54 protein-coding genes, 1 pseudogene and 1 riboswitch (1 of these 56 running past the window's edge) are annotated in these 56,935 nt (G+C 55.6%); of the genes and pseudogenes, 33 read left to right on the forward strand and 22 right to left on the reverse strand.

Annotated elements, in window-relative coordinates:
• Positions 1–375: undecaprenyl-diphosphate phosphatase (locus AC1QQ2_RS08615; RefSeq protein WP_479712832.1), on the reverse strand; the 375-nt coding region annotated here is incomplete at its 3' end.
• Between the two features lie 219 nt (positions 376–594).
• On the opposite strand from AC1QQ2_RS08615, the gene AC1QQ2_RS08620 reads away from it, so the two are divergent.
• From AC1QQ2_RS08620 to AC1QQ2_RS08660, 9 genes are all read left to right on the forward strand, one after another.
• On the forward strand, positions 595–2,031 hold the full coding sequence (locus AC1QQ2_RS08620) for an NAD(P)-dependent oxidoreductase (RefSeq protein WP_479712833.1): 1,437 nt from the start codon (positions 595–597) through the stop codon (positions 2,029–2,031).
• 38 nt (positions 2,032–2,069) lie between these two features.
• Entirely contained in the window at positions 2,070–2,735 is a 666-nt protein-coding gene (locus AC1QQ2_RS08625) for a hypothetical protein (RefSeq protein ID WP_158664568.1), read from the forward strand.
• 75 nt (positions 2,736–2,810) lie between these two features.
• Entirely contained in the window at positions 2,811–7,349 is a 4,539-nt protein-coding gene (gene gltB / locus AC1QQ2_RS08630; RefSeq protein WP_479712834.1) for a glutamate synthase large subunit, read from the forward strand.
• A 178-nt stretch (positions 7,350–7,527) separates the two neighbouring features.
• Positions 7,528–7,734: a hypothetical protein gene (locus AC1QQ2_RS08635; protein ID WP_158664567.1), complete on the forward strand. Its 207-nt coding sequence runs from the start codon at positions 7,528–7,530 to the stop codon at positions 7,732–7,734.
• Positions 7,735–7,753: 19 nt separating this feature from the next.
• Complete coding sequence (locus tag AC1QQ2_RS08640; protein ID WP_479712835.1) at positions 7,754–8,734, forward strand: DUF6976 family protein; 981 nt, start codon at positions 7,754–7,756, stop codon at positions 8,732–8,734.
• Positions 8,735–9,013: 279 nt separating this feature from the next.
• Positions 9,014–9,754: a monofunctional biosynthetic peptidoglycan transglycosylase gene (gene mtgA / locus AC1QQ2_RS08645; protein ID WP_479712836.1), complete on the forward strand. Its 741-nt coding sequence runs from the start codon at positions 9,014–9,016 to the stop codon at positions 9,752–9,754.
• An 81-nt stretch (positions 9,755–9,835) separates the two neighbouring features.
• Complete coding sequence (gene fzlA, locus AC1QQ2_RS08650; RefSeq protein ID WP_067552609.1) at positions 9,836–10,501, forward strand: FtsZ-binding protein FzlA; 666 nt, start codon at positions 9,836–9,838, stop codon at positions 10,499–10,501.
• Entirely contained in the window at positions 10,482–11,522 is a 1,041-nt protein-coding gene (gene queG / locus AC1QQ2_RS08655) for a tRNA epoxyqueuosine(34) reductase QueG (RefSeq protein WP_479712837.1), read from the forward strand. Before fzlA ends, queG begins: the two co-directional genes overlap by 20 nt.
• Positions 11,523–11,560: 38 nt before the next feature.
• Positions 11,561–11,749 carry a hypothetical protein gene (locus AC1QQ2_RS08660; protein ID WP_479712838.1) on the forward strand — a complete coding sequence of 63 codons (189 nt, stop codon included), beginning with the start codon at positions 11,561–11,563 and terminating at the stop codon, positions 11,747–11,749.
• Here the strand turns inward: AC1QQ2_RS08660 and AC1QQ2_RS08665 are convergent.
• From AC1QQ2_RS08665 to AC1QQ2_RS08680, 4 genes are all read right to left on the reverse strand, one after another.
• On the reverse strand, positions 11,746–13,965 hold the full coding sequence (locus tag AC1QQ2_RS08665) for a hybrid sensor histidine kinase/response regulator (protein ID WP_479712839.1): 2,220 nt from the start codon (positions 13,963–13,965) through the stop codon (positions 11,746–11,748). The genes AC1QQ2_RS08660 and AC1QQ2_RS08665 overlap by 4 nt on opposite strands.
• The gene (locus AC1QQ2_RS08670) at positions 13,962–15,134 is read right to left on the reverse strand and encodes an FIST N-terminal domain-containing protein (protein WP_479712840.1); all 1,173 of its coding nucleotides are present in this window, start codon (positions 15,132–15,134) and stop codon (positions 13,962–13,964) included. Before AC1QQ2_RS08670 ends, AC1QQ2_RS08665 begins: the two co-directional genes overlap by 4 nt.
• A 60-nt stretch (positions 15,135–15,194) precedes the next feature.
• Positions 15,195–15,869 (reverse strand): response regulator, encoded by a 675-nt coding sequence (locus tag AC1QQ2_RS08675; RefSeq protein ID WP_245918094.1) that lies wholly within the window; start codon positions 15,867–15,869, stop codon positions 15,195–15,197.
• Between the two features lie 154 nt (positions 15,870–16,023).
• Positions 16,024–17,781: a PQQ-dependent methanol/ethanol family dehydrogenase gene (locus AC1QQ2_RS08680; protein WP_249946655.1), complete on the reverse strand. Its 1,758-nt coding sequence runs from the start codon at positions 17,779–17,781 to the stop codon at positions 16,024–16,026.
• Positions 17,782–17,992: 211 nt separating this feature from the next.
• On the opposite strand from AC1QQ2_RS08680, the gene AC1QQ2_RS08685 reads away from it, so the two are divergent.
• A complete protein-coding gene (locus tag AC1QQ2_RS08685) occupies positions 17,993–18,967 on the forward strand; it encodes an ABC transporter substrate-binding protein (RefSeq protein ID WP_249946656.1) in 975 nt (324 codons plus the stop codon).
• 39 nt (positions 18,968–19,006) lie between these two features.
• On the forward strand, positions 19,007–19,609 hold the full coding sequence (locus AC1QQ2_RS08690; RefSeq protein WP_479712841.1) for an ABC transporter ATP-binding protein: 603 nt from the start codon (positions 19,007–19,009) through the stop codon (positions 19,607–19,609).
• On the opposite strand, the gene AC1QQ2_RS08695 is transcribed toward AC1QQ2_RS08690, so the two are convergent.
• The 5 genes from AC1QQ2_RS08695 to AC1QQ2_RS08715 form a co-directional block, all read right to left on the reverse strand.
• Positions 19,606–20,154: a tetratricopeptide repeat protein gene (locus AC1QQ2_RS08695; protein WP_249946658.1), complete on the reverse strand. Its 549-nt coding sequence runs from the start codon at positions 20,152–20,154 to the stop codon at positions 19,606–19,608. The genes AC1QQ2_RS08690 and AC1QQ2_RS08695 overlap by 4 nt on opposite strands.
• 77 nt (positions 20,155–20,231) lie before the next feature.
• The gene (locus AC1QQ2_RS08700) at positions 20,232–21,020 is read right to left on the reverse strand and encodes an ABC transporter permease (RefSeq protein WP_479712842.1); all 789 of its coding nucleotides are present in this window, start codon (positions 21,018–21,020) and stop codon (positions 20,232–20,234) included.
• Positions 21,017–21,736 (reverse strand): ABC transporter ATP-binding protein, encoded by a 720-nt coding sequence (locus tag AC1QQ2_RS08705; RefSeq protein WP_479712843.1) that lies wholly within the window; start codon positions 21,734–21,736, stop codon positions 21,017–21,019. The genes AC1QQ2_RS08700 and AC1QQ2_RS08705 overlap by 4 nt, the downstream gene beginning before the upstream one ends.
• Positions 21,737–21,747: 11 nt before the next feature.
• Positions 21,748–22,707, reverse strand: coding sequence for a YVTN family beta-propeller repeat protein (locus AC1QQ2_RS08710; protein ID WP_479712844.1), 960 nt, complete (start codon positions 22,705–22,707; stop codon positions 21,748–21,750).
• A gap of 3 nt (positions 22,708–22,710) precedes the next feature.
• Positions 22,711–23,883, reverse strand: a complete 1,173-nt coding sequence (locus tag AC1QQ2_RS08715) for an ABC transporter substrate-binding protein (protein ID WP_479712845.1) — start codon at positions 23,881–23,883, stop codon at positions 22,711–22,713.
• Between the two features lie 150 nt (positions 23,884–24,033).
• Here AC1QQ2_RS08715 and pedF point away from each other — a divergent pair, with 150 nt between their 5' ends.
• The 6 genes from pedF to AC1QQ2_RS08745 all read left to right on the forward strand — a co-directional run bounded on the left by pedF (position 24,034) and on the right by AC1QQ2_RS08745 (position 29,940).
• Positions 24,034–24,726, forward strand: coding sequence for a cytochrome c-550 PedF (gene pedF / locus AC1QQ2_RS08720; RefSeq protein ID WP_105236118.1), 693 nt, complete (start codon positions 24,034–24,036; stop codon positions 24,724–24,726).
• Positions 24,726–25,634: a substrate-binding periplasmic protein gene (locus tag AC1QQ2_RS08725; protein ID WP_479712846.1), complete on the forward strand. Its 909-nt coding sequence runs from the start codon at positions 24,726–24,728 to the stop codon at positions 25,632–25,634. The genes pedF and AC1QQ2_RS08725 overlap by 1 nt, the downstream gene beginning before the upstream one ends.
• A gap of 74 nt (positions 25,635–25,708) precedes the next feature.
• The gene (locus AC1QQ2_RS08730; RefSeq protein ID WP_249946664.1) at positions 25,709–26,233 is read left to right on the forward strand and encodes an SRPBCC family protein; all 525 of its coding nucleotides are present in this window, start codon (positions 25,709–25,711) and stop codon (positions 26,231–26,233) included.
• Between the two features lie 26 nt (positions 26,234–26,259).
• Positions 26,260–26,745 (forward strand): (2Fe-2S)-binding protein, encoded by a 486-nt coding sequence (locus AC1QQ2_RS08735; protein WP_479712847.1) that lies wholly within the window; start codon positions 26,260–26,262, stop codon positions 26,743–26,745.
• A 31-nt stretch (positions 26,746–26,776) separates the two neighbouring features.
• Positions 26,777–29,140, forward strand: a complete 2,364-nt coding sequence (locus AC1QQ2_RS08740) for a xanthine dehydrogenase family protein molybdopterin-binding subunit (protein WP_479712848.1) — start codon at positions 26,777–26,779, stop codon at positions 29,138–29,140.
• Positions 29,141–29,154: 14 nt separating this feature from the next.
• The gene (locus AC1QQ2_RS08745) at positions 29,155–29,940 is read left to right on the forward strand and encodes an FAD binding domain-containing protein (protein WP_479712849.1); all 786 of its coding nucleotides are present in this window, start codon (positions 29,155–29,157) and stop codon (positions 29,938–29,940) included.
• Between the two features lie 53 nt (positions 29,941–29,993).
• On the opposite strand, the gene AC1QQ2_RS08750 is transcribed toward AC1QQ2_RS08745, so the two are convergent.
• Together AC1QQ2_RS08750 and AC1QQ2_RS08755 are read right to left on the reverse strand one after the other, a co-directional pair.
• Positions 29,994–30,875, reverse strand: a complete 882-nt coding sequence (locus tag AC1QQ2_RS08750) for an FAD:protein FMN transferase (protein ID WP_479712850.1) — start codon at positions 30,873–30,875, stop codon at positions 29,994–29,996.
• Complete coding sequence (locus tag AC1QQ2_RS08755; RefSeq protein ID WP_479712851.1) at positions 30,872–32,950, reverse strand: 4Fe-4S binding protein; 2,079 nt, start codon at positions 32,948–32,950, stop codon at positions 30,872–30,874. The genes AC1QQ2_RS08750 and AC1QQ2_RS08755 overlap by 4 nt, the downstream gene beginning before the upstream one ends.
• A gap of 127 nt (positions 32,951–33,077) precedes the next feature.
• Between AC1QQ2_RS08755 and AC1QQ2_RS08760 the strand changes: the two genes are divergently transcribed.
• From AC1QQ2_RS08760 to AC1QQ2_RS08770, 3 genes are all read left to right on the forward strand, one after another.
• On the forward strand, positions 33,078–33,854 hold the full coding sequence (locus AC1QQ2_RS08760; RefSeq protein WP_479712852.1) for an ABC transporter permease: 777 nt from the start codon (positions 33,078–33,080) through the stop codon (positions 33,852–33,854).
• A gap of 116 nt (positions 33,855–33,970) precedes the next feature.
• Positions 33,971–34,468: a DUF1097 domain-containing protein gene (locus AC1QQ2_RS08765; RefSeq protein ID WP_479712853.1), complete on the forward strand. Its 498-nt coding sequence runs from the start codon at positions 33,971–33,973 to the stop codon at positions 34,466–34,468.
• Positions 34,469–34,570: 102 nt separating this feature from the next.
• Positions 34,571–35,485: a DMT family transporter gene (locus AC1QQ2_RS08770; RefSeq protein WP_479712854.1), complete on the forward strand. Its 915-nt coding sequence runs from the start codon at positions 34,571–34,573 to the stop codon at positions 35,483–35,485.
• Between the two features lie 34 nt (positions 35,486–35,519).
• Here AC1QQ2_RS08770 and AC1QQ2_RS08775 read toward each other — a convergent pair whose 3' ends face one another.
• Positions 35,520–36,386, reverse strand: a complete 867-nt coding sequence (locus AC1QQ2_RS08775; RefSeq protein WP_479712855.1) for a branched-chain amino acid aminotransferase — start codon at positions 36,384–36,386, stop codon at positions 35,520–35,522.
• A gap of 149 nt (positions 36,387–36,535) precedes the next feature.
• Between AC1QQ2_RS08775 and AC1QQ2_RS08780 the strand changes: the two genes are divergently transcribed.
• From AC1QQ2_RS08780 to dxs, 6 genes are read left to right on the forward strand one after another with little or no spacing between them, the layout of a single operon-like run.
• Positions 36,536–37,033 (forward strand): MarR family winged helix-turn-helix transcriptional regulator, encoded by a 498-nt coding sequence (locus AC1QQ2_RS08780; RefSeq protein ID WP_249942974.1) that lies wholly within the window; start codon positions 36,536–36,538, stop codon positions 37,031–37,033.
• A complete protein-coding gene (locus AC1QQ2_RS08785; RefSeq protein ID WP_479712856.1) occupies positions 37,030–37,731 on the forward strand; it encodes a response regulator in 702 nt (233 codons plus the stop codon). The genes AC1QQ2_RS08780 and AC1QQ2_RS08785 overlap by 4 nt, the downstream gene beginning before the upstream one ends.
• Before the next feature lie 30 nt (positions 37,732–37,761).
• Positions 37,762–38,688 carry a histone deacetylase family protein gene (locus tag AC1QQ2_RS08790; RefSeq protein ID WP_479712857.1) on the forward strand — a complete coding sequence of 309 codons (927 nt, stop codon included), beginning with the start codon at positions 37,762–37,764 and terminating at the stop codon, positions 38,686–38,688.
• Positions 38,685–38,927, forward strand: coding sequence for an exodeoxyribonuclease VII small subunit (locus tag AC1QQ2_RS08795; protein WP_067552682.1), 243 nt, complete (start codon positions 38,685–38,687; stop codon positions 38,925–38,927). Before AC1QQ2_RS08790 ends, AC1QQ2_RS08795 begins: the two co-directional genes overlap by 4 nt.
• The gene (locus tag AC1QQ2_RS08800; protein WP_479712858.1) at positions 38,927–39,784 is read left to right on the forward strand and encodes a polyprenyl synthetase family protein; all 858 of its coding nucleotides are present in this window, start codon (positions 38,927–38,929) and stop codon (positions 39,782–39,784) included. The genes AC1QQ2_RS08795 and AC1QQ2_RS08800 overlap by 1 nt, the downstream gene beginning before the upstream one ends.
• Before the next feature lie 7 nt (positions 39,785–39,791).
• A complete protein-coding gene (gene dxs, locus AC1QQ2_RS08805) occupies positions 39,792–41,717 on the forward strand; it encodes a 1-deoxy-D-xylulose-5-phosphate synthase (protein ID WP_479712859.1) in 1,926 nt (641 codons plus the stop codon).
• Here dxs and AC1QQ2_RS08810 read toward each other — a convergent pair.
• Entirely contained in the window at positions 41,714–42,562 is an 849-nt protein-coding gene (locus AC1QQ2_RS08810) for an SDR family oxidoreductase (protein WP_479712860.1), read from the reverse strand. The two genes, dxs and AC1QQ2_RS08810, sit on opposite strands and share 4 nt — an antisense overlap.
• A gap of 39 nt (positions 42,563–42,601) precedes the next feature.
• Positions 42,602–43,354 carry a DUF4253 domain-containing protein gene (locus AC1QQ2_RS08815; protein ID WP_479712861.1) on the reverse strand — a complete coding sequence of 251 codons (753 nt, stop codon included), beginning with the start codon at positions 43,352–43,354 and terminating at the stop codon, positions 42,602–42,604.
• Between the two features lie 191 nt (positions 43,355–43,545).
• On the opposite strand from AC1QQ2_RS08815, the gene AC1QQ2_RS08820 reads away from it, so the two are divergent.
• The 3 genes from AC1QQ2_RS08820 (at position 43,546) to AC1QQ2_RS08830 (ending at position 46,386) form a co-directional block, all read left to right on the forward strand.
• Complete coding sequence (locus AC1QQ2_RS08820; RefSeq protein ID WP_249946676.1) at positions 43,546–45,012, forward strand: AMP nucleosidase; 1,467 nt, start codon at positions 43,546–43,548, stop codon at positions 45,010–45,012.
• 132 nt (positions 45,013–45,144) lie between these two features.
• Positions 45,145–45,432, forward strand: coding sequence for an HU family DNA-binding protein (locus tag AC1QQ2_RS08825; protein WP_067552698.1), 288 nt, complete (start codon positions 45,145–45,147; stop codon positions 45,430–45,432).
• Between the two features lie 84 nt (positions 45,433–45,516).
• Positions 45,517–46,386: a DMT family transporter gene (locus AC1QQ2_RS08830; RefSeq protein WP_249946677.1), complete on the forward strand. Its 870-nt coding sequence runs from the start codon at positions 45,517–45,519 to the stop codon at positions 46,384–46,386.
• A gap of 44 nt (positions 46,387–46,430) precedes the next feature.
• On the opposite strand, the gene aroC is transcribed toward AC1QQ2_RS08830, so the two are convergent.
• On the reverse strand, positions 46,431–47,534 hold the full coding sequence (gene aroC, locus AC1QQ2_RS08835; RefSeq protein WP_479712862.1) for a chorismate synthase: 1,104 nt from the start codon (positions 47,532–47,534) through the stop codon (positions 46,431–46,433).
• Positions 47,535–47,631: 97 nt separating this feature from the next.
• Positions 47,632–47,734: riboswitch (TPP riboswitch) on the forward strand.
• Positions 47,735–47,777: 43 nt separating this feature from the next.
• Here aroC and thiB point away from each other — a divergent pair.
• The 3 genes and pseudogenes from thiB to AC1QQ2_RS08850 all read left to right on the forward strand — a co-directional run bounded on the left by thiB (position 47,778) and on the right by AC1QQ2_RS08850 (position 50,968).
• Positions 47,778–48,761 carry a thiamine ABC transporter substrate binding subunit gene (thiB, locus tag AC1QQ2_RS08840; RefSeq protein ID WP_479712863.1) on the forward strand — a complete coding sequence of 328 codons (984 nt, stop codon included), beginning with the start codon at positions 47,778–47,780 and terminating at the stop codon, positions 48,759–48,761.
• Positions 48,737–50,278 carry a thiamine/thiamine pyrophosphate ABC transporter permease ThiP gene (locus AC1QQ2_RS08845; protein ID WP_479712864.1) on the forward strand — a complete coding sequence of 514 codons (1,542 nt, stop codon included), beginning with the start codon at positions 48,737–48,739 and terminating at the stop codon, positions 50,276–50,278. Before thiB ends, AC1QQ2_RS08845 begins: the two co-directional genes overlap by 25 nt.
• Positions 50,265–50,968, forward strand: a pseudogene (locus AC1QQ2_RS08850) (thiamine ABC transporter ATP-binding protein). Before AC1QQ2_RS08845 ends, AC1QQ2_RS08850 begins: the two are co-directional and overlap by 14 nt.
• A 48-nt stretch (positions 50,969–51,016) precedes the next feature.
• Here AC1QQ2_RS08850 and AC1QQ2_RS08855 read toward each other — a convergent pair.
• The 3 genes from AC1QQ2_RS08855 to petA are packed head-to-tail and all read right to left on the reverse strand — an operon-like array spanning position 51,017 to position 53,784.
• Positions 51,017–51,880, reverse strand: coding sequence for a cytochrome c1 (locus AC1QQ2_RS08855; RefSeq protein ID WP_479712865.1), 864 nt, complete (start codon positions 51,878–51,880; stop codon positions 51,017–51,019).
• A gap of 17 nt (positions 51,881–51,897) precedes the next feature.
• Positions 51,898–53,211, reverse strand: a complete 1,314-nt coding sequence (gene petB, locus AC1QQ2_RS08860) for a cytochrome b (RefSeq protein ID WP_479712866.1) — start codon at positions 53,209–53,211, stop codon at positions 51,898–51,900.
• Positions 53,212–53,223: 12 nt separating this feature from the next.
• The gene (gene petA / locus AC1QQ2_RS08865) at positions 53,224–53,784 is read right to left on the reverse strand and encodes a ubiquinol-cytochrome c reductase iron-sulfur subunit (RefSeq protein WP_067552827.1); all 561 of its coding nucleotides are present in this window, start codon (positions 53,782–53,784) and stop codon (positions 53,224–53,226) included.
• A gap of 330 nt (positions 53,785–54,114) precedes the next feature.
• On the opposite strand from petA, the gene AC1QQ2_RS08870 reads away from it, so the two are divergent.
• Positions 54,115–54,789: an outer membrane protein gene (locus tag AC1QQ2_RS08870; RefSeq protein WP_105236095.1), complete on the forward strand. Its 675-nt coding sequence runs from the start codon at positions 54,115–54,117 to the stop codon at positions 54,787–54,789.
• Positions 54,790–54,792: 3 nt separating this feature from the next.
• Here AC1QQ2_RS08870 and AC1QQ2_RS08875 read toward each other — a convergent pair whose 3' ends face one another.
• The 3 genes in view from AC1QQ2_RS08875 to mtaB are tightly spaced (at most 40 nt apart) and all read right to left on the reverse strand, a layout consistent with a single transcriptional unit that may run on beyond the window.
• Entirely contained in the window at positions 54,793–55,395 is a 603-nt protein-coding gene (locus tag AC1QQ2_RS08875) for a glutathione S-transferase (protein ID WP_479712867.1), read from the reverse strand.
• A gap of 29 nt (positions 55,396–55,424) precedes the next feature.
• Complete coding sequence (locus AC1QQ2_RS08880; RefSeq protein ID WP_479712868.1) at positions 55,425–56,048, reverse strand: FMN-binding negative transcriptional regulator; 624 nt, start codon at positions 56,046–56,048, stop codon at positions 55,425–55,427.
• A 40-nt stretch (positions 56,049–56,088) separates the two neighbouring features.
• Positions 56,089–56,935, reverse strand: partial view of a tRNA (N(6)-L-threonylcarbamoyladenosine(37)-C(2))-methylthiotransferase MtaB gene (gene mtaB, locus AC1QQ2_RS08885; protein WP_479712869.1) — the 3' portion only. It continues 407 nt past the right edge of the window; only the last 847 of its 1,254 coding nucleotides appear in the window; its start codon lies off the right edge, out of view; it ends in the stop codon at positions 56,089–56,091.

The raw sequence follows: 56,935 nt of genomic DNA on the forward strand, positions 1-56,935 counted from the left end.
AAACAGCAGCATCGACCAACCAATCACGGTGATGGACCGCATTTGATCGGCGAGTCCCGTCACTTTGAGGATCAAGCCAATGATCACGACCGGGATCGTGGCGACCATCAAAAGGAACGCCAGTTTCGAACCATCGGTATCGATTCGCCCTGTGAGCATACGGGGAACGCCCAAAATCGCACTTTTCACATCGTTCCAAAAGAAAAGTATCACGGCACCCAAAGTGCCGACATGAACGGCTACATCAATTGCAGGGCCTTGGTCTTGGGTTCCGACAAGGTGCGGAAGAAGAACGAGGTGGCCTGAGGAGGATACGGGCAGAAATTCTGTAAGTCCTTGAATTACAGCAACTAAAAGCAGGTAGTAGAGACTCATGATTTCCGACCTTGAGCGATTTTGATGTCTACGAGGATTGTCATGATCTATTTCGGGTGACTTTAAAAGGTCAGTTTAAGTTACCTAAATTTTGATCAATTGTCTGACTTTCAGAGTGTTCGGAGGTCGATGATTGAAAAATAGGTCAGCACTTTTGACTTTTCTTTTCTTTTGAGAGGAATTAATCAGCAAATCCGAGAAGACTGCGGAGGGATGCCTGTGGCTACTGAAAAGATGCTAAAGTTCGTGACGGTTGGCCGTGACATGCCCGAAAAGCGTGGCGCGGAAGTTCGTCGTGAGGACTTCAACGAAATTTATTCCGAGTTCGCTGCTGCGAAAGCAGAAGAGCAAGCGAGCCGTTGTAGCCAGTGTGGTGTGCCTTATTGTCAGGCGCATTGCCCGCTGCACAACAACATCCCTGATTGGCTCCGCATGACTGCCTCTGGCCGTCTGCAAGAAGCATATGAGATCAGCCAAGCGACAAACACCTTCCCAGAAATCTGTGGCCGCATTTGCCCGCAAGACCGTCTGTGCGAAGGTAACTGCGTTATTGAACAGTCTGGTCACGGCACTGTCACCATTGGTTCGGTTGAGAAATACATCACTGACACTGCGTGGGAAAAGGGTTGGGTTAAACCGATTGTTCCTGCCGCAGAGCGTAGCGAATCTGTTGGCATCATCGGCGCTGGACCTGCTGGCCTCGCTGCGGCTGACGTTCTTCGTCGCCAAGGCGTTCAGGTCACAGTGTATGACCGTTACGACCGCGCTGGCGGTCTGCTGACCTACGGTATTCCGGGCTTTAAGCTCGAAAAAGACGTCGTGATGCGTCGTATCGCTCAGTTGGAAGAAGCAGGTGTTGAGTTCGTCATGAACTGTAACGTTGGCGAAGATCTGACCTTTGATGCGATCCGTGGAAAGCATGACGCGATCCTCATTTCGACAGGTGTTTACAAAACCCGCGATCTGGTTGCTCCGGGCTCTGACGCATCTGGTATTGTTCGTGCTATCGATTACCTCACCGCGTCGAACCGCAAGAACTTTGGCGACGATGTCCCTGAATACGATTCGGGCGAATTGAACGCTGAAGGCAAAAAGGTTGTCGTCATCGGCGGCGGTGACACCGCGATGGACTGCGTTCGCACTGCGATCCGTCAGGGCGCGACCTCGGTGAAGTGTCTCTATCGTCGTGACCGTGCAAACATGCCGGGTTCGCAGCGCGAAACTCAGAACGCAGAGGAAGAAGGCGTCGAATTCGTCTGGCTCGCTGCGCCTAAAGGGTTCGAAGGCGATGCTGCGGTTACTGGCGTTGAAGTTCAGAAAATGCGCTTGGGTGCACCAGATGCGTCTGGCCGCCAGATGCCTGAAGTGATCGAAGGCGCGGATTATGTTGAGCCCGCAGACCTCGTGATCAAAGCGCTGGGCTTTGAACCCGAAGACCTGCCGAAACTCTGGGGCGTTGATGGTCTGGATGTGACCCGTTGGGGCACTGTGAAAGCGGACTTTGGCACAGGCCAAACAAGCCTAGACGGTGTTTATGCAGCGGGCGACATCGTTCGCGGTGCATCGCTCGTTGTTTGGGCGATCCGTGACGGCCGCGATTGTGCTCAGTCCATCCTGTCCTACCTGAACCAATCGGCAACGGTAGCAGCGGAATAAGGCTTGCGATGAACGGTTTGCGCTCCCTCACTCTGGTTTTGACAGCGGTTTGTGCCGCTGGCTCTGCCGTGGGTGCGCAGCAGGTTGCTTTGCCCGAGGGCTGTGAGGCTTACGTCAGCATGCAGAAACGTAGCTGCACTGTGTCTCACATCTTTCACTGTGCAAACGATCCCGAAGGCTATCAGCGGCGTGTCGATTTCAATCAGGAAGGCATGACCTATCTGGGTATCATCGACGCCGAAGCACAATGGATCGAGAGTTTTTCACCTGCCCGTGGTGAGACAACTAGGCTGATGGCTGGGGCTCTCGACCCTGCGTCCTTGACCGAGTTGCTGGCAACAGGCGGCGACACGTTCGAGTTTTTCACGAACGGCGATGTAAATGGGGCGACCCAATACATTGGTGAAGACCAGCTGACCGGCGAAACCGAAACTATCGATGGTGTTGATGTTCTGGTCACCAGCTTTGTGGTGCAGATCGAACGCTCCAACGGTGACATCGAAACTGTTCAAGGCAACGAATACGTCCATCCCGAATGGCGCACGTTCCTATCTGGTGTGCGCACATTCACGACCGCCAGCGGCGAAAAGATCACTCAAGATCACCGCCCTGTCGACTTTATCTTTCCGGGCGAGGGCGGGTTTCTGTCCATGACCCCGATCTATGACTGTGGCGCTACGCTGTCCAAGGCGGTGCGTTCATGAACCTGATTACTAATCATGACTGCGGTTGCGCGACGGTTGCGCCCGACAATGTCCTGAATTCCAAGGAGATGCCTCATGACCATCTATGATGAAAACTGGGTCGCAGCCGAAGAGGCAAAGCGCGAGTGGATGTCGAAGAACAGCCTCTACCGTACCGACGACGAACATTCGTCCTGCGGTGTTGGGCTTGTTGTTGCGCTGGATGGTAAACCGTCCCGCAAAGTGGTCGATAACGGGATCAACGCGCTCAAGGCGATTTGGCACCGTGGCGCTGTCGACGCTGACGGCAAAACGGGTGACGGCGCGGGTATCCACGTTCAGATTCCTGTGACCTTCTTCTACGACCAAATCCGTCGCACTGGCCACGAGCCAGACATGAACAAACTGATCGCAGTTGGTCAGGTGTTCCTGCCGCGCACCGATTTCGGCGCTCAAGAGCGTTGCCGTACAATCGTTGAGTCCGAAGTGCTCCGCATGGGTCACTACATCTACGGTTGGCGTCACGTTCCTGTGAAAACCGATTGCCTTGGTGAGAAAGCGAACGCGACCCGCCCTGAGATCGAACAGATCCTGATCCGTTGTGAAAAGGACATCGACGAAGAGCAGTTCGAGCGCGAACTCTACATCATCCGTCGTCGGATCGAGAAAGCAGCTCTCGCGGCACAGATCCCGTCGCTGTATTTCTGTTCGCTGTCCTGCCGTTCGATCATCTACAAAGGCATGATGCTGGCAGAGCAGGTTGCGGAATTCTATCCAGACCTGATGGACGCACGTTTTGAATCGGCCTTCGCGATTTATCACCAGCGTTATTCGACCAACACCTTCCCTGAGTGGCGCTTGGCTCAGCCGTTCCGCATGCTTGCGCACAACGGTGAGATCAACACCATCAAAGGCAACATCAACTGGATGAAGAGCCACGAGATTCGCATGGCTTCTTCGACCTTTGGTGACATGGCTGAAGACATCAAACCGATTATCCCTGCTGGCACCTCCGACTCGGGTGCTCTGGATACTGTGTTTGAGGTTCTCGTTCGTGCTGGTCGTAACGCACCGATGGCGAAGACGATGCTCGTTCCCGAAGCATGGTCGAAGCAGGGCGAAGACATGCCGCAGGCGTGGCAGGACATGTATTCTTACTGCAACGCTGTGATGGAGCCTTGGGATGGTCCGGCTGCTCTCGCAATGACTGATGGTCGTTGGGTTTGCGGCGGTCTCGACCGGAACGGCCTACGTCCGCTGCGCTATGTTGTTACTGGCGACGGCCAGCTGATCGCTGGCTCCGAAGTTGGCATGGTGCCGACCGATGAGGCGACCGTTGTTGAAAAAGGCGCGCTCGGTCCGGGTCAGTTGATTGCTGTCGATATGAAAGAGGGCAAGCTCTACCACGACGTCGAGATGAAGAACAAACTCGCGTCCGCTCAGCCGTTCGGTGACTGGATCGAGAAAGTCGTCGATCTGACCGATCTGATGGGCAATGTCGAAGAAAAGACCCTGTTCTCTGGCGACGCACTGCGTAAACGTCAGGTTGCTGCTGGCTACTCACTCGAAGAGCTTGAGCAGGTTCTGGCAACGATGGCCGAGGACGGCAAAGAACTCATCGCGTCGATGGGTGACGATACGCCGTCTGCGGTTCTGTCGAAACAGTACCGTCCGCTGTCGCACTTCTTCCGTCAGAATTTCTCTCAGGTCACCAACCCGCCGATCGACTCGCTGCGTGAAACACGCGTGATGTCGCTCAAAACGCGGTTCGGCAACCTCAAGAACGTTCTCGACGAAGACAGCTCGCAGACCGAAATTCTGGTTCTGGAAAGCCCGTTTGTTGGCAATGCTGAATTCGACAAAATGGTCGAACAATTCGGCGATAGCGTTGCGTTCATTGATTGTACGTTCGAAGCTGGATCGGATCAGGAAGCCCTGCGTCAGGGCCTGGCTCGCGTTCGTTCCGAGGCAGAAGATGCGGTGCGTTCGGGCGCTGGTCACATCGTTCTGACCGACGAACATCAGAACGAAAACAAAGTTCCGATGCCGATGATCCTCGCGACGTCGGCGGTCCATTCGTGGCTGACCCGCAAAGGTCTGCGGACGTTCACATCGATCAACGTGCGTTCGGCTGAATGTATCGACCCGCATTACTTTGCAGTTCTGATCGGCTGTGGCGCGACCACCGTGAACGCTTATCTGGCACAAGACTCGCTTGCGGATCGTATTGAACGTGGCTTGATCGATCTGTCGCTGACAGACGCAGTTGAAAACTACCGCGCTGCTGTCGACGCTGGTCTTCTGAAGATCATGTCAAAGATGGGTATCTCGGTTCTCGCATCCTATCGCGGTGGTCTGAACTTTGAAGCCGTTGGTCTGTCGCGTGCAATGGTTGCGGAATATTTCCCAGGTATGCACAGCCGCATTTCGGGCATTGGTCTGCACGGTATCCAGCACAAGCTGGAAGAAGTGCACGCGAAAGGTTGGAAGTCGGGCGCAAACGTGCTGCCGATCGGTGGTATCTACAAATCGCGTCGTTCGGGCGAAAAGCACGCTTGGGAAGCGTCGACTATGCACCTGTTGCAGTCGGCCTGTGACCGCGCGTCCTATGAGCTGTGGAAACAGTATTCGACGGTTATGCAGTCGAACCCGCCGATCCACCTGCGCGACCTGTTGGCGATCAAGCCGATGGGCAAGCCAGTTCCGATTGAAGAAGTTGAATCGATCACGTCGATCCGCAAACGCTTCGTAACGCCTGGTATGTCGCTTGGCGCACTGTCGCCTGAGGCACACAAGTTGCTGAACGTTGCGATGAACCGCATTGGCGCGAAGTCCGACTCTGGTGAGGGTGGTGAGGATCCAGCACACTTTGTTCCTGAGCCCAACGGTGACAACCCGTCGGCAAAGATCAAACAGGTAGCTTCGGGTCGTTTCGGTGTAACAGCCGAATACCTTAACCACTGTGAAGAGCTTGAGATCAAAGTCGCTCAGGGTGCGAAACCGGGTGAAGGTGGTCAGCTGCCGGGCATGAAAGTGACCGACCTGATCGCACGTCTGCGCCACTCGACCAAGGGCGTGACGCTGATTTCGCCGCCGCCGCACCACGACATCTACTCGATCGAAGACCTCGCTCAGCTGATCTACGACCTCAAACAGATCAACCCGACTGTTAAGGTTACGGTGAAACTGGTTGCGTCCTCGGGCGTTGGTACGATTGCGGCTGGTGTTGCGAAGGCAAAAGCCGACACCATCCTGATTTCAGGTCACAACGGTGGTACAGGTGCTTCGCCTGCGACCTCGATCAAATACGCGGGTCTGCCGTGGGAAATGGGTTTGACTGAGGCGCACCAAGTGCTCGCGATGAACAACCTGCGTGACCGCGTTACTCTGCGGACCGATGGTGGTCTGCGGACAGGTCGTGACATCGTCATGGCAGCAATGATGGGTGCCGAAGAGTTCGGTATCGGTACGGCTGCTCTGATCGCGATGGGCTGTATCATGGTGCGTCAGTGCCAGTCGAACACCTGCCCAGTTGGCGTTTGTACCCAGAACCCTGAACTGCGCGCCAAATTCACCGGCACCGCAGAGAAGGTCGTGAACCTGATCACTTTCTACGCAACCGAAGTTCGCGAAATCCTCGCGTCGATCGGTGCACGTAGCTTGAACGAGGTTATGGGCCGTGCAGATCTGCTGACACAGGTATCGCGTGGTTCTGCTCACCTCGACGATCTTGACCTTAACCCGCTGCTGATCACGGTCGATGGCGCGGAAAAGATCAAATACGACCTGAACAAACCGCGTAACGTTGTTCCAGACACACTTGATGCCGAGATCGTTAAGGACGCTGAGCGCTTCCTGCGCGATGGTGAGAAGATGCAGCTAGAATACGCTGTTCAAAACACCCTGCGAACCATCGGTACGCGCACGTCGAGCCACATCGTTAAGAACTTCGGTATGCGCAACTCGCTGCAGCCCGATCACCTGACGGTGAAACTCAAAGGTTCTGCGGGTCAGTCTCTCGGCGCGTTTGGCGCACCTGGTCTGAAGATCGAAGTCTCTGGTGACGCGAACGACTATGTCGGTAAGGGTCTATCGGGCGCGACAATTGTTGTACGTCCGCCGATGAACTCGCCGCTGGTTGCATCTGAGAACACCATTATCGGCAACACCGTTCTGTATGGTGCGACTGACGGCTACCTCTTTGCAGCTGGTCGCGCGGGTGAGCGTTTCGCTGTCCGTAACTCTGGTGCGAAAGTGGTTGTCGAAGGCTGTGGTTCCAACGGTTGTGAATACATGACTGGTGGTGTTGCGGTTATCCTCGGCTCGATCGGCCCGAACTTCGGTGCTGGTATGACTGGCGGTATGGCCTACCTCTATGATCCTGAAGGCGCGAATGAGCCTCTCATGAACATGGAAACCTTGGTCACCTGCCCAGTCACCGTTGATCACTGGGAAGCTCAACTGAAAGATCTGGTTGAGCGCCATGCTAAGGAAACCGGTAGCCGCAAGGCCGCTGAAATCCTTCAGCACTGGGAGACGGAGAAAGCGAACTTTGTTCAGGTTTGCCCGAAAGAGATGCTCGTTCACCTCAAGGCGCCACTGACAAACGAAGTTGCGGCAATGCCCGCAGAGTAAGTCAGCCAAAATAAGCATGCAGAAAACGCCGGCAGCACACTGCCGGCGTTTTTTATCAACAGATTAAATTTTTTTAATATATAAAACGAGGTAGACAACTGCCGTTGAGATCCCAAAGGGGTTCTGAGCACTCACGAACGATCCTCTTTTTTGTTCTTTAACTAGGGAGAAGGTCGGCATGTCCACTATTCCATCAGCAAAGCTAAAAGCTCTGCTAACCAGCAACAGTGACCTTTCAAAGGCATCGCTGGGCACTCGCATCATGCTTACGCGGATGCGCCTCGAAGTTCAAAACAACCCTGCGTCAATTGATGCCGTTGTGACTGAACTTCAGCAAACCACTGATACCAAACCGCAATTGGCGGCTGATTTGGCAAACATCTAAGGTAACAAAGGTTATAATTATGAAAAACGAACTCTTGAGTGTTGCCGAGGCCGCTGAACGTATCCAGTCGGGTGATGTTTTGGTCGTAGCTGGTAGTAGCAATCTGATGGCTCAATTGCCGACTGGTAAGTGGATCGGTGGCTCGACCGCATACTTTGTTACTGAGAATGGCGGTGCCGTAGTTCAGGATAAACTGTTCTGCACCACTATTGATGACGCAACTGATGCGACTGTTCGCGTTGTGTCTCCTGACGAAGTTGCGACCATCTCGAAGGGCTACAAAGCTGGTGGTTTCACGGTCATCCTCGTTCCCGCAATGACCGATGCGCACATTCGCTTTGCTCTTGATAGTGCCAATGACGCAGACCTCTTTGATCAGCCGCTGGTAGGTTGGGTGACGGGCGTGCATCTCGATAATCTTGGCAGCGAAGCCTCTGTGGTCGTAGATGGCAGCACAGGTGCGAAGCTAGAGAACGCCGCCGTGCTGTTGCATGTTGAACTGCCCGCTGGGTCGTCCGTTGATTTCGACATTGTGAACATCTTCACCCAAGGCGAAGAGATGTCGGTCGTCTTTTCCGAGACAGGCTTCACCGCGCGAACTGCAAAAGTGAACGGCGTTGAAGTGAACCTCGCGCAGTATCTGACTGACAATGCGATCGACACGCGTCTGCCGCTTGTGGCGAACTACGCTGGTTCGATGGTTAACGTGTCTGTTCAAGCCGTTGATGTTGCGGATGGCCGCGTCGATTTCTATGCGCCGATCGTTGCTGGTATGGAATACAAGCTCGCTGCACCGCAGCCAGACTATGCGGCAGCTTTCGCAAACAGCATCGGTGAAGCAGGTGTTGGTCAGTATTCCTGTAACTGCATCCTGAACTACCTCTACGGCGACCTTGAAGGCAAAAAGACTGGTGGTTTCACTGGTCCTGTGACCTTTGGTGAAATTGCGTACATCTTGTTGAACCAAACTTTGGTCAAACTCGACGTCAAAGCCGCCTAAGTTCCCTAGAATGGCGCGGTCTTCTGGTCGCGCCATTTTTTTGCCCTGAAATTACCCTGGGTTGATCAAAATATCCTTAGGTTGTTTCAAATTATCGACCAATTCTGCCCTCATATTCTTAATTGTTTCGATTGATGAGTATTGAGAGGGCAGCATGAGACAGTCCCACCTACAGATCGCAAATACCGCCTCCATCCCTGCATTGCGGGCAGTTGATGTTGTAGTGGAAAAACCCTCTGCAAAGCTGACTTTGCAGTTGGGTGACATCCAACTATACCTGTGGCTATGTCCAAAGCCACGCGTCGCAAATCGTCCGTCCAATCGCAATCACTTGCGGCTCGTTTACGCTCAGGCGTGAGGCGCTGGGCGTTCCGGGCGCTTTGGGCTGTTCTTGGTTTTGGCCTTTTTGTCATCGTCCTGTTCTCGATCGTGAACCCGCCGATTACGCCCTATATGCAATCTGAAAGCTGGCGGTTGGGATCGATTGATCTCGAATGGGTCGCGATGGAGGACATTGCGCCAGTTATGGCTCGTAGTGTTGTTGCCGCTGAAGATGCGGATTTCTGTTTGCATTGGGGGTTGGATGTTTCCGCTATTCAGCTCGCAATGGCGCAGGGTGGCACACGTGGGGGCTCCACCATCTCTCAGCAGGTCGTAAAAAACGTCTATCTCTGGCAGGATCGGAGTTGGTTTCGAAAACTCCTAGAGGCCCTTATGACGCCCGTGGTCGAACTGGTTTGGTCCAAAAACCGCATCCTTGAAGTCTATCTGAATATTGCTGAATTCGACGAAGGTGTTTTCGGTGTGGGTGCCGCAGCCCAGCACTATTTTGGTGTTAAAGCGTCCCAATTGACTGCGACACAGGCGGCACGTTTGGCAGCGGTTTTGCCGTCGCCAAAGACCCGAAGTGCATCACGTCCAGATCGAGCGTTGATCAACCGCGCATCTAGCATCGCGGATGGTGCTGCAACAATTCTGAACGATGGGCGAGCGGCCTGCTTCACGGCGACTTCTGGCTAGTTCGTTGACTCCTTCGGGGTCCTCCCTTGATCCTTTCGCGGGAGGCTGGCATGGAGAGAACAATACCTTTCGGAGCTAGTGATGAACGTACTGTATCATTTTCCCCTGTCCCCATTTTCCCGCAAAGTGCGCCTCTGCCTTGGTGAAAAGAAGGTAGAGGTTAAACTGGTTGAAGAACGGTATTGGGAGCAAGATCCTGAATTCCGTCGCCGCAACCCCGCAGGCAAGGTGCCCGTTTTGAAGATGGGCAACAAAATGCTGACCGAGAGCATGGCGATTTGCGAGTACCTCGAAGATACATTTCCCGAACCAGCGCTCATGCCGCGCACCGCGGACGGCAAATACGAAGTGCGCCGTATCGTGTCGTGGTTCGATGACAAATTTTATCACGAAGTCACATCCAAGCTGATGGGCGAACGTGTGTTTCGCAAGCTGATGGGCACGGGTTATCCTGATAGCTCAAACGTCAAAGCGGGCGCCAAAGCGATCAAGTATCATTTGGACTACATGACATGGTTGCTGGAAAAACGCCGCTGGTTGGCTGGGAACGAATTGTCCTTGGCCGATTTCGCGGCTGCGTCGCACCTGTCCTGCCTCGACTATGTGTCTGATGTGGATTGGAACCGTTCTGAGGTGGTGAAAGACTGGTACGCAAAGATCAAATCGCGCCCAGCTTTCCGATCGATCCTCGCGGACAACATCCCTGGTTTCCCGCAGTCACCGCAGTATGCAAACCTTGATTTCTAAGGACCAGCTAAAGGCCTACGCCATTGATGCCGGTTTTTCGGCAATGGGTGTGTGTCGGCCTGATGCGGTTCCTGAAATTGCCGAACGTCTGCAGGTTTTTGTGGACGAAGGGCGTCATGGCCAAATGGCGTGGATGGCCGAGCGTATGAATTGGCGTGGCAATCCAGCGGCGCTCTGGCCCGAGGCCAAGTCGGTCATCATGCTGGCCGAAGCCTATACGCCGACACATGACCCGATGACGGTCGTGGGGCAGCCCGATAAGGCTGCGATTAGCGTTTATGCCCAGAACCGAGACTACCATGACGTCGTCAAAAAACGCCTAAAGGCCGTCGGTCGCTGGTTGCTATCGCACTACCCTGACGAACAGATCAAAGTTTTCGTCGATACAGCACCCGTGATGGAAAAGCCGCTCGGTCAGGCGGCGGGTCTTGGGTGGCAAGGCAAACACACGAACCTCTTGGGTCGCGAACTGGGGAGTTGGTTCTTCCTCGGTGCGATTTTTACGACGATTGAATTCGAGCCTGATGCTGCAGAGCAAAGCCACTGTGGGTCATGCACCGCGTGCCTCACGGCCTGCCCGACTGATGCGTTTCCCGCGCCGTATCAACTCGATGCGCGGCGGTGCATTTCATATCTAACCATCGAACACAGTGGGCCGGTTGACCTCGACCTTAGGGAAAGGCTCGGCAATCGGATTTACGGTTGCGATGATTGTCTTGCCGCCTGTCCATGGAACAAATTCGCGGTAGAGGCGCGGGAGGTCAAATATGCAGCTCGTGAGGACTTGATCGCGCCTGATCTGGCCGAACTGGTTTTGCTGGACGACGCGCAGTTTCGGGCAAAGTTTTCAGGCAGTCCAATCAAACGCATTGGGCGAAACAGATTTGTGCGTAACGTGTTGTATGCGATCGGAAATACGGGGGATGCTGCCTATATTTCGTCCGTTTCGCCATTGTGTTCAGACCCAGATCCGACCGTTTCGGACGCTGCCCAATGGGCTATGGATCGCATTTCGCGCTAAAATATGGTATGGCTTGATCCTGATAGGAGAAGAATGCCATGCAACGACATATCACCGATCATCCCAAAACCCATTTGGAAACGCCGCGTTTTCGAGCCTATTTGGCCATTGATCGTCAGAAAAAACGCCATCGCGTCTATGATGTTTTGCATTGCCAATACAAAGCATCAGGTTCTGAAACGGCCGTCGTGAAATTCTGCGAGATTGACCGCGGATACGACGCTTAATTCCTCGACCCAGCCGTTTCGAGAAACAAGTGAAGTGAGATCGGATCGATTGGTTTGTTCAAAACCTCGACGCCGATATTCGCGCTTAGTGCTTGCACATCGATGTTTCGATTTGCCGTGATTAGGCGTGTTGGAACGCGCCCTATAAGGCTGCGCAACCGCTTGATCACGTCGGTTCCCAATTCGCCATTATCCAGCTGGAAGTCGATGAGCATCGCATCGGGCGCGAGGTCGATTTCGGTGATCAATCGGGCGGCTTCTTCGCCCGATGATACGTCGAGGACTTCAACGTTCCACTTTTCCAGCAGCAGCGTTAACGCGCGGCGCATGTCCAAATCGTTCTCGACGAGCAAAACGACAAGCCCGTCGTGCCGCCATGCCGTTTGAGCGGGCACGGAGAGCCGTGATGGCGGAATATGTGTTGTGTCGTCAGCAAGCGGGACTGTGACCTTAAAGGCAGTGCCTTTGCCCTCGGTCGACTCGACCGTCAGCGGATGTCGCAACAATGCGCATGCGCGGTCCACGATGGCCAGGCCAAGGCCGAGGCCCTCGGATGCTGAGGATCGCGCGTTGAGGCGGTGGAATTCTTTGAAAATCGTTTCGTGTTCAGAGGCTGGAATCCCCGGCCCCGTATCCCACACTTCGACCCTAACCGACCGACGCGTTCTGCGAGTGCCGACCAGAACCGTGCCTTCGTTGGTGTAGCGAACTGCGTTGGAAATCAGGTTTTGAAGAATGCGTCGGATGTAGGTCGCATCTGATTTGACCCTTAGATCAGAGGGCAGGACCTTAAGCCGTAGTCCTTTTTTCGCAGCAATTGGTTCGAACTCGTCTCTCAGCTGGCGAAGTAGTGCACCCAGATCGATCTGGTGAATATCGACCGCAGCTCGTCCTGATTCTAGTTTGGAAATGTCCAAGAGGGCTTCGATGATGTCTTGGACAGAGGTCAGCGCATTCTGCGCTTTGCTCACGACTTCACTGTGGCGTGGATCGGTGAGTTCCTCGCCGATTGACGACAAATAGAGCGTTGCGGCGGACAGTGGTTGCAGAAGGTCATGCGATGCCGCCGCCACAAAGCGTGAGCGTGATGCAATCGCCCGTTCCGCTACTGCCAGTGCATCTTCGAGTTCGAGGGTGCGTTCCGTCACGCGCTGTTCGAGCGATTCATTGGCGAGCGACAGCGCGCGCGCCGCATCTTTTTCAGCGGTGATATCGGTGATTGAAATCACGAAGCCCTTGTCGGGCATCTCTTCCGCGAAGAGGTCAAACCACCGGGTTTCGCCACGTTTAAATTCGAACCTGAGCGGCGGGCGCCGGTCGGTCCGCGTGACCCAGCGCATCAAACCACCACCCGTCACATCACCTTCGATTGTGATATCGTTCTCGATGAGTTTGAGAATGATCTCGAAATCCAGTCCGATCCGAATTTGGGTCAGGGGGATGGACATGAGGTGCGCAAGCCGTTGGTTAAACCCCACGAGCCGCTGATTGTGGTCAAAAATTCCGACGCCTTGGTTGATGTGTTCGAGCGTTGCGCGGATCAATTTTGCCTGATCATCCATCAGGCGACCACGCTCCATCCGTTCCATCCGAATGATGTCGGAAATGTCGGTCTGCATGACCACGGTCTGCCCACCAGCCATGCGGTGTTCGCTCACCTGAACCCAGCGATCCCAGATCATGCGGACGTTGAACATCACATGTTCTTCGCCGTGACGCTGCATACGTTGCGCCACCCATGCCTCGGCGGATGAACCGTCGGGCAAGTGGAGGTATCGGCTACGGCTCACCATCCCGACATAGTCATTAAAGCTAAGCCCAGGGCGCAACTGACTGCGAATGTCGGGCATGTGCATGCCGAAACGGCTGTTGCACATAATGAGTGTCCCGTCCGAGTCAAAAAGACCAAAGCCCTCTTGGATCGTTTCAATCGCGTTCGCGAGGTCAGAGCGGGCGCGTTCGGTTTCGAGGTTCGCTGTTGCGAGCCGTGCGTTGGATTCGTTCAAAAGGTCGAGCGCGTGTTCAAGGTCGCGCGTGCGTTCGCGGACCTGCTCTTCCAAAAGGACCGCCCTTTGAAACTGAGTATATGCCGCGCTGCGGTCGTCGTGGTTCTGTTCGACACGCTGCATCAGCGCATCACAGATTTTCAGCAGCTTATCTCGCTGCCGTTCAATAGGTTCAGATAGGTCGATCAGAGTGAGCGAATTGGGTGTCATTCACCATCCGGCGCGAAAATCGCCACCCCTGTCATCGTTTGGTTCACATGCATACTGTTGATCTGTTCGCCGTAGGTGGAAAAACCTACGACGCGATTGTTCGCCATAATCTGGGACAAAGCCGTTGTCGCCTGTTTTTCCTGCGCTTCTACCCGTCGCAAGATACAGTCGCAGGCAAAAATCGCATCAGGTTTACGGCCTTTTCCGATGGCATTGAGTTCCCGTTCCAAATGGGTGGCCATGTCCTCTGGTTCGGCAAGCGCGAGGACCAGCCCTTCGTCGATGGCTGAGAAGAACACCAAGTCCCCATTGTCCAAAACTCGCTGGATGGCGCGAACATGGTGCGTGCCGCCAAAGCGCACGACCACGGGGTGGGCTGCAAAAGTGAAGGCGGACAATTGTTCTGGGTCTTTGCCGAGGAGCCGCGCATATTCGCGCGCGGCGGGCTCTGCGTTGATCTTACGGACGATGCGGCGTTTCGGGTCGGCCTCTGTCACGACCATGCGAATTTCGGTTGGTTTCAGATGATCGAGGCTAAACACATGGACTGGGCAGATTGTGCGGACGAAACACAAAACAGCCGCGTGGGCATGGACTTGACCATCCAGTGACACAAGCGTGGCACCAAAACGGTCGCCGTCACCCGCCGAGCCTCCAAACAGAGGGACAGGACCTAGTCCGCTTGAAATTGCAGAAACGACTTCGTCCTCTTTGACCGATAGACCATCCACGGCGAGGAATGCGAATTCATGCTGCCATTCTGGTGCTTGCGAGGTGAGGATGGTCCGCGTGCGGATCATTTGTCCGACGATTTCCTGTTGATCGAGGTCCTCAAGGTCTGGGATCAACATTGGTGCAGCCGCGAAATGGGATGCGGGAAGACCTATCGCTACAATCGTCTTTTCGTCATAACCACCCCGACCAAGCTCGCCCGCAGTAGTGCACCCGATCACATGCTCGGTTGGTAACGCTTGCGTTGCTTCGGCAACGACAGATTTAAAGTCCGAACAGGGGCTCGCAAACAGAATGATTAGCGCAAAGGGACCATCGCCCAATGCGTCGCTGAGTGCGGCAATAGGATCTTTAGCGTCACAAGGTACCTGTGCCGACTTCACTATTCCTGTCAGATGAGTCGCTGCATTTAGCAACGACTTCCCGCTTCCTCCCATAGCCCCCCTCCTTGGCTAATCGACCCACGCGGGTGGCGAGTCGAAGGGATCGTATGCCTGTCAGGACATGTCGTGCAAGACAGATGCAAAGCTGGCCTCCTGTGCCATCAAAACCGCTTGTGTGCGACTTTGGACACCCAGTTTGCGCATGATCGCCGTAACGTGTGCTTTTACCGTAGTTTCGGCAATTGTCAGATCATAAGCGATCTGTTTGTTAAGTTTTCCTTCGCAGATCAACTGAAGAATGCGGGCCTGCTGGCGTGTCAGGCGAGACAAGCGGGCAATGGCCTCTTCGTGGTCGGTCAGAGGTGTGTTCGGGTCTGTGTCGAGCGGAACACCTTCGGGGACATAGCGTTCGCCACGTGCGATTTTGTCGAATGCCATGCGGAACACATCGCGCTGGCTATGTTTGGGGACAAACCCCGTAGCACCCGCACGAATGCATGACCCAATCATTCGGTGGTCCGCCATGGATGACACAACGACAATCGGGGTTATAGGCACGGCTGTGCGCAGGCGGATGAGGCCGTCGAGGCCGCTCACGTCCGGCAAATTCAGATCCAAGACAATGACGTCAGGCGTAGCGCCGTTCGCTATTTTCCGAAGGCCAGTTTCGAGATTCTCTGCCGTATCAATCTGCTGAATAGCAGCGACGGTCCGCAGGGTCATGGACAACGCATCGCAAAAGAGCGGGTGGTCGTCGATGATCAGGGCGGTTGCAAAAGTGTTTGTCATGGGCATTGCGCGTAAAGGATACATGGTCAGAGTCCGGAGTTATCGGAACCCTAGGCTAACAGGGTAGCGGCCATCCTCCTACGACACAAAGGTCTTATGTCAAAAACAAAGAAACGCGCCCGAAGGCGCGTTCCAAAAGTTCATATTGGCTAGATTAGGAGCCAGCGAGTTTGAATGTCCAAACCATGCCACCTTGGTTCAGGTAGTTTACACGGTTTGCAACTTCGCCACCCCAGAGCGGAACAGCGCCACCCCAGCCAGATACGACCGACACATACTGCGCGCCGTCCATTTCCCAAGTGACAGGCTGACCAACGATGCCCGAACCAGTCTGGAAGGACCAAACTTCTTCGCCAGTTTCGTCGTTCAGTGCGATGAACTTGCCTTCAGGAGTGCCGAAGAACACCAGACCGCCAGCCGTGGTCATAACACCACCCCAGAGCGGAGCTTCGTTGCGGTATTCCCACTTGATATCGCCCGAATCTGGGTCAATCGCTTTAAGCGAGCCGATGTAGTCTTCGAACAGTGGTTTGATGGTGAAGCCCGAGCCGAGGTAGGCAGCGCCTTCGCGGTAGGTCACAGGCTCGTTCCAGATATCCATGCCCCATTCGTTCGACGGAACGTAGAAGTTACCGGTACGCTGAGAATATGCCATCGGCATCCAGTTCTTACCACCGAGGAACGACGGAACAGCAAAGACCATTTCGCCTTTGTCGCCATCAGATGCCGCAGTCGGGTCGCCAGGACGGTTGTCTTCGTTGTAGATCGGACGACCGTTTTCATCGATGCCGGAAGCCCATGAAATGTCACGCACGAACGGCGTTGCATGTACGAACGCACCGTCTTCGCGGTTCAGAACGTAGAAGAAGCCGTTACGGTCAGCAGTTGCAAAGCGGTCGTTGCCGTCGCGGTCAGTGTAGGCAACCACTTCGTTCACACCGTCAAAGTCCCAGCCTTCGCGCGGGGTCGTCTGGAAGTGCCATTTGATCTCGCCAGTTGCGGGATCGATGCCGAGGCGGGATGCTGCGTAAAGGTTGTCGCCTGCATTACCTTCGACAGGTGTGCCAGCGTTGCGGAGGTGCGAGTTCCAAGGCGCAGGGTTACCAGCACCAAAGACCAGCGTATCGGTTTCAATGTCATACGAACCACCGAGCCACGTTGCGCCGCCGCCAGTCTTCCACATGTCTCCCGGCCAGGTCGCGTTGAGCGTGCCAGTCATGGTCGATTCTTCGCCATTCAGGGTGCCCATGTGACCTTCGATTACCGGACGGGTCCAGACGAGTTCACCTGTTTCGGTGTCGCGTGCTTGAACTTCGCCAACGATACCGAATTCACCGCCCGAGTTGCCGGTGATGATAAGGCCGTTCACGATGAGCGGTGCGGCTGTGTAGGAATAGCCAGCGCGGTAATCTGCAATTTTCTTGTTCCAAACAACGTCGCCAGTTTTCAGGTCCAATGCGACCAGGCGAGCGTCGAGAGTACCGAAGAAGATCTTGTCGCCGTAGATCGCAGCGCCACGGTTGATCACGTCACAGCAAGGCAGAATACCTTCGGGGAGACGCGCGTCGTATTGCCAAATTTCTTCGCCAGTGTGGACGTCAATCGCGTAGAGGCGCGAGTACGAACCAGTGACATACATAATGCCATCGTAAACAAGCGGCTGGGTTTCCTGACCACGCTGTTTTTCACCGCCGAGCGAGAACGCCCATGCAGGCACAAGATTCTGAACTGAGTCAGTGTTGATCTGATCCAACGGGCTGTAACGCTGAAGGTTACGACCCATACCGTTGGTCACGATTTGATCTGTAATGGTTTGGTCATTGGCCACTTCTTCTTCGGTGACCTGTGCGGTTGCCTGCGTTGATGCCAGTGCCATAAGGCTGACCGACGCGGCCATGATGAAACGCTTCATCTGTTCCTCCCGTTCTCGAATTCGAGGGTCTTAAGAAGGACGGATGGACTCCGCACTTCCTCCCCGCCGCAAGTATTGGGAGCGTTTAATCCAAGGGGAATTACACCATGGTCGTAGCTATGGTCGTAGATGCAACTGCAGCAATTGCGCCTATGGTCGTATTTCCGCAAAGCTGTGCGCTGATAGTGTTCCTTCAACTAGGGAGGAATAAATGACTTTACTCAAGACGCTGGGTTCAGCGGCTGTTTGTGCCGTGATTGCAGCCTCTTCGGCCTTTGCCGAAACCCCAGTTTTGCGTGCTGCGGTCATGGAATCGGGCACAGTGAACTGGGAGCTGGACACGATCACCCATTATGGATTCGATGCGGATCACGGCTTTGACCTTGAAGTGACGGGCATGGGCGGTGGCAACGCGTCTCAGATCGCGTTCTTAGGCGGTGAAGCGGATGTAATCGTGTCGGATTGGCTCTGGGTTGCGCGTCAAAAAGCAGCCGGCGTTGATCTGGTTTTTATTCCATATTCTAAAGCGGTAGGTGGTCTGTTGGTGAAAGACGATAGCCCAGCACAGACCTTGGCCGACCTGAACGGTGCAAAAATCGGGATTGCTGGTGGGCCTCTCGATAAAAGCTGGCTGATCCTGCGTGCCTATGCACAGCAAGAGTACGGCATGGACCTCGTTGCGCAGACTGAACAGGTTTTTGGCGCTCCGCCTCTGATTGCCGAAACGGCTCTGTCTGGCGAAACCCAAGGTGCGATCAATTTCTGGCATTGGGCCGCGAAAATGGAAGCGGGCGGGATGCACAGTCTGATCGATGTTTCGACGGCCGCAGAGGCTTTGGGGTTAGATCCTGAAACACCGTTGTTGGGCTATGTTTTGCACGGTGAGACTTTCGCCGAAAATCCTGATCTAGTTTACGCGCTGGCCGATGCGTCTGCCGATGCCAAGGCGTTGCTTGCGACTGATTCCTCTGCATGGGATCGTTTACGGGACCGTATGAACGCGAGGTCGGATGAGCAGTTCGAAGCTCTCAAGGCGGGCTTTATTGCGGGTATTCCTGCTGCTGGATCAGTTGATGAAGAAGCCGCGGCGCGGATGATGGCGCTTATGATTGAACTTGGTGGTGCAGAGTTGGTGGGTGACATGACTGAAATGCCTTCGGGCATATTCCTTCAGCCACGGAACTAAGAAGTGGCGTCCACTCTCAGAAAAACAACAGAGCCCGCTTTGGCGGGCTCGGCCGTTTTGTCGGTCGAATTGGACGGTTTCGCTATTAGGGGAACGCCAATTCTCGGCGCACTCGCTCTTGAGGTGGCGCGAGGTGAAACCGTTGCTCTGACGGGGCCATCTGGGATCGGCAAGACGACGTTGCTGCGGATCATCGCGGGGCTTGAGTGTGGCTATCACGGAAAAGTCCGATTGCGCGGTGTCCCCGCCGTCGTGTTTCAAGAGCCGACCTTACTGCGCTGGCGAACCTTGGTGCAGAACCTATGCCTCGCCACACGCATTTCCGAACGCGATGCCTTGGATCATTTGGCTAGAGTGGGATTGGCGGACAAAGCTGACCTTTTCCCCGATCAACTCAGCCTCGGGCAGCAGCGAAGGCTATCACTCGCTCGGGCCTTCGCCTTGCGTCCTGATATCCTGCTGATGGACGAGCCTTTCGTGTCGCTTGATCCGTCCTTGGCCGAAGAAATGATGACGCTCTTTGAAAAGCTCAGGGCCGATGATCAGCCCGCAACACTTCTGATCACACATGAAGAGCGCGAAGCTGAACGATTGGCGGACCGCATCGTTCGGCTGGATGGCCGCCCTGCAGTGGTCGTTTAGAACAACGGTGAGAATTTCCAGTTGTCCGCGTCAGGTGTAATTTCATTCAAATCATAGTCTGCGCCACGTAAGCGCTGAGCAATTTCGACGCCTTGCGATGCGGCTTGATCAACAAATGTTTTGCCTGCCTCGCTGTCCTGTTCGACGCCCCAGCCGCGCATTAAATCGATGCCATGGTTAAACATGCCGACTGGATCGCCCGCTTCGGCGGCTTGACGGTTCCATTCTGCTGCGGCCTCGGGGTCGATGTAGCCGTCGCCACCAAACCCGTTATCCTCCATGTAGGCCATCCAAGACATCGCGGCGGAGTAGCCAGCATCAGCGCAGGTCTCAAAAGTAAGGCGGGCGCTGTCATGGTTGCCACCTTTGGTCATGAAATACCCCGCAGCGCAGCCTGTCATTGAAGTCTCGCCGCGGCTCATATCCTCGAGGATACGATCCATGGTTAGCTCTTCTCGGTTAAGGTCTCCGTAGAGCGATAGATCATCTTCTTCGGCCAAAACGGGTGTCGCGAGAATTGCGATGATGAAAGCAAATTTAAACATATGCGTCGTCCTCCCTATCCGTTGAGACTAGCGAAAACCCTATGAAAAGTCGCCCTTCCTATGGTCGTAGATCGGCGTCAGCCCTTTTTGCGGATCATACCTCGGGCAGGGTCGTATCCCCAGATTGCCAGTGCGAGAAATGCACCGGTCGCAAGGAGGCTCCACCCAAGAGCGGGCAAATTGAATTGCGCATAGAGGGCAAATCGGACCAATTCGACGGCTTGGGTAAAGGGATTCACAGCGCAAATGTCGTGCAACAATCGGCCCGCCTCGGCCATTTTCCAGAGTGGGTAGAGAGCCGAGGACAGAAAGAACATCGGGAAGATCACGAAGTTCATCACACCCGCGAAGTTCTCCAATTGCTTTACGAACGATGAGAGCGCGAGGCCTAAGGCTCCTAGCATCAACCCACCTACCAATAGGGCGGGGAATGCGGTCACGTAGCCGATCGCGGGCATCCGAATGCCGTAGATTCCCGCGATAAGAAGGAAGGTGTAACACTGTAGGATGCTGATGATCGCACCTGCGACCAGCTTGCAAAACAGCAACCACCACCGCGGCAGAGGAGCCGTTAAAAGCACCTTCATCGATCCCATTTCACGATCGTAGACGAGCGATAGTGACGACTGCATCCCGTTGAACAGCAGGATCATGCCGCACAGTCCGGGGATGATGTAAATCTCGTAGGTGATGTAGGTCAGGTAGGGCGGCGTGATCGAAAGGCCGAGCGCCGCGCGGAATCCTGCTGCAAAGACCAAAAGCCAGACCAATGGACGGACCAAGGCCGCAACAAAGCGCTCTCGTTGACCGATGTAGCGGAGCGCCTCGCGTTGAATAATGGCGATAAGGGCGGTGAAGTAGATCATGCCGTCTCACCAACCATTTCGAGGAAGGCAGCCTGCAGGGGGCGGTCGCCCGAGACGTGATGGGCCGTGTCGGATGCCAAAACCTCGCCTTTATGAAGGATAACCAACTCGTCGGTGAGGCGGACTTCGTCGGTTAAATGTGTCGCCCATAGAACCGTCATTTGTGTGTCGTCACAGAGATCATGAACGTGGCTCGTGATCGCGGCTCTGGCTGGAGCGTCGAGACCAACTGTTGGCTCGTCCAGCAGCATAACGGCAGGTCGATGAAGTAGCGCTCGTGCGATCTCTGTCCGCCGTCTGTGGCCGCCGTTCAGGGCGCGGACTTTCTCGGATGCACGTTCCCGCATGCCCAAACGATCAAGGGCTTCATCAATACGCTTTGCTGCCGTTTGCCTCGACAACCCATGCAGCGCCGCAAAGTACCGTAAGTTCTGCGCGACCGTCAGATCAAGGTCGAGTGTAGTTTGTTGAAACACTACGCCCATCCGAGCGAGCGCGGCTCTCGGCTGGGTTCTTATGTCATGACCTGCAATCGCGATTCCACCTTGCCGAGCTGCCAATAGTCCCGTCAGCAGGGAAAAAAGCGTGGATTTCCCTGCTCCGTTAGGTCCGAGGAGGGCACAAAACTGGCCCTCATCTATGCTAAAGCTGACGCCATTTAGCGCCACCTTCGAGCCGTATCGGTAGTGCAGATCACTGATGCGGAGAGCGCTCACTTAGTCGTCCTTTACTCAGTCGGTCGAAATGCTGCGCCCCAAGGGAACCGACCGACTTTGATTGTGCGGATCGGTGTGCGGCTTGCAACATCAATCACCGTGACGTCCCCAGAGACGCCGTTGGTGGTGTAAAGCTCTGTGTTGTCGTCGTTGAATGCCATGTGCCAAACGCGGCGGCCCACGAGGATGTAGTCTTCGACTTCAAACGTCTTCGCGTTGATCGTCGCGACATGGTTAGACGGACCCAAGGTTACGAATACCGTTTCACCGTCTTCGGTAAATTCAAATCCGACAGGTTGGATATTATCAGGGTGAACCCCTGTGATCTCGAACCTGATTTTCGCGATCTCCGATTGGTCGGCCACGTTAAACACAGTCACGGTGCCGCCGATTTCCGAGCTTACCCAAAGCTGGCTTCCATCATGGGTGAATTCGGCGTGACGAGGACGGCTATCGACCAAAGTGTTTGCGAACAGTTCGTGCGTTTCTGTGTTGATCCAATGCGCCATATTGGTCGTTTCAGAGGTCGTAATGGCAATCAAACCGTCAGGTGAAATTGCCATACCTTCTGGTTCAATGCCTACGTCAATTTGGGCGATGACTTTGCGGGTCTCGACATCGACTACGGTGGCAATCGCATCGTCTTCGTTGGCGATGTAAAGGTGCCGATTGTCGGGGTGCAGCGCGAATTGTTCGGGGTCTTCGCCAGAGGGCAGATCGTGTAGGATTTCACCTGTATTCGGGTCGACAACCTGAACTGTGTCGCTGTCAGATGCGCAGATATAAACGACCGAATAATCCTTGGAGAATGTGATCCCGCGGGGGCGTTCGCCTACCTCGATCGTGCGTGTGACTTCGTAGGTTTCCGTATCGATGACGCTGACGGTGTCGTCGTGTTCATTGGTGACCCAAATCTCACCAGACATTGCAGGACTTGCCGCCAATAAGGCGGGGATCAAAATCTTTCTCATGAACTACTCCGTAAACGCTGAGCATCGGGACTCGGGTTTATCAATCCCGAGTGTGTCTAGCTCGTTAACTGGGTGTAAAAAGCCGTCCATCGGGGGCACCGCGATCACCGCATGCGCATGGACGACAGGGATTGGCTGACGTATTTGGCCATTCCAATCCCGAAATGAAAGCGGACGGCCTTTGAATGCGCCGAGTTCAAATTCGGGCGATAAGATGTAGTCGCGCAAGACGGAGGCATCATCTGATCCTGTGCGCGTGACAGCTTCGCCGATGGTGCGAATGGCGGCGAAAGCAGCGTAGTCGACCGAACGCATCGAGCGGCCTGCGTACTCTTCGAACCTGTTCTGAAGCTGAACACCGCCCCATTGCTCCATCACAGGGGACCACGCGACGGGTTGTGCACCTTCGGACCCGGCCAAAAGCACGGGTTCCCAGGTATTGAACGGTAGATACCGCGCGAAGTCGCCCGTTTCATCGGCGACGAGCATTACGTCGTGGTTGGGAAAATCTTGGGTGAACAAAGGCACTTCGGCGCTGGCGGCGCGGCGCATGTTGGCGTCGAAAACCCATTCTTTTTCATCTCTGATACGCAGGCCGAATTTAGTTGCTGACCGCCGCAAAGCGTTTGCGAATGCGATGTCTGGCTCATGGGTGCCCGACACCATCACGAGGTCGGTCCACCGCCGTGATTGTAGGAGTTGCATAAGAGCGTCCGACCGCATTGCGTAACTTGGTAACGTGTGCAGCAGGTTTGCTCGGCATTCGTCGTCCCGAAGCGCGTCATCGTAGTTCGAGACGTTAAAGAACAAGGCGTCTTGCGCCGCCTCCAGATCAGCGATTTGGGTCATGTCTGCGCTGGGCGCATCAATCAAAATGAGGTCGGTGGATACCAGAATTTCATTAGCGGTCGCCACAAGATTACCGCCCACAGGAACGCTGCGAATATCCAGCGTGAAAGTCTGGCCGAGGAATTTGCCCGTGGTGATGTTGTCCGCTAGCCCGACAAAAGCACCCGCGATTCCTTCGTCTTCGGGGACGGCATCGAGGTTCGATAAAACAGGTGGCCTGTCAATTTCTTGACGCAGATAGGCAATATTCACAACGGTTTCGGCAACGACAGGCGCTGCCAAGCAAAGCGCAAAAAGCCCGCAAAATGTGCGCGTTACGGTCTTCATAGCGATCCTCCCTCACCGCAGCCTAGGGCCTCAGAGAAGTGAGGCGAATACGACTATCGTCGTGGCTCCCCTTAAACCAAGGTCGCATAGATTAGTGGGACGAGAGCATGGCAATCAGATCGCCAAACATGCGTTCGAGGAGGAACACTCATGAAAACGTCACGCAAGACGTCGATTTTCGCAGCCGGCTTCATCGCAGTTGCGGCACTGGCACATGCTCATGGCGACGTGGCGCCCCAGCCAATTAATACCGATGCTCTGCCAGATGTGGGTGACGAATGGTTGAGTGAGAACCCGTACCGCGCTGAAGCTGCGGGTGACGAAGTATGGCTCAAGGCTGTTGAGATCGGCTCGTCGGGATACAACCAGAACTGCGCACGTTGCCACGGCCTCGGCGTGATTTCTGGTGGTCTTGCTCCGGACCTCCGTTTCCTTGAAGCTGAAGAATACGGCGATGAGTGGTTCGTTGAGCGCTTCCAACACGGGTACACCCAAAACGGTACGACAAAGATGCCTGCGTTCGGTGAAATCCTTGGTCAGAAAGCGGGCTGGGCGATCCGCACCTATATCGAAACTCGTCCTGATGACGTCATGGTCACAGATCAAGCGCCCCGTTTGATGGAGTTGCGTGACCTGCTCATGTCGATGTCCACGGGTGGTGACGGCGATGCTGCCGCTATTCAAACCGAACTCAATGAGATTGCGTCGAGCATCGAAACCCTGTCCGGCGCACCTGTGGCTGTGTCCATCGCATGGGAAGCAGCGCGTTCTATCAGCGATACGCCTGAGAGCTACAAACACGCAGGCGAAATCCTTACCGTTGGTCTGTCGGCGGCGCACTGATGATTAAAAGCCGATCCGCTCTCGCGCGTTCCATCCTAGCGATTGCATTCGCAATCGGGTCGGCCAATTTTGCGAATGCTCGGTGCGAGGACTACGCGCCGAGCGCACGCCCTCAAAATACGGCTCGCGACTATGTTGGTGCAGATCTAGACACGATTGTTGAGCGTGGATGGATCGAGTTCGCCGTTTACGAAGACCTTCCTCCTTATAGCTGGAAAGACGGCGCCGAAGATCGTGGTGTAGACGTCGAGATCGCCCGTCTGATTGCCGAAGCGCTGGGCGTCGAACCGCGTTTTAAATACGTGACCTCGGGCGAAAACGTCGAAGCTGATCTGCGCAACTGGATCTGGAAAGGTCCCGTGGTTGGCGGCGCAGTTGCGAACGTGATGATGCACATTCCTTACAACAGTGATCTTGGGTGTCGGGTCGAACAGGTGACGTTTACGGGGCAGGTCTACGCTGACACGATCGGCATCGCATATGATCCAGTGTTTTACGAGGACAGTCAGCCAACGCCGCCCTATTTCCGCTTTGACTCAGTTGGGGTGGAAAATGACACCATCGCTGATTTCTACCTAACCAACTTGTTGGGAATGGCTGCAGCTCCGAATATCCATCGTTTTCCTGACGTGGGTGACGCTGTTCAAGCGATTGACTCAGGTGACGTACGCGCAGCCATGGGGCCTTTGGCGCGTTTGGAACACTGGGCGAGTGATGAGACAGAAGTATACGCACCGCCTTTACCAAATTTCGCCGTCGGTAAATGGACTGTTGGTGTTGCGGTTCACATGTCGTACCGTCCTCTCAGTTACGCGGTAGATGATGCCATTGTCGCTGCTTTGGACGACGGTCGGATTGAGCAGATTTTTGAAAACTACGGGCTGACCTTTTTGGCCCCAGAACGTTAGGGTCTAGCCCTTTAGTCTTATATGAATGTTAGCGCCCATCGGCTTAGCTTGGGTGCATAAAGATGGAGGAAACCTTGGAACTTTCTGATTCCCGCGTGATCAATGCACCCAAAAATGAGGTTTGGACCGCATTGCTGAATCCCGAAGTTCTGAAAGATTGCATCCCAGGCTGTCAGGAAATGGCTGGATCAGTTGAAGAAGGTTTCGAGGCGACAGTTGTCCAAAAAATCGGCCCAGTGAAGGCGACCTTTAAGGGCGCCGTTCAGTTGACCGATATCGTCGAAGGCGAAAGCTGTACCATTAGTGGTGAAGGCAAAGGTGGTCCCGCTGGCTTTGCCAAAGGTGGCGCAAAGGTGCGTCTTGCCGAAGTCGAAGGCGGCACAGAGCTGTCCTATGATGTCGAGGCCAAGATCGGCGGTAAGATTGCCCAGCTTGGCAGTCGGATCATTGATGGTGTTGCCCGCAAATTGGCAGACGAATTTTTTACGAAATTCCAATCGGTCGTCGAAGGCCCCGCTGAGGAGAGCGGAGCCGTCGAAGAAGGAGCGACCGAGACAGAAGTGAAGAAAGGCTGGCTTAAACGCACTTTTGGCGGCTGAGCCCAATCGTTTCAGGGAGGAGAAACATGACCAAAGTCACAATGACCGTGAACGGCAAGTCCGTAAGCGGCGAAGTTGAAGGTCGGACGCTACTCGTAGATTTTCTACGTGATGCACAACGACTGACAGGAACCCACGTTGGTTGCGATACCTCGCAGTGTGGTGCGTGCACCGTGCATGTTGACGGGCTTCAGGTGAAGTCCTGCACCATGTTCGCGCTCGAAGCTGACGGCGCGGCGGTTACCACCATCGAAGGTATGGGCAACGCAGACGGCACAATGTCGGCCCTGCAGGCATCCTTCCAAGAGCATCACGGCCTACAGTGCGGTTTCTGCACTCCGGGTATGATCATGGCTGCGTCGTCGCTTTTGAGGGTGAACCCGAAGCCCACCGAGGCTGAGATTCGTCATCACCTTGAAGGCAATATCTGCCGCTGCACAGGCTACCATAACATCGTCAAGGCGATCATGGCAGCCAGCGGGCAGGACGTAAGCGCAATCGCTGCTGAATAAGCGGCGTCGACAACAGTCTAGGGAGGAATAAATGCCTAAAGATCATGGTATCGGCGCCAGCCCAAAGCGGCGCGAAGACGTAAGATTTCTGACCGGTAAAGGTCAGTACACAGACGACATAAACCTGCATGGCCAAACATACGTGCATTTCCTGCGGTCCGATGTTGCACACGGCATCATCAAATCGATCGACACTTCTGACGCTGAAAACATGCCTGGCGTTGTTCGTATCTTCACAGGTGCGGATTTCGAAGGCGTCGGCGGTCTTCCGTGCGGTTGGCTGGTCACTGACCGTCATGGCCAACCGATGCAGGAACCGGGTCACCCCGTTCTGGCACGTGGTAAGGTCCGTCACGTGGGCGATCCGATTGCAGCGATTGTCGCTGAAACCAAGGAGCAAGCGCGCGACGCTGCCGAAGCAATCGGCCTCGACATCGAAGAGCTTCCTGCTGTTGTGGACATGGTGTCTGCGCTCGCTCCTGATGCGCCAAAAGTTCACGACGAACTGACATCGAACCTCTGCTACGACTGGGGTTTTGTTGAAGAAAACAAAGCGGCAGTTGACGAAGCGTTTGAAAAAGCGGCGCACGTCACCACGCTTGAGCTGATCAACAACCGTTTGGTCGCGAACCCGATGGAGCCGCGTGTTGCTGTTGGTGACTATAACCAAGCGAACGATGAATCGACGCTCTACACGACCTCGCAAAACCCGCACGTTATTCGTCTTTTGATGGGCGCGTTTGTTCTGGGTATCCCAGAGCACAAACTGCGTGTTGTTGCTCCTGACGTTGGCGGTGGCTTCGGCACAAAAATCTTCCATTATGCGGAAGAGGCTTTTGTTACCTTCGCATCGCGTCAAATCCGTCGTCCGGTGAAATGGACCTCGACCCGTTCCGAAGCATTCATGTCGGATGCTCATGGTCGCGACCACAAGACCAAGATCGAACTGGCGCTGGATGCTGACAACAACTTCATGGCGATCCGCACGGACACCTACGCAAACATGGGCGCATATCTGTCCACCTTTGCACCGTCGGTTCCGACATGGCTTCATGGCACACTGATGGCGGGTAACTACAAGACCCCGTTGATCTATGTGAACGTTAAGGCAGTCTTTACCAACACCGTTCCAGTCGACGCATACCGCGGCGCTGGTCGTCCTGAAGCTACGTTCCAGCTGGAGCGTCTGGTCGATAAGGCGGCTCGTGAACTCGGCGTTGATCCGATTGCTCTGCGTCGTCAGAACTTCATCACACAGTTCCCATATGCAACTCCAGTTGCTGTGGAATACGATACTGGCGACTACATCGCGACGATGGACCGTATGGAAGAGATCATGGATATCTCTGGGTTCGAAGCTCGCCGCAAAGCGTCCGAAGCCAAAGGCAAATGGCGCGGTCTGGGCGTGAACTGCTACATCGAGGCATGCGGTATCGCGCCGTCCAACCTCGTTGGTCAGTTGGGTGCGCGCGCAGGTCTCTATGACGCGGCAACAGTTCGTGTGAACGCAACGGGTTCGATTTCGGTCATGGTCGGTGCGCATAGCCACGGTCAGGGTCACGAAACCACCTTCCCGCAGGTTATCGCAGAGATGATCGGTATCGACGAAAGCCAAGTGGACATCGTTCACGGTGACTCGTCCAAGATCCCGTTCGGTATGGGCACCTATGGTTCCCGTTCGCTCGCTGTGTGTGGTTCTGCGATGGTGCGTGCTGCTGAAAAGGTCATTCGCAAGGCGAAAAAGATCGCGGCACACCTTCTGGAAGCATCCGAGGCAGACATCGAACTGAAGGACGGTAAATTCAGCGTGGCTGGTACGGACAAAGAGTGCGCATGGGGTGACGTTACCCTCGCAGCCTATGTCCCGCACAACTACCCGCTGGAAGATATCGAACCAGGTCTCGAAGAAACCGCGTTCTACGATCCAGCCAACTTTACCTACCCATCGGGCGCTTATGCCTGTGAGGTCGAAGTTGATCCCGAAACCGGCAAAGTCACGATCGAGAAGTTCGCCGCGGCGGATGACTTCGGCAACGTGGTCAACCCGATGATCGTGGAAGGTCAGGTCCATGGCGGTATCGCTCAAGGTATCGGTCAGGCCCTTCTCGAAGCGGCGGTTTATGATGAAAACGGTCAGCTGCAATCGGCGTCCTATATGGACTACGCAATGCCGCGCGCAGATGACGTGCCGTTCTACATCGTAGACCATTCCTGCTGCACACCGTGCACTCACAACCCGCTGGGTGTGAAAGGCTGTGGTGAGGCTGGTGCCATCGGTTCCCCGCCTGCAGTTGTGAACGCCGTCATCGACGCTCTTGCCTCTGGTGGTAAGAACGTTCCGCACATCGACATGCCCCTGACGCCTCACCGCGTCTGGAAAGCAATCAACCAGTAAGAGGAGGACGTATCATGTATGCATTTGACGTAACCCGTCCCAAAACCGTGGCCGAAGCCGTCGCCGCCCTTGCTGGTGATGAGGCTCAGGCATTGGGTGGGGGCCAGACCCTCATCCCAACACTGAAGCAACGTTTGGCGTCACCCGCCACGCTGGTCAGCCTTTCGGCGATCGACGAAATGAAAGGGGTTTGCGCCGATGGCGGAACCCTGACCATTGGCGGTGGGACAACTCATGCCACCGTCGCAGCTGAAGCATCGGCTTATCCAGCACTTGCTGCTCTTGCAGCAAACATCGGTGACCCAGCGGTTCGTAGCCGTGGTACAATCGGTGGTTCGTTGGCCAACAACGACCCGTCGGCGTGCTACCCCTCTGCGGCTCTTGCTTCGGGTGCGACTATCGTCACCAACAACCGCGAGATCGCTGCAGATGACTACTTCCAAGGTCTGTTCACCACAGCTCTGAACGAAGGCGAAATCATCACAGCGGTGAAGTTCCCGGTGCCGGAAAAAGCGAACTACCAGAAGTTCGTTCAGCCCGCATCGCGCTTTAGCCTCGTTGGTGTGTTCGTTGCCAAATACGCGGACGGTGTTCGTGTTGCTGTGACAGGCGCATCTGAAAACGGTGTGTTCCGCTGGGCTGAGGCCGAGGCTGCACTGTCTGCGAACTTCTCTGCGGATGCGGTCGAAGGTCTGACAGCGTCGGCTGATGGCTTGATCAATGACCTGCATGGTGATGCAGAATATCGCGCTCACCTGATCAAGGTGATGACCAAGCGCGCGGTTGCCGCGGCAAAGTAAGACCCAACTACCTCTGGGTAAGATTGGCCTCCGGAAACGGGGGCCTTTCTGTTTTAAAGGGTGCGAAGGTTTCCAGACAGATCGATGAGGCGGATCGTGAGGGGCACGTCGAGACGTGCTGCGATCAGGGGAATTTCGACAGCCGTTGCATGGCAAAGCGCCGTCGATAGCCCATCGGCAATTGCTGCACTGGGTGCGCACACAGAAACCGTTGACCACTGTGGAATGTCGCTGGCCCCCGTTGGATCAATGATATGGGCTGTGCCATCGGGAAGCCTCATCGCTGCGGGGCTAGAGGTCGCGGTCGCACGATCTGTGAGCGTGAATTGGCCGAGTTGCCCAAACGCTGGATCAGAAAGCCCGAGCTGCCAAGGGCCAGAGAGGGCGTTGTATTCCCCGATATTGATCAGCGCATGCGTTAGTCCGTGGTCTTTGAGTACCTTTGTCACACGGTCAGTGGCATAGCCCTGCGCGATGCCGTTCAGCGTGAGGGATTGCCCGTCAGCGATCCTAACCAGATCATCTGCAACTTCGACCCTGTGCCACCCCGTTTTGCCACGCGCGGCGGCAACGTCGCCTCCGCGAGCATGAGCCAGCCAAAGGGGTTGAACGGTGGGATCGAACCGACCGCCTGTTGCGTTGTGGATCGTGTCACATAGCCGAAGCAATTCAACGAACTCGGGCGCAGGATTGCGGAGCACTCCATCACGGTTCAGCCGAGTCAAATCGGACTCTTTGTAGAGGCTAAACAGGTCTTCTATGCGATCAATTTCAGCCCAAGCTGCAGCGCGAGCTGCGGTGGTGATTTCATCTGGCCCACGCAAGTTCATCGAAACATCAGCGCCCAGCGCATAGCGTCGATCCTGTGCGAAGGATGCGGTGGGCACGGTTGCGGCGGCAGCAAAAATCTTGAGAGCACGGCGGCGGGTGATCATGGCTTTGCTCCTTTGCGATCAGCGAGGATCAGTGGAACGCATTGTTGGCGATCGTCAAAAATCTGAACGCAGTCCAAGCATTGGAAACATTCCGAGTATGAGATCGCACCGTCCTTTTTGATCGCATTGTAGTTGCAGCGGACCTTGCACAATTGACATGGCGATCCGCAGGCCTCACGGCGTTCGATCCAGTTGCGACCGCGTAGCAGGCCGCCAATGGCCATGACGGCGCCGAGCGGACAGACATAGCGGCAGAACCCTTTGAAGATCACCATCCCGAGCAATAGCCAGAACACGGCATAAACGACGTAGTACCAGTTGCGGACGAAAAAGACTGAGATTGCGGTTTTGAATGGCTCAACTTCTGCGGCTTTCACACTGTAGCTAGGTGCAAAGAGGGCAACGCCGATCAAAGTTCCGAGTACTAAGAATTTCACCCATTTGAGCCGACTGTCCCAACGATCTGAAACTTTGATTTGAGGGATCCTTAGCAATCGACCTAGGTAGTGTGCGAATTCTTGTAGGGCGCCAAATGGACACATCCAGCCGCAAAACAGCCCTCGACCCCACAGGACAAATCCAACGATTGCGGTACCCCAAATGAGCAGGGAAAACGGATCGTAGAGAAGAAATTCCATCGACTGATCTTTGACGAGCGCTTGTAGCGCGCCAGTAACTGTCACGATGGACAGCTGACCCTGTCCCCACCAGCCGACGAACACGGTGACAAATGCGAGGATCGAAAGTCGGACTGGTGTGAGGCGCGCCTTTCTTGCGATCCAGCTTTGCCCAAAGCCTAAGACGACTAGCAGAACCGTGACGAAAATTGCTCCGATAATCAGGTCTGTCTGTCGGTTGCGAAGGGCTTCTTTCAGAGGTGACGTTTCAATCGGCTGACCCGTGTTGCTGATAAAGAACCGAGGCGCAGCGATGTATTCCGCGTCCAATGTGATGCGACCAATCTCGGGCTGGAAAACGCCGCGTTCTCGAAGGGCGTCAATGTGGAGAACCCAATCGCGTGAGGGGTCAAATCCGAGGCGGCGATCCGTTCGCAGGATCATCGCAAAACCATCAGGACCGCCACTGGTGAGATCAACCGAGACATCCGCATCACGTAATTGAATAGGTAAACCATCTTGCGTTGCAGATACCCAATCAGGCGAAGTGTTGCGGACAAAATCGGGCCCGACCAATCCGTGCCGTCCGTTCTCGATCAAGAGGATCATCTCGGAAGACGGCACCAGGCGTTGTAGGACATCTAGTTGATCGATGGTGTCTTGGCCCAATGCTGCTCGGGCAATTGTCGGCGGTCCTATGTCCAACATCCAAAGGTCCAGATACGCACCATCTGGATCGGACAAAGCTTCGGCGTCAGTGCGGGCAAAGGGGGTGCCCTCGAACGCTGCTTCTACTTCCGCGTTGGTCACACGGATGTTCTGTGCCAATCCTTCTTCGATAAGGCGCGGCCAGTCTAGGTCCTCATGATAGGTCATGTTTGGTGTGGCGGGTGGGACTGAGGCAACGCCTTGCATCTTTTCCTGCGCAACTGTGCGCGTAGCGGCCAATATCGACTCATGTGCAATGCGGACGCTGGCCGTCGCTTTGGTCACGCCGTCCAAATATACCAGAGCCGATCCGTCCGATGCATTGCCATAGGGCGTGCCGACCACGATGGGCGGAGAGATCGATAGCCCCCTATATTGTTCCAGAAACGCGCGGAGTGGTGCCTCGCCCAACCCCGACACAAAAATGGGTTCGTGGTGAGAGATAAGACGTACATCAATGAACCGCCCTTCGAGGTCGATGGCGACGAACATGTTAATCGGTTCGCCTGCAAAGCCCGGCAGTGGGGCAAGCATTCCAGTTTCGAATACGTAGCCAACGTGCGCTCCACCAGAGTTCAACAACTCCCAAACACCGCGATCATTCACGGGGTCGCCCAGCGCCATTGGAGCACTGACGTATTCTGACATCTGTTCTCGGGTCATGGTTTCGGCGTGCGTGATCTGCGTGCTGAAGAGGCTCAACAGCAGCACAACCAAAAGCGACCTGAGGGCATTCAACATCAAACGCATGGCTAAACATTATGCATGGGCTGAGGTTTGACCCATACGACCTAAGTCTCGACCTGCGCTTGGCTTTGTTGACTTGGGCCCCACTGCCGCGAAATGGTGAGCCGTAGGGAGGGCTGTGATGCCTCAAATGACGGGACTTTTCTCACGCATGGCCGTGCTCGCTGGGTCGCTGGCGGGAATGATCGCGCTATGGTGGGTGGTGAGCATGATCTACGGTACGCCGAGGATTTTTCCCGATCCGATCGTTGTCTTCAAACTTATCGTATCCGAGATCGACTCGGGGCGTTTGCCCTATCATCTCTGGCAAACGCTCAAACGTGTCGCTGCTGCCTTTGTGGTTGCGATGGTTTTGGGTTCGATCATTGGGGTGATGCTCGGCACGCTGCCGCGGTTGAACAGATGGGCAGAGCCATGGGTTATCCTCGCGCAGAACCTCCCGGCCTTGGTCGTGATCGTTCTGTGTTACCTGTGGTTCGGTTTGAACGACCTTTCCGCGATCATCGCGGTTGCTTTTAACAAAACGGCACTAGTGATCGTGACCCTGCGCGAAGGTGCGCGGGCGATGGATCGAAAAGTCGCCGAAATGGCGAAGGTGTTTGGAATGTCGCCGATGCAGCGGCTACGCCATGTGGTGCTTCCTCAGTTGGCCCCGTTCATGGCGGCGAGTGCGCGCAACGGGCTGGCCATCATTTGGAAACTGGTGCTCGTAGTCGAATTCTTGGGTCGATCAAACGGGATAGGGTTTCAAATCCACCTCTATTTCCAGATGTTCGATGTGGTGCGCGTGTTGGCCTATTCTGGTGCGTTTATCGTGATCATGCTGCTGATCGAATATCTTCTGATTCAGCCGATCGAAGCGAAAGCTACGCGGTGGCGCCAACTTCAGGGTAAAATCACCGTTTAAAATGAGTGGTATTCGACTTTAGTTTATCAACTTAAGGTCTAATACCCGCCGGACAGCCTTCTCTCTACCGTTTCGCTTGCCCCCAGAGGAGAGGGGTAAACAGGGAAGGAGAAACTATGAACTTGATTAACGCATTAGCGATTTCAATCGGTGTATTGGCGGCCGTGGCAACATGGGTCTGCCTTGGGAATGGAGCGGGTCTACAGGTCTGGGCGCTCTTTATCGGTTGGGGTGCATTCTATCACACGGGCGGCAAATTTGAGGCCCTGACTAAGAACAGCATTAACCACATCTGGGGCGTGGCTGTTGCCGCTGTGACTCTGTTCGTTGTTGGATCGGTCGCTGGTTCCGTCGTCGTCACATCCATCATCGTGGGTGTGTCAGTGGTTGTTCTGGTGCTGGGCGCGCATCTGCCAGCCCTCGCCACCATTCCGGCGGGCGTCTACGGCTATGCATCAACAGCAGCGGGAACGCTTTTGACGGGTGTTGCGCTGACCGATACTGCCGCACTTGGCAAAGCGGCAATGATGATCGCGGTCTCGCTCATTGTCGGCAACGTGTTTGGCATCGTGTCTGAAAAGGTCGCGGGCGCCATGGTTGCAAAAGCTGAGTGATCAGCACGGCGGCGCGTTTTCAGGACGCGCCGCTTAGCTATTAGAATACCCATTGGCGCGCGCCCATTGAGTGCTACAAGGTCCCTAGAACAAGGGCGACCTATGCAGTTTATCCGAGCCATCATTTTCAAAGTATTGTCGGTGCTTCTCTTTGTCGTCATGGCGGGGATCATCAAATCTGTCGCCGGCCATGTGCCACCAGGGCAATCGGTTTTCTTTCGATCCCTCTTTGCCATTCCAGTGATCGTTGTTTGGCTCGCGATGCGCAAAGAGTTGCGGATCGGTTTTAAGACACAAAACCCAATGAACCATGTTTGGCGCGGCGTGATCGGTACGTCTGCTATGGCCATGACGTTTGGAGCGCTGGGCCTTTTGCCGCTGCCAGAAATGACCGCTATTGGCTATGCGATGCCGATCTTCGTGGTTGTCTTTGCTGCGATGTTTTTGAATGAAACGGTTCGTTTATTTCGATTGATGACAGTCGCTGTCGGCCTCGTCGGGGTTATGATCATCATGGCCCCACGGTTATCGGTCGATGTGATTGACGTGTCAGAGACGCTTGGCGCGGTTCTGGCGTTGGGGTCTGCTGTGGCAGCAGCCTTGGCGCAGGTCTTTATTCGGAAACTTACGAAGACCGAGACGACCTCATCGATCGTATTCTGGTTTTCAGTCACTGCCACTGGACTGTCGTTGCTGACGATTTACTGGGGCTGGGTCGTACCCACGCCCAAAGAGGCCGCACTTCTGGTACTTGCGGGCATTATTGGTGGCGTCGGTCAGATCCTTCTCACCTCAAGCTATCGGCTTGCGGACGCGTCGTTCGTGGCGCCATTCGAATATTCGTCGATGCTGTTCTCGATCGCCATTGGCTTTGCGTTCTTTGATGAGGTGCCGACGGGCACCACGTTGATCGGTGCGTCCGTGGTGATCTTTGCTGGCATATTGATCATTTGGCGCGAGCGCCAGCTTGGGCTCGAACGAAGCAAGACCCGAAAAGCAATGTCGCCGCAGGGCTAACCTACGGCGACACAATGTTCATCAGAACCTACGATTAGGCGCGAACGAGCGCTTCGTAGTCCTCTGCGATTGAGCGGGTGATATCACCAACTTCAAAGGTGTAGTCACCGATCTGACCAACGGGAGTAACTTCAGCCGCAGTGCCTGTCAGCCAGCACTGTTCAAAGTCAGCCAACTCTTCCAGCTGAATGCGGCGCTCAATGACGTTGATGCCTTTGTCGCGCAGCATGCCGATGACGGTTTGACGGGTGATGCCGTTCAGGATCGCGTCTGGGATCGGGGTGTGCACTTCGCCGTCTTTGACGAAGAAGATGTTCGCGCCAGTCGCTTCAGCCACGTAGCCACGATAGTCGAGGAACAGCGCGTCAGAGCAGCCTTTGGCCTCTGCGGCGTGTTTGGACATCGTGCAGATCATGTAGAGACCAGCGGCCTTTGCAGCGGTTGGGATGGTTTCGGGCGACGGGCGCTTCCATTTCGCGATGTCCAGCTTTGCGCCTTTCATCTTTGCGTCGCCGTAGTAGGCACCCCAAGTCCAAGCGGCCACAGCCATGCGAACAGGGTTGCGCGCGGATGCAACACCCATGTCTTCGCCCGCGCCACGCCATGCAACGACGCGGATGTATGCGTCGGTCAGGCCGTTCGCATCCAAGACAGCTTTCTTCGCAGCTTCGATTTCATCAACAGTGTAGGGGATCGGCATGTCGAGCATCTCGCCCGATTTCAAAAGACGTTCGGAGTGCTCGACGGATTTGAAGATCTTGCCGTTGTAAGCACGCTCGCCTTCGAAAACGGACGATGCGTAGTGCAGCGCATGGGTCAGAATGTGGACATTCGCGTCACGCCAATCGACCAACTGGCCGTCCATCCAGATTTTACCGTCACGATCATCATAGCCAGCCATAGTGCACCCTCTGCTTTTCATTTATTTCTCAACGCACTACGATTTCTATCGTAAAATTGCGCGAATTCATGAGATTCGCTAACAGTGAAGGCTTGGAATGTCAACAAGGCTGACGTATTCTGTCCGTGAACGAAAGAAGGGTTTCGGCCATGAATGACGTGCCAAGCGGACAGTCCCTGCTGTTTTTGACGGATGAACAGCTACGGCAGGGGATCGAGGCGATGTATTTTGCCTACCGCGGTTTCACGGCAGACCCTGATCGCATCCTCGAAGAAAAAGGCTACGGACGGGCGCATCACCGTGCTGTCCACTTTATCAACCGAAGCCACGGCACGACGGTGAATAATCTCTTGTCTATTCTTGGTGTTACAAAGCAGTCCCTTAATCGTGTGTTGCGCGCTTTGATCGATGACGGTTTGGTAGAGAGCAGGGTCGGCCAAGAGGACAAGCGTGAACGTCACCTTTTCCTCACCGAAGCTGGCCAGCGTCTGGAGCGCGAGCTGTCCGATGCGCAGCGGGATCGAATGCGGGCAGCGTTTCGCGCCGCAGGTCCAGCTGCCGTTGGTGGGTTCCGCCAAGTTCTAGAGGCGATGATGGATACGGACATGCGTCGTCAATACGAGGCGCTGAGGGATAGAACGACATGAGCGCCGATGACGCCCATATTTTAATTGTTGATGACGACGAACGGATCAGGGGACTTCTACAGAAGTTCATTATGCGGAATGGTTTTTTGGTGAGCACCGCACGCGATGCGGCTCATGCGCGTCGTATCCTGTCTGGTCTCGAATTCGATTTGATCGTTTTGGATGTCATGATGCCTGGTGAAGACGGCATGTCGTTGTGCCGCGATCTGCGGGCACGGTTGGGCACGCCCATTATGTTGCTGACCGCAAAGGGTGAGACCTCTGATCGGATTGCTGGTTTGGAAGCGGGCGCGGACGATTACCTAGCAAAGCCGTTCGAGCCCAAAGAACTGCTGTTGCGGATCAATGCAATCCTGCGCCGTGTCCCGCAGGCGGTTCCTGCTGTCGTGGTGCCGAAGTCGCTGAATATGGGTCCGTTTCGCTACGATGTGGATCGGGGGGAGTTGTGGAAGGGTGATGATCTGATCCGCCTGACCGCGACCGAGAGCCAGTTGATGAAGATTTTCAGCGCTAAGCCCAGTGAACCCGTATCGCGGGGCACCTTGGTTGAAGAGCTTAGCCGTTCTGGTGGGCAAACGCAGGAACGCGCGGTCGATGTTCAGATTACCCGTCTACGCCGCAAGATCGAGGTCGATCCGAAGCAGCCTCGTTATCTCCAGACGGTTCGCGGTTCGGGCTACATGCTACAGCCTGATTGACGGACGGATGGGTTTGGGGTTCCTTGCGGTATGACCACAGCCTTAATCACACACCCCGCCTGCCTGAACCATGTGACGCCCGACGGACATCCTGAACAAGTTGCCCGTCTTCAAGTCGTTTTGGACGCCTTGTCTGATATTCCGTTGGATCGTTTTACAGCCCCAATGGCGGCGGACGACGATCTAAAACGGTGCCATCCGCAGTCTTACATCGACCGACTACGTTCGGCATTGCCCACATCTGGCTCGCGGCAGTTGGATGCCGACACGCATATGTCGCCCGGATCGCTTGAGGCGGCGTATCGTGCTGCAGGCGCTGTCATGCTCGCGGTCGACAAAGTGCTAAACGGCGATGTGAAGAACGCCTTTGCCGCCATTCGTCCTCCCGGTCACCACGCTGAACAAGAAATCCCGATGGGCTTTTGTTTGTTCGGAAATGTCGCCATCGCGGCGAAGTATGCTCTCGAGCATCATGGACTGCGCCGTGTCGCTATCGTTGATTTCGATGTTCATCACGGCAATGGCACGCAGGCATTGTGCGAAGATGATCCTCGTATCCTAACGATCACATCGCAACAGATGCCGCTTTGGCCGGGGACGGGTGATCCTGTTGATACGGGTGAGTTTGATAACGTTCTAAATATCGCCTTGCCGCCCGCAAGCGGCTCTGACGTTTTTCGCAAAGTATACGAAGTCCAAGTGTTCCCTCGTCTTGCGGCTTTCGCACCCGAGCTATTGATTATTTCTGCTGGCTTCGATGCGCATCGTGATGATCCGCTCGCCCAGTTGGAATTCGAGACCGAAGACTTTGCCTGGGTGACACACCGCCTGTGTGATATTGCCGAGTCCTCTTGCAACGGGCGCGTGGTATCTGCATTGGAAGGTGGCTATAACCTTGACGCGTTGGCAGCCTCCGCTGCCGCCCATGTAAGTGTTCTGGAGGAAAGAGGCCGATGACTGACACGCCCGTTGATGAAATGAGCTTTGAGCAGGCGATGAAAGAGCTGGAGTCGGTTGTGAACCGTCTTGAGCATGGTGATGTGGCGCTCGACGATTCCATCGCGCTTTATGAACGTGGCGCCGCGCTAAAGGCCCGTTGCGAGGCCAAGCTGAAAGAAGCCGAAGAAAAAGTGGCCAAGATCACTTTGGGCGCTGATGGCGCACCGACTGGAACGGCACCGCTGGACGCTGGCTAATGTCATTGACCGCCGCACTAACCCGCGCTCGCGATCTGGCCGAGGCTGAGATCGCGCAGGCGCTTTCGGGCATTGATATGCCTGTCGCGGATGCGATGGGATATGCAGTGCGCGGTGGAAAAGGGTTGCGCGGGTTTTTGGTCCTCGAAGGGGCGGCGCTCCACGGTATTTCGAACGCAGTCAAGGTCGCGGCGGCGATCGAATGTCTGCACGCTTATTCTCTGGTGCATGATGATCTGCCCTGCATGGACGATGACGATTTGCGCCGTGGGCAGCCGACCGTTCATCGCAAGTGGGACGAAGCGACCGCCGTCCTTGCAGGTGATGCGCTTCAATCGTTAGCATTTGAATTCTTGGCTTCCGCTGATTGTGCCGCTGAACGGCGCACAGACCTCATCCGTTCCTTCGCCGAGGCGTCGGGTGTGCGTGGGATGGTCGGTGGTCAGGCGTTGGACATCGCAGCGGAGACGGCAACGGCCCCTCTCACACTCGATCAGATTACCACATTGCAGGCAGGTAAAACGGGTGCACTGATCACATGGTCCGCGACGGCGGGGCCTCGAATGGCGGGCGCGGACATTGGACCGTTGAAACGCTATGGCGATGCCTTGGGGCTGGCTTTCCAAATCTGGGACGATGTTCTGGACGTGACGGGCGATGCTGAAACGGTCGGCAAAGCCGTGGGTAAAGACGCTGATGCTGGCAAAGCGACATTCGTGTCCCTCTTGGGTTTGGACGGGGCGAAACGCCGCGCAGCCGATTTGGTGACCGAGGCTTGCGATGCCCTATCTATCTATGGTGAAACCGCGCAAACCCTGCGCGACGCGGCACGTTTTGTGATCGACCGCGACAAGTGAGACAGCCATGACTGACACACCGATGACACCACACCTCGACCGCGTTCATACGCCTGCGGACCTAAAAGGTATGTCGGATGCTGAACTGCGTCAGGTGGCCGATGAATTGCGTGCAGAGACAATCAGCGCGGTGTCGGTTACAGGCGGTCATTTGGGCGCTGGATTGGGCGTGGTGGAACTGACGGTCGCGCTTCATGCGGTGTTCGATACGCCCAAAGATAAGATCATCTGGGACGTTTCGCACCAGTGCTACCCGCATAAGATTTTGACGGGCCGTCGTGATCGTATTCGGACCCTCCGTCAAAAAGACGGCCTGTCCGGTTTCGCGAAACGCAGTGAGAGCCCGTATGACGCGTTTGGCGCTGGTCACTCGTCGACCTCGATCTCTGCGGCACTCGGCTTTGCCGTGGCGCGTGATTTGGGCGGCGTCACCGAAGAGGGCGTCGGCGACGCGATTGCGGTGATCGGTGATGGGTCCATGTCCGCGGGCATGGCGTTCGAGGCGATGAACAACGCGGGCCATTTGGGCAAGCGGATGATCGTTGTTCTGAACGACAACGAGATGTCGATTGCAGAGCCAGTGGGCGCACTGTCGTCTTATCTATCGCGTCTTTATGCGGGTGCTCCGTTCCAAGAGTTGAAAGCGGCTGCCAAAGGCGCGGTAAGCCTTCTCCCCCCGCCATTCCGCGAAGGCGCTAAGCGGGCGAAGGATATGCTCAAGCATATGACCGTCGGTGGGACCATGTTCGAAGAACTTGGGTTCTCTTACATCGGGCCAATTGATGGGCATGACATGGAGCAGCTTTTGGCCGTCTTGCGCACGGTCAAGGCGCGCGCAACTGGTCCGATCCTGATCCATGCGATTACGAAGAAAGGCAAAGGTTACGCTCCTGCTGAGGCGGCACGTGACAAAGGTCACGCGACAGCCAAATTCGACGTTCCGAGCGGGAAGCAGCACAAGGCGCCGTCCAACGCACCAAGCTACACGAATGTATTCGCTGAAGCCTTGCTGGAATTAGCGGCGAAGGATCAAAAAATCTGCGCGATCACGGCGGCAATGCCAGATGGCACGGGTCTGTCGAAATTTATGGAACGTTATGCATCACGTTGTTTCGACGTGGGTATCGCCGAACAGCATGCGGTGACCTTTGCTGCGGGGCTGGCTGCGGGTGGAATGAAACCATTCTGCGCGCTCTATTCGACGTTCTTGCAGCGTGGTTACGATCAAGTCGTCCACGATGTTGCAATCCAACGTCTCCCCGTTCGTTTCGCAATCGACCGTGCTGGTCTCGTTGGTGCTGATGGCGCGACACACGCAGGTAGCTTTGATGTGGCGTTTCTGGCGAATTTGCCGGGCATGGTTGTCATGGCTGCGGCGGATGAGGCCGAACTGGTGCGGATGGTTGTGACGGCTGCGGCGCATGACGAAGGGCCGATCGCATTCCGCTTCCCTCGTGGTGAAGGTGTTGGCGTCGAAATTCCAACCGATGCGGAGCCTCTCGAAATCGGCAAAGGCCGCATGATTGTTGAGGGTAAGAAGGTTGCAATCCTCTCGTTCGGGACTCGGCTTCAAGAGGTGATGCAAGCCGTAGAGAGCCTGAACGCTAAAGGCATCTCGCCGACCGTCGCAGATGCGCGTTTCGCAAAACCGCTCGACCGTGAATTGATCCTGAAACTTGCCGCAGAGCACGATGCTCTGATCACCATTGAGGAAGGTGCGGTTGGTGGTTTCGGTAGTCACGTTGCGCAATTGCTGTCTGACGAGGGTGTATTCGATGCGGGTCTGAAATTCCGTTCGATGGTTCTGCCTGATACGTTCATCGATCACGCCAACCCGCGCGATATGTATGCGACGGCTGGATTGAACGCCGACGACATCGAAGCAAAAGTGCTCGAGGTTCTGGGCGTGGCGACGATCGGCAAGACTGCTTAATCGGTTCCAGCGGCGAGAAGGGCGTCCAGACCACTGCGGTAGTTTGGATATTTCAAAATCACACCCAATTCGTCCTTAATCCGGTCGTTTTTCACCTTTTTACTCTCGGCATAGAACGACCGCGCCATTGGCGTCATTTCGGCTGTCTCGAAATCCTCGGCTGGCGGGATTGGAAGATTCAGCAGTTTCGCGGCATAGGCAATGACGTCTTCGGGCGGGGCAGGGTCGTCGTCGCAGACATTATACGCGGCCCCCGGATTTGGACGGTTGATTGAAGCCCAAAGCACCTGCGCGATGTCTTCGACATGGGTACGGCTGAACACCTGACCCTGTTTAATGATCCGCCGCGCCGTTCCATTGCGCACTTTCGCAAACGGTCCACGACCCGGGCCATATATTCCCGCGAGCCTAAAGATATGGAGAGGCAGACCCATTGTCCGCCATTCGGCCTCTGCCTTAACTCGCAGTTGCCCACGTTTTGTGGCGGGGGTCAGGGGAGCATCTTCATCCACCCAATCGCCGCTGTGATCTCCATAGACGCCCGTCGTGGACAGATATCCGACCCATTCAAAGGTATCGGCTCGCGATAGAATTTCATCGCGCAGATGCTGAAGCACTGGGTCGCCATCTTCGTTCGGCGCAGCGGAAATCAGAAGGTGCGTCGCACAGTCCAGTGCAGGCCGCATGTCTGCGCCGGGCCAAACGCGGGGATCAACGCCCTCGGAGAGCAATCTTGTGGCCTTGTCGGCGGACCGAGTGGTCCCGATCACCGTCCAGTCGTCGGGCAATAGTTGTGCAAGGGCTTGGGCGGAATAGCCGTGACCGAATGAGAGAAGCGTTTTCATGTTTCGCAATGTGACGTGACCGCAGGCATGTTCAAGTGGTCAGTCCCACCAGAACTGCCAAGTGCCCGCATTCAAGAGCGCCCCAGCAAGCGCATCCAGCGTTTTGAACCCCTGATCAACGACATCTGGGCAATAGGCATAGTGCTCTTCCGCAAGCGTCAGCGCTTCGGCGAATGTGTGAGGTGGACGTAGAACGTGGAAGGTCAGCGTGTCGTGGCTGTGACCAATTAGCCGTGCGCCGAACCGATCACGCCAGCGGCGCATGAGACCCATATGCACTTCGGTTTCTGGAAAGGCATTCCATCCTCCGCAGTCGAGGTATGCAGGAACTTCGGTCGGGTCTGCGGTGGGGAAAAGCGCGATGTAGATCGTCTGCAACGCCGCGCCGCGTGCAGGATCCCAGACGGCGCTGTCAATCGCATCGGCGTGGTTGGTGTGCGTATCCGATGGCCCGCGTGGCGGCACTGGCTGTCTGGTGTTATTTGATCGAGTGGCCCAGTCGAGCTTTGCCTGTTCCATCCACGCAGGGAAATCAAATTTGGCAGCCCGTAACGCGATGTCTGTGATGGGTCGCGGCGTCGCATCGTTCAGCAATTCGACCGATCGGATCGAGCCGATGATGATGGGGGTATGATCCCGATTTTGGGCTTCTTTTGCGATCACGGCCTGAGCGAGATCGCTGTGACAGCGGATCAGTGGAAAGCGAGTCACCGTGGTTTCGACCAATGAACCAGCGTCGTAGATCAGAGCCTGATCATCATCTGGGCCAAATAACTTTTTCAAAATACTCATGCTTGCCCCCAAGCGGTTTGACGCCATTTGCCATCATCGCTCTGCCAGCGGCAAGTGCCATTGCGTCTTGAAGACGTTGCATAACTGGTGTCAGATTTGAGGATGGACCGATCAGGCATCATAACCGGACACTCCGACCCCGTAATCGGGGCGCATGCCGACGTCCAAAACAATTCCAAAAAGGTAGAAGAATGAACCAAATCATTACGGCCGACACATTGGCGGCGGAGAGCTTTGATAACGCAGATCAGGCCGTTGAACGCTTGATCGAATTGTATGACGCCGCCGTTCAATTCCTCGGTAAAGAGTTTTCGCGCGCAGTGACCGAAGGCAAGCCAGAAGCCCGCTATCGCGCGTTTTATCCCGAAATCCGAATTGAAACCAAAAGCTATGCCCAGACCGATAGCCGTCTGTCGTTTGGCCATGTGGCGACGCCCGGTGTCTATTCGACGACCGTGACGCAGCCCCGTTTGTTTGCGAATTACTTGCGGCAGCAGATTGGTCAGCTGATCGAAAATCACGGTATCGCAGTCGAAATTGGGCCCTCTACGACGCCGATTCCTGTCCACTTTGCTGTTGTGAACGATGCGGCGGTTACGATCCCCCAAGAAGGCGCGATGAACTTCACCTTGCGGGATGTGTTCGACGTGCCTGATCTGTCGATCACGCACGATGATATCGTGAATGGCACGGGGTTTACGTATCCCGATGGCTCGCATCCGCTCGCTCCGTTCACGGCGCAGCGGGTGGACTATTCGCTGGCGCGGTTGTCGCACTACACGGCCACATCGCCTGATCATTTCCAGAACCACGTTCTGTTTACGAACTACCAGTTCTACGTCGAAGAATTCGAATCCTACGCCCGTCAAATGTTGGCTGATCCCGATAGCGGCTACATCGAATTCGTCGGGCCAGGGAACATCGTGATCACGGGCGCTGCGGAGCCGTTGCTCATTCCTGCAAAACTCCCGCAGATGCCGACATACCACCTCAAACGCTCTGACGGCTCGGGTATTACGTTGGTCAATATCGGCGTCGGTCCGTCGAACGCGAAGACGGCAACAGACCACATTGCTGTGCTTCGTCCGCACGCTTGGCTGATGGTTGGACACTGTGCTGGTTTGAGGAATAGCCAACGCTTGGGCGATTTCGTTTTGGCCCATGCGTACCTGCGCGAAGACCACGTTCTGGACGATGATCTGCCTGTTTGGGTTCCGATCCCAGCCCTTGCCGAGATCCAGATCGCGCTCGAGAATGCTGTGGCAGAGGTCACAGAGGTCTCTGGCTATGATCTTAAGCGCATCATGCGCACAGGCACCGTTGCGACCATTGATAACCGCAATTGGGAACTAAGGGACCACTCTGGCCCTGTGCAGCGTTTGAGCCAATCAAGGGCCGTAGCGCTCGATATGGAGAGCGCGACCATCGCCGCCAACGGTTTCCGCTTCAGAGTGCCCTACGGCACGCTCCTGTGCGTCTCTGATAAGCCGCTGCATGGCGAGTTGAAATTACCCGGAATGGCGTCAGATTTCTATAAAACACAGGTCGCACGGCACCTCATGATTGGTGTTCGTGCTATGGAACATCTGCGAGAAATGCCTCTTGAACGCATTCATAGTCGGAAATTGCGCAGCTTTGAGGAAACAGCCTTCCTGTGATTTCGCCTTTTTGGTCGAAAATAGGGCTTTTTTGCTTGCATCGATCCACTTTTCATAGTGGTGATCTACTATATACCGTTATTATACGGGACATGAGGCCCAATATCGGGCGGAACTAGGGAGACCATAAAAATGGCAAAGCCGATGACTAAGGCGCAACTCGTCGCCGCACTCGCTGAAAAAGCAGGCACAGACAAAAAGACCGCAACCGCTGGTCTCGAAGCTCTGATCGATATCATCACCTCCGAAGTTTCGGGCGGTGGCGCTGTGACCCTTCCGGGCGTAGGCAAGATCTACTGCCGCGAGCGCCCCGAGCGTATGGTTCGCAACCCTGCAACCGGCGAAACCATGTCGAAGCCGGCAGACAAGGTCGTGAAAATGACCATCGCGAAAGCACTGAAAGACAGCGTTAACGCATAAGTCGTTCTGCAGGTCTTGCACCTGACGCATTCTTAAGAAAGGGTCGCTGGCATCAGCGGCCCTTTTTTCATTCTCGGGGACATTATGGATTTACGTGCTATTTTGATGGGGCTGTCTTTTGCCCTTATGTGGTCATCAGCTTTCACCTCAGCACGAATTATCGTCCAATATGCCCCGCCAATGGCTTCTCTATCGCTTAGGTTTTTGGTCTCGGGTCTTCTTGGGATCGCGATTGCTTATGCGATGGGGCAGCGGGCCAAACTTACGCGAGAGCAATGGAAGGCCACGCTGATTTTTGGCGTTTGCCAGAACGCGCTGTACCTCGGCCTGTTCTTTGTGGCGATGCAAACGATTGAAGCGTCGCTGGCTGCAATCATTGCAGCGACGATGCCGTTGATCGTTGCTCTCTTCGGGTGGGTGATGGGCGATCGGCCAAAGCCGTTGGGCATGCTCGGGCTTGTTGCAGGGATCATCGGCGTGACTGTGATTATGGGCGCACGCCTTTCGGGGACGATTGATGTGATGGGCCTCGTTCTATGCGCCATTGGTGTGACGGCACTGGCAGTTGCAACGCTGTCCGTGCGCGGTGCGTCCTCGGGCGGCAACGTTTTGATGATTGTTGGTTTGCAAATGCTGGTTGGCTCGGCTGTGCTGTCCGTGCCTGCGACGCTGCTCGAGAGCTGGGACATTATTTGGAGCTGGCAGCTGATTGTGGCGTTCTTTTACACAACTTTGGTTCCCGGTCTTTTGGCGACCCTTGTCTGGTTCCTGCTCGTTCAGAGGATCGGCGCGATCAAAGCGGCGACCTTCCACTTTTTGAACCCGTTTTTTGGCGTAACCATTGCGTGGGCTCTGATTGGTGAAGAACTGACACACTGGGACGTGATCGGGGTTGCGATTATTGCAGCGGGAATTTTGGCCGTCCAATTGTCCAAGCAGGGCGCAAAATTATAACGGCGCCTCTCGGGCGCCGCTTAGTATCTTGAGCATCAACAGTGTTAGCCGATCTGACCTCGGACGCCGCCAGTGTGGGCGCGGTCGAGCAGGATATGATCGAGGATGACACACGCCGCCATTGCTTCACCAACAGGGACTGCGCGGATGCCGACGCAGGGGTCGTGGCGACCTTTTGTGACGACTTCTGTCGGTGTGCCGTCCATGCGAATGGAACGGCGTGGAGACAGGATGGACGAGGTCGGCTTCACAGCAAAGCGCACGACGACATCTTGGCCAGTCGAAATACCACCAAGGATGCCTCCAGCGTGGTTTGACCCGTAACGCACCTGACCGTCGTCAAAGAAAATCTCGTCGGCGTTGTCGCGTCCTGTCAGGGCTGCAGCAGCCATGCCTTCGCCGATTTCAACGCCTTTGACGGCATTGATCGACATCATCGCTGCTGCAAGATCGGTATCCAGCTTTGCATAGATCGGAGCGCCGATCCCCGCAGGGACATTACGCGCTACAACTTCGATCACTGCGCCAACGCTGTTGTGGTCATCCTTGCGGAGCCACTGCAGGTACTCTTCCCACTCAAGCGCCATTTGCGCGTCAGGGCACCAGAAATCATTTTGGTCAATGGCGTTCCAATCGAACCGATCACGGTCGATCTTTTTGTCGCCCATTTGGACCATGTAGCCTTTGATCTCAATCGCGGGTGCGAGGGTCTTCAACACTTCACGCGCAACACCACCAGAGGCAACGCGCGCCGCAGTTTCGCGTGCAGAGGAACGACCACCACCGCGATAATCGCGCAGGCCATATTTTTGGTGATACGCGAGGTCAGCGTGACCGGGGCGGAAGGTCTGGGCGATGTCGCCGTAGTCCTTGGACCGCTGGTCTGTGTTTTCGATCATCAGCTGGATTGAGGTGCCAGTGGTCACGCCTTCAAACACGCCCGACAGGATTTTCACCGCATCGGGTTCATTGCGCTGGGTCGTATTTTTGTTCTGACCTGGTTTGCGCTTGTCGAGCCAGATTTGAATCATCTCTGGTGTCAGCGCCACGCCCGGTGGGCAGCCGTCGACCGTTGCGCCCAAAGCTGGACCATGGCTCTCGCCCCACGTGGTGGTGCGGTAGATGTGACCGAAGGTATTATACGACATGGGCGCCTCCTTTGGTGTTTCCTCTATCGCGGACAGGGCGAGGGGCCAAGGTCTTTTGCGAATTCCTCTTGAACATCGTTTTTGCGCGTCTATCTTCGCCGTTACCTCGGGGTGCTCTAGAAACAGGGCTGAGATGCGAAAGCGAACCCGTTGAACCTGAACCGGTTAAGACCGGCGGAGGGAAGGCGCAGAGTTGATCCTCTTGACCCCCGTCCGTTCGGCGCATGAAGAGGAAAGACCATTATGAAAACCACCCTCACGCATGTCGCAGGACTATGTTTCGTTGCCACTGGCGCAATCGCTGAAACATCGACCCTGACGATTTACACCTACGACGGCTTTAACAGCGAATGGGGCCCAGGTCCGCAGATCGAGGCGAATTTCGAGGCCGAATGCGCCTGTGATCTGGAGTTTGTCGCCGCTGGTGACGGCGCTGCCGTACTGTCGCGCCTGAAACTCGAAGGCGCAAATACGGATGCAGATATCGTGCTCGGCCTTGATACGAACCTGACGGCGGATGCAGCGGCGACGGGCCTTTTTGCGGCATCGGGCGTGACTGCAGCCTATGATTTGCCAATCGAATGGTCGGACGACACGTTTGTTCCGTTCGATTGGGGCTATTTTGCTTTCGTTGCTGGGAAGGACGTCGAAGCACCGACCAATTTCCGCGAACTGGCGGCAAGCGATCTGAAAATCGTCATCCAAGACCCGCGGTCGTCGACACCAGGTCTGGGCCTCGTCCTCTGGGTTGAAGCGGCCTATGGTGACGAAGCTGGTAGCATTTGGGCTGATCTGGCAGACAACATCGTCACCGTAACCCCCGGATGGTCCGAAGCCTACGGTCTATTCCTCGAAGGCGAAGCAGACGCCGTGTTGTCCTACACAACCTCGCCTGCCTATCACCTGATCGCGGAAGGCGACGACAGCAAGACGTCGTGGGCCTTTGAAGAGGGTCATTACATGCAGGTCGAAGTTGCAGCAAAGGTCGCATCGACCGATGTGCCAGAGCTTGCGGATGCCTTCCTCGCGTTCATGACGACCGAAGGGTTCCAGTCTGTCATTCCGACAACCAACTGGATGTATCCTGCGGTGACACCTGCGGTTGGTCTGCCCGAAGGGTTTGAGACCCTTGTCACACCCTCGATCGCTTTGTTGCTCAGCTCTGAGGATGCGGCTGCAAAGTCGGGTCCGGCGATTGACGCATGGCGCGCAGCACTCGCGCAATAAACTATCCACGCTGGCCGGGGGCGATGGTGATCGCCCTCGTGCTGGTGTTGACGCTGGGAACACTATTGGCTGTTCTTTGGCGGGCCGAAGGCGTGGGTGGGCTAGGTCGGGCTGAATGGGCCGCCGTTCGGTTTACCGTGCTTCAGGCCGTACTATCTGCTGTGGCTAGCGTAGTGCTGGCGATCCCAGTTGCACGGGCGCTATCTCGACGCAGGTTTCGAGGACGCTCGGTCCTTATAACGCTCCTCGGCGCTCCATTCATTTTGCCAGTCATTGTCGCGGTCATGGGGCTGTTGGCGGTGTTTGGGCGCAATGGTCTTTTGAATGATGCGATCGCTATGGCGGGCGGGGATCGGATCTCAATCTATGGGCTGGGCGGCGTTGTGTTGGCTCATGTCTTCTTCAACCTTCCGCTTGCGGTGCGGATGATACTGCAAGGCTGGATCGCTATACCCGCCGAGAGATTTCGGTTGGTCGTGAGCCTCGGTGCCTCGGTGAGCGCAATGCTAGAGCGACCGATGTTACGAGCCGTTTTGCCGGGTGCGTTTATGGCCATTTTCCTGATTTGCTTGACGAGTTTTGCTGTCGCACTCGTTCTGGGCGGTGGCCCAAAGGCAACCACGGTCGAGTTGGCAATCTATCAGGCTGTGAGATTTGACTTCGACCTCGGGCGGGCCGCGCTTTTGGCCGCTGTCCAATTTGGCTTGTCCATTATCGCCGCGCTGGCTGCGTGGTTCATCACTGTTCCTGAAGGCTTTGGCGCGGGGTTGGACCGTGTTCTGCCGCGCTGGGATGGAGCCAGCCTCTGGGAGCGGTCATGCGATGCCCTCGCTATCGCATTGGCTGCTGCATTTCTGATTCTGCCGCTGTCGATGGTGGTCATCAAAGGTGTGATTGGCTTGTCCGATCTGCCAGCGTCCATGTGGCCCGCAATTGCGCGTTCGGTTTCAGTCGCTGCGGTTTCTACTGCTTTGACCATCGCTGCTGCAGTCCTTTTGTCGATGCGTGGCGGACGCGCCGTTGGGGTGGCCTCAGCCTTGCCGTTGGCTGCGTCCTCATTGGTGGTCGGGACGGGGCTCTTTGTTGTTGTTCAACCTGTGTTCAATCCCGCGAAATTAGCGCTGCTGGTCACAGCCTTGATGAATGCACTTATGGCGCTTCCTTTTGCGCTGCGCGTCATCGCGCCTGCGTTTGAACGTGTTGAGGCGGACTACGGACGCCTTGCCGATTCGATTGGGCTGAGAGGTTGGGCGCGTGTTAGGATTGCTGTCCTGCCTCGCATAAGAAAGCCGTTAGGCTTTGCTGCAGGATTGGCTGCGGCTCTTTCGATGGGTGATCTAGGTGTGATCGCTCTCTTTGCGACCTCGGACCAGCAGACTTTGCCGTTGTTGATGTATCAATTGATGGGAAGTTACCGCACGGACGCCGCGTCTGGCGCGGCACTTGTGTTGTTGGGGCTGAGCCTTTGTGCCTTTTGGATTTTTGACAGGGGAGGACGCGCCGATGCTGATGCTTGAAAACCTGAACGTGCGTCAGGGTGATTTCCACCTAACGGCAAATGTAGGCTTTGCGGCGGGCCAGATTACAGCTCTCATCGGCCCGTCTGGTGCTGGCAAATCCACGATCCTTTCTGTGATCGCGGGTTTCTATCAAGCCGAAGGGCAGGTGTTGTGGCGCGGTGAGCCGATAACTGATTTGCGCCCTGATCAGAGACCGGTTTCGAGCCTGTTCCAAGACAACAACCTGTTTCCTCATTTGACCGTTTCACAGAATGTCGGCCTCGCGCTGCGAGCATCGCTTCGGCTGACGCGCGATGAACAGCGCCGCGTTGATGAAATGCTCGCCAGCGTCGGTTTGTCTGGGATGGGTGGGCGTAAGCCCGCCGCTCTCTCGGGCGGGCAACAGAGCCGCGCAGCGCTGGCACGGCTTTTGCTGCAAGATCGTCCTGTGATCCTCTTGGATGAACCTTTGCGGCTTTGGGTCCCGGTCTCAAGCAAGAGATGCTTGCCCTCGTTCGTGAGCGGGCGCTTGCCGACAATCGTGTCGTTTTGATGGTGACTCATGACCCGCAGGATGCGCTGGTCGCTGCTGATCAAATTGTCTTGGTTGATGAAGGGCAGTTATTCGCACCTTTGCCGGCACGAGAGGTGATGGATAACCCGCCTGATGTGCTGCGGCGGTATTTAGGAACATCCACCCAGAAATGAAAAAGGCCCGCCAATTTGGCGGGCCTTTCTTAGTCAGAGCGCGTCACATTACTCTTCGTCGCGCTTTTTACCTTTGTGCGGTGCCCACAGACGTTTGTTGGTCATGTAGAGCAGAACCGAAAGAACGATCAGGAAGATCACGCCAGTCAGGCCAGCTTCTTTACGAGCGTTCAGTTTCGGCTCAGCGGCCCACATCAGGAATGCAGCAACGTCCTGAACTTCGTGGTGCAGGTCGTTGGAGTGACCGTCATCGAATTCAGTGTCTTCACCGTAGAGTGGCTGTGCCATCGCGATCCAGCTGCCCGGATAGAGGTGGTTGCCGTGCTCGTCTTTACATTCGTTCGGGTAGCCACCTGCAGTAAAGACGGTGTTGTAGTTACCGTCAAAGCCTTCAGGTGCACATTCTGGTGCTTCTTCGTAACCGGACAGAAGCGACGCGATGTACTCGGGGCCGCCCATGCCTTTGACGATCTGGTTGATACCGAGGCCGTAGGGGCCGTGGAAACCAGCGCGTGCTTTGGCCATCAGGGACAAGTCAGGTGCGTTTGACAGCGACGAACCAGGGAATTTGTCAGCCGGAGTGGCGGCGCGGAAGTCGCCTTCACCGTCTGCAAGTTCAGGATCCCAAACTTCGAACTGACCGGCGTAGTCCCAGACTTCGTCGATGCCGTAGTGCGGTCCGCCCTCATCGGCGAGGGTGCCGATGCGAACGTGCTCGAGGCCGTGACATGCCGAACAAACTTCGGTGTAGATTTTCAGACCGCGCTGAAGCTGCATCTGGTCGTAAGAGCCGAACGGGCCTTCGAACGAGAATGCGAAATCTTCGACGTGACTGGTGCCACCCGATGCCAGAGCAGAACCGGAGGACAGGCCAAGAGCGATCGCGGCGGAAAGGGTAAGTTTACGGAACATAGTTCTTGTTTCCTTTCTCACTCGGCCGGGTTGCCGTAGTGGGCATTGAAATCTTCCTCGATGGTCGCAGGCTGTGCCAGCGGCTTTTCGATAACACCCAGCAGCGGCAGGATGATGAGGAAGTACGAGAACCAGTAGGTCGCAGCGATGAGCGAGATCCAGTCATACGGGAAGGTTGTTGCCTGTGCGCCAACCCACATCAGTACGAAGAAATCGACGACCAGCAGAGCGAACCACCATTTGAACATCGGGCGGTAACGACCCGAACGTACTTTGGACGTGTCCAGCCAAGGTGCCAGAGCCATCACTGCGATCGCACCGAACATCGCCAGAACGCCAAAGAACTTCGCGTCGACGATACCAGCAGTGATGAAGCTTGCGAACTGAACAGCCCAAACGTCAGCGGTGAACGCACGCAAGATCGCGTAGAACGGCAGGAAGTACCATTCAGGAACGATGTGCGCCGGAGTCGCCAGCGGGTTTGCCGGAATGTAGTTGTCTGGGTGGCCGAGGTAGTTCGGCATGAAGCCTACGATAGCAACGAAGACCACGAGGATCACAGCGAGTGCGAAGAGGTCTTTGATGACGAAGTAGGGCCAGAACGGCAGGGTGTCTTTCTGTGCTTCTTCTTTCGAGCCACGACGAACTTCAACACCAGTTGGGTTGTTGTTGCCTGTCGAGTGGAATGCCCAGATGTGCACCAATGTTAGGCCGGCCAGAACGAACGGCAGCAGGTAGTGCAGCGAGAAGAAACGGTTCAGAGCTGGTTGACCAACAGCGGACGCACCGAGCAGCCAAGTCTGGATCGATTCACCGATGAACGGGATCGCGCCAAACAGGCCGGTGATAACAGCGGTACCGTGGAAGGACATCTGGCCCCAAGGCAGAACGTAGCCCATGAACGCGGTGCCCATCATGATGAGGTACATAAGCATACCGATGATCCATGTGACTTCGCGCGGTGCTTTGTACGAACCGTAGTAGAGGCCGCGGAAGATGTGGGCGTAAACAGCCACGAAGAACAGCGATGCGCCGTTCATGTGGAAGTAACGGATCATGTGACCGCCGTTTACGTCGCGCATGATGTGTTCGATCGAAGCGAACGCCATGTCAACGTGCGGGGTGTAGTGCATGACGAGCACAACACCAGTTGCAATCTGAAGACCCAGTGTGAAGGCCAAGACAATGCCCCAGATCCACATCCAGTTAAGGTTCTTCGGAGTTGGGATCATGAGGGTGTCATAGAGAAGACCGATGACGGGCAGGCGGCTGTGGAGCCACTTTTCTGCGCCAGTCTTCGGCTCGTAATGATCGTGCGGGATACCGGACATTCGTGCCTCTCCTTAGCCGAGCTGGATTGTGGTTTCGTCGATAAAGGCAGCGACGGGGATATCGAGGTTGCGCGGTGCCGGACCTTTGCGGATGCGGCCTGCGGTGTCGTAGTGCGAACCGTGGCACGGGCAGTACCAGCCACCGAAATCGCCCGACTCACCTAGCGGCACGCAGCCAAGGTGGGTACAAACGCCCATCTGAACGAGCCATACGCCGTCTTCCGAAAGGGCGCGGTTTTCGTCCGAAGCGTCTGCATCGGCAGCCAAGTTTGCGTTTTCAGCATTCTGGTCAGGCAGCGCATTCAGTTCAACTGCGCGAGCTGCGTCGATTTCTTCCTGCGTACGTGCGCGGATGAAAACAGGTTTGCCCTGCCACAGAACGGTCAACTGGGTGCCAGCGGCAACCGAGCTAACGTCTACACGCTTCGAGGCTTGCGCCTGAACGTCTGCGGACGGGTTCATCTGATTAACGAGAGGCCAGACAGCGGCGCCGGTCACCACTGCGCCCGCACCTGCGGTAGCGTAGTAGATGAAATCGCGGCGTGTGCCCTGGTGTTCTTCTTGATGTGACACGGGGTGCATCTCCGATTTTTCCGGGCCTCGGCCCATACGAATAGGACAGACGGCAGAAAACCGCCGTCCGTTCGGGCGCTGTTTAGCTATCAAAACCTGTCGCGTCTAGCGGACAATCGGGCGCAGGCATTGGGAATAAGGTCGTATGGTGGGGAAAGATGGCGCAAAAACCACAATTTGCCCCGTAATCTGGTGGTAATTTCGATATTTGCGAGATTCCGTAGCGATTTTTTTGTGCGGGAGGCAAAATGACGCGAAGCCGCCGCGACGCTTGATAGCCTAGGGTTCGAGGCGTAGGACGGGAACAGATATCAATTTTGGGATGTTATCATGACAAAAGCCAAACTTCTTGCGGCCATCGCATTTGTCGCCCTGCCGACCTTCGCCGCGGCAGAATTCGAAATTAGTGGCTATACGGGAATCCAAGAAGCCCCGCATGCAAAAGTGACGGGTAACGATCCTTCAAACACCCTAAATTCAGGTGTGTTGGACTTCACCGCTGGATGGGAAGGTAAACCTTTTGCGATGCCTCCTTACTATGGCTTCCGTGGCACGTGGTGGCGCACCGATAGCCTTGGTTTCGGCATCGAGTACACCCACTCGAAGGTTTATGCTGATGCGGAAACTCTAGCGGCAGCTCGTTATGATCGTTTTGAGTTGACGGACGGCATCAACGTTTTGACCGCAAACGCGACGTATCGATGGAACGATAAGTGGGCTTCTGGTTCTGTGACCCCGTATGTTGGTGGCGGTCTCGGCTTCACATTCCCTCATGTCGATATCGAAGCGACTGATGGCGGCCCGCACACTTGGGAATACCAAATCACAGGCGCTGCAGCTCGCCTGTACGCAGGTGCGAAGTATGACCTAAGCGATACTTGGGCCGTGTTCGGTGAATACCAGTTCACATACAGCAAACAGGACATCGATTTGGACAATGGCGGCAACGTCCAGTTCAACTTGATTACAAATGCGCTGAACGTTGGCCTTAGCTACACGTTCTAATCCTTATTCCGGTACGGTGTCCGTCATGGATTTCCGTGCCGCGAATTCGGCGTGCCATTTTGCCAGTTCAGGCCGTGTGGCGCGCCAATTCCGATCCCCCAAACGAAAATCGACGTAGGACAGCGCGACGCCAATCGCAATCTGACCCATGTCGAGCGGCCCCAGAAGATTGCTGATCCAGCGTTGTTCGACGGCAGTGAGCGCACGGTCAATCTTTGCCCACTGAGCCTCAACCCATTCGGGATACTGATATTCGGCGGGACGCATACGGGCTTCGTAGACAATTGCCACAGCAGCTTCGAGAATCGCGTCCGCGGTCGCTTCGAGCGTCAGAACATCCCACTGGCGATCAGCTGGATAAAGGCCGAGGTCCCAATGAGTATCGAGGTAGCGCGTGATGACGCGGCTATCGTAAAGTGCGGGGCCTGACTCACGGATCAGGGCGGGGATTTTTCCCAGCGGGTTCGCCGCAATAACCGACGAATCGGTGGCCAAAGGCGTGGTGGCGACCATCACCTCTTCGACCTCGTCCGTTTTGCCAGCTTCGCGGATCAAAACGCGGACTTTTCGAACGAAGGGGGATGTGATCGAGGCGATGAGTTTCATTGTCGTATCCTACGTTGAATTGCCCAAGGTTAATCAGTGAGAGTCGCCCGCATCAAGGCTCCAATCGTAGACGGCTCTAGACCAAATCCATGTTTGTCTACCTCGTTCGATGCGGCCAACCGTGCTTCGGCGGTCTTATTTTGGGCGAGCTTCCATGTGCCATCGACAGAGGTGACGGTCAGTCGAACAGGAACGATCTGCCGCATCATTCGCTCAATGACCTCGTCGGGCATTTTCTCCGTTCTCCAAGGCGTCTTTGGCAGAAGGCGCGATTCGAAAAACGCCGATTGGCGGTCGAGCATGTCGCGCATTGTGTCATCAGGCAGCTTTTCGAGGGTTCCGCGCAGATGTGCCGCCACGTAGTTCCAAGTCGGCACTTGATCGTCGAGGCCATACCAATCGGGCGAGATGTAACTATCGGCCCCGTTCACGGCCAAAAGACACTTTTGAGGCACTGATAGGGCACGGACGATCGGGTTGGACCGAACGAGGTGAATATCGGCGGTCTTGCCATCCTCGGAGAGCAGAAACGGCACATGAGAGGCCAGCGGCCCTTCATCACCGTTGACGGTCAGGGTACCAAACGCCCGATCCCGAGCGAATTCGGTAGCTTGGTCGAGTGGCGTCTGTCTGTAGATCGGATTCGGGTGCATGGGGCGCTTTCGTTTGGCGTGTCGTATCGACAGCCAACGATCAGGCGCGAAGCTGTTGTCCGTCAACACCCAGAATTGTAGCGGTCACAATTTCCGATTCGGGCTGTTCTGTATCGAACATCACTTCGGTGAATTGTTCGGTCCGACCCATACGCGCGTTTTCCATCAAAATCTGATGCTTCCTGCCGATTTGTTGCGCCAGATGGACGGCGACACGTTCATCCCCTTTAGCGCGAAGACGGGCGGCGCGATCTTTGATGAGTTTTCCGTTCACTTGCGGCATCCGCGCGGCTGGTGTGCCCTGACGGATCGAATAGGGAAACACATGAAGCCACGTCAGATGGCAGTCATCGACAAGACGTAGTGAGTTTCGGAAGTGCTCTTCGGTCTCGGTCGGGAAGCCCGCGATAATGTCTGCGCCAAAGGTCATATCGGGGCGCAGCTTAATCGCGTCTTCGGCAAAGCGGATCGCATCATCACGGAGGTGGCGGCGCTTCATTCGTTTGAGGATCAAATCATCACCATGCTGTAGCGACAAATGCAGGTGAGGCATGAGTCGAGGTTCAGTAGCGATGGCCTGCATGAGGTTTTCGTCAACTTCGATAGAATCGATCGAACTGATCCGAAGGCGCCGAAGGTCGGGCACCAGTTTCAGGATTCGCATAACCAGATCGCCGAGTTTTGGCGTGGCAGGAAGGTCAGCGCCCCATGAGGTTAGGTCCACACCCGTGAGGACGACTTCGTTATATCCCTTATCAACCAACCGTTTGATCTGATCGACCACGACACCAGCCGGGACCGAGCGAGAGTTGCCGCGGCCAAACGGGATAATGCAAAACGTGCAGCGGTGATCGCAGCCGTTCTGAACCTGAACGTACGCACGCGAG

Source organism: Aestuarium sp., from assembly GCF_023253315.1.
Lineage (GTDB): Bacteria > Pseudomonadota > Alphaproteobacteria > Rhodobacterales > Rhodobacteraceae > Marivivens > Marivivens donghaensis.

Coding starts and splice junctions, on each gene's coding strand:
- gltB (WP_479712834.1), top strand. CDS start 2,811: ATGACCATCTATGATGAAAACTGGGTCGCAGCCGAAGAGGCAAAGCGC.
- AC1QQ2_RS08635 (WP_158664567.1), top strand. CDS start 7,528: ATGTCCACTATTCCATCAGCAAAGCTAAAAGCTCTGCTAACCAGCAAC.
- AC1QQ2_RS08640 (WP_479712835.1), top strand. CDS start 7,754: ATGAAAAACGAACTCTTGAGTGTTGCCGAGGCCGCTGAACGTATCCAG.
- fzlA (WP_067552609.1), top strand. CDS start 9,836: ATGAACGTACTGTATCATTTTCCCCTGTCCCCATTTTCCCGCAAAGTG.
- queG (WP_479712837.1), top strand. CDS start 10,482: ATGCAAACCTTGATTTCTAAGGACCAGCTAAAGGCCTACGCCATTGAT.
- AC1QQ2_RS08660 (WP_479712838.1), top strand. CDS start 11,561: ATGCAACGACATATCACCGATCATCCCAAAACCCATTTGGAAACGCCG.
- AC1QQ2_RS08665 (WP_479712839.1), bottom strand. CDS start 13,965: ATGACACCCAATTCGCTCACTCTGATCGACCTATCTGAACCTATTGAA.
- AC1QQ2_RS08670 (WP_479712840.1), bottom strand. CDS start 15,134: ATGGGAGGAAGCGGGAAGTCGTTGCTAAATGCAGCGACTCATCTGACA.
- AC1QQ2_RS08675 (WP_245918094.1), bottom strand. CDS start 15,869: ATGACAAACACTTTTGCAACCGCCCTGATCATCGACGACCACCCGCTC.
- AC1QQ2_RS08680 (WP_249946655.1), bottom strand. CDS start 17,781: ATGAAGCGTTTCATCATGGCCGCGTCGGTCAGCCTTATGGCACTGGCA.
- AC1QQ2_RS08685 (WP_249946656.1), top strand. CDS start 17,993: ATGACTTTACTCAAGACGCTGGGTTCAGCGGCTGTTTGTGCCGTGATT.
- AC1QQ2_RS08695 (WP_249946658.1), bottom strand. CDS start 20,154: ATGTTTAAATTTGCTTTCATCATCGCAATTCTCGCGACACCCGTTTTG.
- AC1QQ2_RS08700 (WP_479712842.1), bottom strand. CDS start 21,020: ATGATCTACTTCACCGCCCTTATCGCCATTATTCAACGCGAGGCGCTC.
- AC1QQ2_RS08710 (WP_479712844.1), bottom strand. CDS start 22,707: ATGAGAAAGATTTTGATCCCCGCCTTATTGGCGGCAAGTCCTGCAATG.
- AC1QQ2_RS08715 (WP_479712845.1), bottom strand. CDS start 23,883: ATGAAGACCGTAACGCGCACATTTTGCGGGCTTTTTGCGCTTTGCTTG.
- pedF (WP_105236118.1), top strand. CDS start 24,034: ATGAAAACGTCACGCAAGACGTCGATTTTCGCAGCCGGCTTCATCGCA.
- AC1QQ2_RS08725 (WP_479712846.1), top strand. CDS start 24,726: ATGATTAAAAGCCGATCCGCTCTCGCGCGTTCCATCCTAGCGATTGCA.
- AC1QQ2_RS08735 (WP_479712847.1), top strand. CDS start 26,260: ATGACCAAAGTCACAATGACCGTGAACGGCAAGTCCGTAAGCGGCGAA.
- AC1QQ2_RS08740 (WP_479712848.1), top strand. CDS start 26,777: ATGCCTAAAGATCATGGTATCGGCGCCAGCCCAAAGCGGCGCGAAGAC.
- AC1QQ2_RS08745 (WP_479712849.1), top strand. CDS start 29,155: ATGTATGCATTTGACGTAACCCGTCCCAAAACCGTGGCCGAAGCCGTC.
- AC1QQ2_RS08750 (WP_479712850.1), bottom strand. CDS start 30,875: ATGATCACCCGCCGCCGTGCTCTCAAGATTTTTGCTGCCGCCGCAACC.
- AC1QQ2_RS08755 (WP_479712851.1), bottom strand. CDS start 32,950: ATGCGTTTGATGTTGAATGCCCTCAGGTCGCTTTTGGTTGTGCTGCTG.
- AC1QQ2_RS08760 (WP_479712852.1), top strand. CDS start 33,078: ATGACGGGACTTTTCTCACGCATGGCCGTGCTCGCTGGGTCGCTGGCG.
- AC1QQ2_RS08765 (WP_479712853.1), top strand. CDS start 33,971: ATGAACTTGATTAACGCATTAGCGATTTCAATCGGTGTATTGGCGGCC.
- AC1QQ2_RS08770 (WP_479712854.1), top strand. CDS start 34,571: ATGCAGTTTATCCGAGCCATCATTTTCAAAGTATTGTCGGTGCTTCTC.
- AC1QQ2_RS08775 (WP_479712855.1), bottom strand. CDS start 36,386: ATGGCTGGCTATGATGATCGTGACGGTAAAATCTGGATGGACGGCCAG.
- AC1QQ2_RS08780 (WP_249942974.1), top strand. CDS start 36,536: ATGAATGACGTGCCAAGCGGACAGTCCCTGCTGTTTTTGACGGATGAA.
- AC1QQ2_RS08785 (WP_479712856.1), top strand. CDS start 37,030: ATGAGCGCCGATGACGCCCATATTTTAATTGTTGATGACGACGAACGG.
- AC1QQ2_RS08790 (WP_479712857.1), top strand. CDS start 37,762: ATGACCACAGCCTTAATCACACACCCCGCCTGCCTGAACCATGTGACG.
- AC1QQ2_RS08795 (WP_067552682.1), top strand. CDS start 38,685: ATGACTGACACGCCCGTTGATGAAATGAGCTTTGAGCAGGCGATGAAA.
- AC1QQ2_RS08800 (WP_479712858.1), top strand. CDS start 38,927: ATGTCATTGACCGCCGCACTAACCCGCGCTCGCGATCTGGCCGAGGCT.
- dxs (WP_479712859.1), top strand. CDS start 39,792: ATGACTGACACACCGATGACACCACACCTCGACCGCGTTCATACGCCT.
- AC1QQ2_RS08810 (WP_479712860.1), bottom strand. CDS start 42,562: ATGAAAACGCTTCTCTCATTCGGTCACGGCTATTCCGCCCAAGCCCTT.
- AC1QQ2_RS08815 (WP_479712861.1), bottom strand. CDS start 43,354: ATGAGTATTTTGAAAAAGTTATTTGGCCCAGATGATGATCAGGCTCTG.
- AC1QQ2_RS08820 (WP_249946676.1), top strand. CDS start 43,546: ATGAACCAAATCATTACGGCCGACACATTGGCGGCGGAGAGCTTTGAT.
- AC1QQ2_RS08825 (WP_067552698.1), top strand. CDS start 45,145: ATGGCAAAGCCGATGACTAAGGCGCAACTCGTCGCCGCACTCGCTGAA.
- AC1QQ2_RS08830 (WP_249946677.1), top strand. CDS start 45,517: ATGGATTTACGTGCTATTTTGATGGGGCTGTCTTTTGCCCTTATGTGG.
- aroC (WP_479712862.1), bottom strand. CDS start 47,534: ATGTCGTATAATACCTTCGGTCACATCTACCGCACCACCACGTGGGGC.
- thiB (WP_479712863.1), top strand. CDS start 47,778: ATGAAAACCACCCTCACGCATGTCGCAGGACTATGTTTCGTTGCCACT.
- AC1QQ2_RS08845 (WP_479712864.1), top strand. CDS start 48,737: ATGGCGCGCAGCACTCGCGCAATAAACTATCCACGCTGGCCGGGGGCG.
- AC1QQ2_RS08855 (WP_479712865.1), bottom strand. CDS start 51,880: ATGTTCCGTAAACTTACCCTTTCCGCCGCGATCGCTCTTGGCCTGTCC.
- petB (WP_479712866.1), bottom strand. CDS start 53,211: ATGTCCGGTATCCCGCACGATCATTACGAGCCGAAGACTGGCGCAGAA.
- AC1QQ2_RS08870 (WP_105236095.1), top strand. CDS start 54,115: ATGACAAAAGCCAAACTTCTTGCGGCCATCGCATTTGTCGCCCTGCCG.
- AC1QQ2_RS08875 (WP_479712867.1), bottom strand. CDS start 55,395: ATGAAACTCATCGCCTCGATCACATCCCCCTTCGTTCGAAAAGTCCGC.
- AC1QQ2_RS08880 (WP_479712868.1), bottom strand. CDS start 56,048: ATGCACCCGAATCCGATCTACAGACAGACGCCACTCGACCAAGCTACC.